The following is a 57,671-nucleotide window of genomic DNA, read 5'->3' as shown; positions in this document are numbered from 1 at the left end:
TTGGAAATGCAAAACCGGTTTCCTTATCTTTACAGCGTCTTCCAATTACGGACTGCAACGTAGTGGTCCGGTACGCCGGTTCGAGATGTATACCGAAAGGGGAGAGGCAGGCTCAACGAACCCTTAGCGACTTTGCGAACGATCGGCGGATCGGCCGGAGTCAGTGCTAACCTGCCTACGGAGTTAGGGCTTATAAATTTACAACCTTTATGGCTGCTTATTCTTCATCGTACCAGTACCCTTCCGATCAGCACCGGCATCGTTCTCCCCGATGTTGTCAATCCTGTTAAAACGGCTTTGATGCCCCGGTTTTGTACCGATGCGCTGCGTTGGTACCTCCCCGAACCGATCTCCAGTTTTTAGCCATTCACCCGAAAAAGCAAACCGTAGAGCGGCAACCGGCCGGTCGCTGAGCTGCTTTGTGAACCTCGTGCCGTTTGTACCAAAACCGGTGCCGGGCAATTGCCTGACCGGTGACCCGGTGCCGGCACTATATCACGACCTCCCGCCATGACTCTATTTGACCGTCAGTTGAGAGCCCATCTTTGTTGCTGCTGTTGTTGCCGCTAAGGCATATAGGGAATTCACCAGCTTCCTGTTTCAGGAACGAACTGCGTAGTGGCCGGGAGGGCCGCTACGCCTGGGTACCTCATACCCGTTCAGGCTTAGTTTTTCTCCATACTATCAGACCCCGTAAATTCAAAGTGGCTTATGAAATCGTTCGCGCCTTTTCAATTCAACGATCGTTTAACCGACGAACAACGGCTTTTTTTCAAAACCAACGGGATTATTCAGTTTAAGAAGTTCGTCGAACCCGAGACGGTGGCGTTGTTCCTACGGGAAATTCAGCAGGTACAAAGAAAATTAATCGACCATGCTATTAAAAAAGTAAACGGCATTCCCCTGAAGTTCGGCTTCGATGAATCCGGGCGGACGCTCATTCAGCGGCTGGCTTTTACGTCGCAACTCAGCCCGGTTTTAAGGGAGTTTCTGAACGATCCGCGTTTCCGGGTTTTGCTGGAATTGCTGGGGCCGTACGAGGGCCGGATTGGCGAAAACGAGAAAGACGGTTTGGTCGTTAATCACTACGTAAACTCGCCGTTCAGTCAGTTTAAAAACCTGGGGTGGCACACCGACAGTCCGCGTGATTTGTTTCTGGGTTCACGCATTCAGCCCATGTTGAACGTTGGGTTGCACCTGGACGATTGCCCCGTCGAAAACGGCGGTTTGCGGGTGCTGGCCGGAACCCACACGCAGGGTTTGCTGAGTTTGTTCTTTAAAAAGAAATACTTCGTCGACAACGAACCGGACCCGGCCGAGGTCGGCTTCGACATCGAAGCGGGCGACCTGACGATCCATGACGGCCGGTTGTGGCACCGGGTGCAACAGTCGCCCGTGGTTGGGGCCAAAAGCCGTCGCCGGGTCATGTACATTCCGTTCATCACGGGCGCTTACCAACCCAAAGACGCCAGCAGCCCGACCCCTTTTTATCACAAACTGGCCAGCCTGCAACCGAAAAGAAGCGTGGCCCCGGCCGAGCGGGCGCAGCGGTTTACGCTGCGCAACCTGAGCTGGAGTCGCCTGCTGGGCTAGATCAATCTAAAAACACCATTATGCCTTCTGCTTTAATTACGGGTGCTGCCAAAGGCATCGGAAGAGCCATCGCCGGGGAGTTGGCCCGGCTGAAATACGACCTGTTTCTGATTGACATCGACGAACCCGAACTTCTGCGGACGGCGCGCCGTCTGGAGGAGCAACACGGCGTTTTCACTTACACGCTGGCGCTGGATTTATCCGGGCCGGGTGTCGCCCAGACGATTCAGACCTGGTATCACCCGTTTCGCCAGGATTTGCAGGTGGTTGTCAACAACGCCGGTTTTGGTTTAAACGGTCCGTTCGAGCAAATTCCGATTGCCGAGCAACTGGAGCTGATCAACGTCAATATCAAGGCTTTGGTTGAAATATCGTACGCCTTTATTCCGGTTCTGAAACAGCAGACGCGGGCGTATCTGCTGAATGTGGGCAGCACAACCGCCTACCAGACGGTTCCGTACGTTTCGATTTATGCGGCTTCCAAGGCGTTTGTGGTTTCGTTCACGCGCGGTTTGCGGCACGAACTCCGGCATTCCAGCCTGTCGGTCAGTTGTTTAAGTCCGGGCAGCACGGATACCGACTTTGTCAACCGGGCCCGCATGGGGGATTCGATCCGGAAAACGGCGGCCAAAGTGAACATGAGTCCGGAAGCGGTTGCCAAAATTGCCGTCAAGGGCCTGTTTAAAGGTGAATCGGAGATCATTCCCGGTTTTATCAACCAGCTTGGCGCTTTTCTTCCCCGGGTGGTGCCCAAGGCTTTTGTCGAGAAAGTGGTTGGGACCATTTATGAGCCCAAAGCCGAGTAAGCCCAAAAACCCGGCGTCGGGCCCGGTTCTGACTACGCTTTCCGGTTGGTGGCACCACCCCGGATGCTCCGTACCGTCCACTCACTTTTTGCCACTAATTCACCGGGCTGGGGGTTAGAGAGATGAGTATTAAATAACCTGGTCTATTGGAATAGCCGGATGGCGGAGGCTGTCCGGTTATTTTATGCCCGCTCTCTTCACTCAAATCGTCCGTGCCTTTCCGAGCCGATTTCATTCCTGAGATGCTGCAAGTCTTCTGCTAAAAGGCACCCGTCAAAGCGGTACTCATCACGGTTTACGGGTTATTGGCTGGTGAGCCGCCCATCTTTATTCGCAAAAACGGACTACGTGCAGACAGTTCGGGGATTCGGGTGAAATTAAAAACCGGCTCTAATCTAAAACCGGGTCGTGCCTGCTTTCTTTTCTATCCTAAATTTTACTTCCAAGTTATAATTTTCTGACATGGTAAATATATATATAATATATTTGTATTATAAAAGTCCAGCAGCGCGCGGTTTTGTGTATTTGTGTTGCAGGACAGGGCTGAATCGTCTGCGCATCCATTGGATGATAGGGCATAACTCCATTACTAACTCCCAGTCATGTATTTCATCGTTGAACAGGATCAAAAAACACAGGGCCGCTACCAGGTGCGGCTGATGGATGAAAAGCACAAAACGCTCATGCTCAGCGAGCTGTTGTCCACCAAAACCGCCTGCGATGCGTGCATCCGAATGGTCAAACGGGCCGCAGCGCATCCGGATAACTTCATACTCTGGGACATTGAACAACACCGGTTTAACCTCTTTCTGGGCGACGGAAGCCTGATGATTGGAGCCGGGCGCTACAAGTCAGCCGCCGAGCGCGATGCGGCCATTAGCCTGCACCGGCTGGCCATATTGGAAGCGGAGGTGATTGATTACACGCAGGGTGCCCAGCAAGCCGCCTGAGAAAATTTTCCGACAACTCACTTTTTTAACAGTCTGGCAATCGGTGTGTTTCTACCGATAGAGGCCGCAGATACCACCGAAGGCAGTCAGCAACCGGTTAAAAGTGATTATTTGGCCAAATCTGTTACGCGTTTAGATTCGTACATAAACGCGAAAATCAGCAAGTTTCATTAGTAATACGTATTTCTGTATTATGAATCCACAGCCAAAAATATTACTGGCGGATGACGATCCCGCCATCCGCAAATTTTTAAGCCAACTGCTTCGGAAATCCGGGTATCAGGTGCTGGTTGCCTCAGACGGCCAGGAAGCTATTAGCCTGCTTGAGTCAGAGCAGAACCTGGATTTGCTGGTGCTCGATCTGATGATGCCGGAGTCGAGTGGCCTGGATGTTATTGAACGAGCCCGGGAGTTGCCCCAGCCAATTCCCGCTATCTTGATGTCGGCCATTGATCTTCCGCCCGCTCAAAGAATGGTGCTGCTCGCTTCGCCAACACCCTATCTGATCAAGCCCTTCAAACCCGCCGACCTCCTGGCCAAAATTGAAAGCCTTCTGGCCGAAGCCAGTATTTAGGAAGTCGCCGGGTCGTGAATTTTCAGAACCGCATTTTTACCGGAGAAAATCATCGGTAAGGATGCGGTTTTTTGTCTGTCCTGCCGGTTTTGATCCGGGCCCACGATTCAACCCGGCGCCGACGAACGGCTGAAAAGATGCATCCTTTCCAAACACATCCTCAAGGCGTCATCATTTTCGGAACCTTCCAGACCAGAGGCCTCTGGGTATTGGCCAGCGTTGTCACCTGACCGTTAGCTCTGGTGAAAGAGAGGTTCCAGCTCATCGTTCTGACAAATAAGGCGGTACCGGCGGTGGCACTCAGCTCCCATTTGGGCAACCCGGGTAATTGGAGATAGAGCTTACCACCAGTCATACAGAAGCAGAGGAATCAAGAGCAGGTCCAGATCGATAAAGTTCAGCTTATTAAAACTGGAAATAGATAAAGGAGCCGCTGCTTTTCTGGGTCAGAATGACCAGAATCAGCAGACTCGACCAGCCTAACCCCAGACCCCACCAGGGCAGGCGTTTAGAAACCGCGAGCAGTGAGCTGTCCCGCATCAGCCAGTGACAGGCAATGAGGCCTATCGTCACACTGCTGACCGTCAGAATGGCCAGATTGGTGAGCATGGGCGCGCCGTTGGGAATGATACCAAACATCGAAAGCAGCAGCAACATTGCCCCGCCAAACGTTGGCGCCCGGAAAAAGACCCACGTAATGTTTATCAGAAACAGCGTCAGCATCGCCAGGCCAAACTGCGTCAATGGGCTGGCAAACCGCATTGCTGGAAGAACGCCCGCGCGATTGAACACGGTTTCGTCGGCGGTTGTCTCTTTCCGCATTCCCCGGCGACGGGCCGCCCGGTCGCGCCAGAACCGTTCGATGCACAGGAACAGGCCGTGCAGCCCGCCCCAGACGACAAAGGTCCACGACGCCCCGTGCCAGAGGCCGCCCAGCAGCATGGTAATCATCAGGTTCACGTACGTTCTGACGGTGCCGTGGCGGTTTCCGCCCAGAGGAATGTAAAGATAATCGCGCAGCCAGGTCGAAAGCGTAATGTGCCAGCGACGCCAGAAATCCGAAAAACCGACGGCTGCATAAGGGTACCGAAAATTGTCGGGTAGTTCAAAACCAAGACACAACGATACGCCGATGGCACAGGTCGAATAGCCCGCAAAATCACAGAAAATCTGGCCCGAAAAGGCCAGCACACCCATCCAGGCATCGAGGGTCTGGACGGGAAACGGCAGACTGAAGATCAGATCCGCCGGTTCGGCCAGCAGCCCATCCGCAATGGTTACTTTCATAAACAGACCGAGGGAGAGCAAAAACAGGCCCCAGCTCAATTGCTCGCTCGTTGCCCGGCGGGGCGTTTTGAACTGCGGAATCAGGTCTTCGGGCCGGACAATCGGGCCCGCAACCAGGTGCGGAAAATACGTAACGAACAGCGCAAAATTCAGAAACGAAGGCTCGGGGGCAAACTTGCGTCGGTACACATCCAGCGTGTAGGAAAGCGTGACGAAGGTATAAAACGAGATACCGACCGGCAGAATGATGTCAGGCCGGGCCGCCTGATAGACAATCCCCACGGCCGCCAGCAGGGCTGTGAAGTTTTCCAGCAGAAAACCGCCGTATTTAAAATAGCTGAGCATCCCCAGATTCAGGATCAGGCTGACCGTCAGCAGCAGTTTGCGGTTTTGGGGGCGCTGTTCAAGGGCAATCAGTTTGGCCATGTAGAAATCGACGACCGTGGAGAGCCACAGCAACAAAATGAAGGGCGGATTCCAGAGTGCGTAGAAGAGGTAACTGGCCAGCAACAGGTTGATTTTTTTGGTCCTCCAGGTGAAGGGAAGGTTGTGCAGCACCAGAATGAGGGCAAAAAAGACGATGAAGGTGTAGGAATTAAAGACCATGATCGGGGTGGGCTAAAGCGTGGAGGAAGACGGTTTCGAAGCCGGCGTATTTTGCCGTACCGGCCAGCCGGTTTTCTGCTCGATGATCGGGAGCAGTTCCTGCGTGAAGCGCACGGCGTCCTGGGGCGTCAGGTGCGACCATTCCGGGCAGGTGAAGCGGGCAAGGGCCGGGTAATCCGAGAAATAAATTCCCGGTGTCTGGGTATAGGCCAGCAGCCGGTCCCAGTACTGCGTCCGGGGAAACAGCTGTTTTTCAATGGCGTACATCGGTCCGTCCGAGGGCGTCCGGATGAAGATTACCCGTCCACCGCGCGCCCGGATCTGGGCGATAGAGGCCCGGGTCTGGGCCAGAATGGCCTCAAGGGGCGGCCCGGCGATGGCGCCTTTGGGACTGTGCGCGCCGATTGCCATCCACACGTGTTTTACCTTATTTTGAATAACCGTATCCGCCACCATAGCATCAGCCATCTTATTTTGCCGATCAAACCCATTGACCGAAAATTCATACGGAAACACGGGGCCGCCCCACGTACCGGGCCGTTCGGGCATTGGTAACCGGAGCAGAAGCGGGTTCATCGCCAGATAAAAGTCGTCGAGAAACCGGAAATTCGCTTCCAGCACGCGGTTGATCTGAAAACTGGCCTGTTGCGAAAGCGACCAGTTTGGATAGGCCGCTACGCGCTTGTCGGCTTCCTTTTCCGGAAAAGCGCCCGTCGGGGTAAAGAACAGGGGTTCGGTCACGTCGATCAGCAGAGTGCCTTTAAAAGCCGGGTCATTTCCCAGATCGGTGAGCAGGGGCCGGGGCGATGTCCCGACGATGGAAAGTTGAATCGGTTTTTCGCCCGTCATGCGTTGCCAGGTCGCCAGATCCAGGTCGTATTTGATCCGGGAAGAACCAATCACGACGGGCCGGGCCGGGCTGCTCTGATAAATCTGTTTGCGGGTATTGGCCCACAGACTTTCGTCGTCGTTGTAGGCCAGAGCGAACTTTTCGTGTCGCCAGTAGGCTTCCCAGCCGGCCACGAACGCCAGCACAAGGACCAGCGTAAGCCCGGCGGCTTTTGAGTAATTTGTTGGTTTCATGAAGGTACGGGTTGGGGTGATAAGGAATGAGTACGGGGTTCGGTAAACACTATTCAATGGGGCGGTGCGCGGTAAGGCTCTACCTCAGACTGCCCAAATCAAAGCGGACAACAAGGTTGTATTTTACATGAACCGGCTGCCCGGACTGCTTGCCGGGTGTCCAGTTCGGCATGGTTTGTACCAGTCGTATAGCCTCTTCATTCGTGCCGTAGCCCAGGCCTTTCAGGAGCTGCACATCCTTGATGGCGCCTTCCTTCGTTACGATAAAGCTGACGAACGCTCGCCCTTCTACTTTTGCATTGCGCGCGGCTTCCGGGTAGCGTAGATTCCGGCGGAGGTACTCGTCTAATCGGGCAAATCCGCCCGGAAATTCCGGGCTTTGTTCCACGACTGTGAAAACCGGGTCGTTTGACGGCGATTGTGCGCTGGCGGGCGGGGCCTGACGGGCCATTTGGGCTCCTGCGCGGTGACTATAAGCCATCATCAATCCGGCGAATAGGGTACAAACGGATAGCGCCAGTCCGTACTGATGAGCTGACCCGTATCTTATTTCTTGATGCTGTGCCATGAACGTTGTGAGCCAATGTGAAAAATAGAACCGTCATACTCGTACTGGTAATTAGCGTTTTAGTAAAGATTGGGCCGGGTTGTCGGTTGGACGGAACCACTTCCGTTACGACCAAATCCCCGGCGTACCCGGCTTCCGATGACCAAACCGGTGGTTGAGGGCATTGCGGGCGGGCAGTTCTTCATACCTTAATTCGCCCGGCGGCTTTCGTCTTCCGAGGCTGAACGTCGTTGTCGTTCGCCTTTCAGTTTTTGGTTCCCGAACGAATACGTCAGATTCAGCAGCGCCACGCGGGTGTCGAACTTCATAAAACCCACCTGCGTCGTTGTTGCGGTTTCGACACTCGGCCGGAAAAAGTTGGTGTGGAAAATATCCTGCAGGCTGAACTTGCACTTGAATACCGGCGAAATGGCTTTCTGAAGGCCCGCATCCAGCGCTCCCAGCCAGGGCGAGCGCCAGATGCCATTGACGGAGGGCGTACTGACCCAGCCGTTGAGTTCAGCGGTCCAGCCCTTGCCCAGCGTAAACGCATTGTTGCCGTTCAGGCGGCCGGCTACGTTCTGCACCTGCAATACGGTTCCTTCGTAATCGTACTGAAAGCGATTGTAGTAGCCCAGTACGTTCGTTTGCAGTTGCCAGCCTTTTACGATGGTCAGTGGCCAGCTCAGGGTCGCTAGATAGCCCTGCATCCCGCCGAGGTTTTCCGTTGTTACGTAACTTTTGTTGCCTTCCAGCGCATGGATGGTAAAGAACATCAGGTCGGTGGTGTAGTTAGCACCCAGGGCGACGAACAATCCGCCTTTCAAACCCAATTTGGCTTCCAGGGCGTGGGTGAACTGTGGCCTCAGGTACGCATTGCCCTGACTATACGCATACGGATCAACGTAGCCCCGCGCCGGGTTCAAATTCTGGTAGTTCGGCCGGTCGATGCGGTGGCTGTAGGAGAACGTGAGGGTCTGATTCGCCGATAAAGGTAGCGACACAAACAGACTGGGAAACCATTTCAGATAATCGCGCGTAACGACCTGGTTCAGCGTCAGGGAGTTTCCTGTCGAGTGCGTATGTTCCGCCCGGAGGCCTAGTTGCAGATTGGTTTTTCCCCATTTTCCGGACAGGCTGGCATACGCGGCACTGACCTTTTCCGTGTACTGAAAATGATTCGATAAAGCCGGATTGGGTTCCAGCGCCCCCGTCGGACCGCTGCTCAGTTTCAGGTCGTTATCCGTTTTTACCGAGGCCCTTTTCAAGCCGGTTTCCAGTTTCCAGTCCTTTGATAGCGGACGGCTATAGTCTACTTTGACTGTTCGGATGTCGATGGTGGTTGGCTGGGTAATGAGCAACCCATCAACTGGTGGAACGGCATCGCCAAGGGCAATCAGGGTCTGCGTCAGCAGGCTGTTCGTGTATTGACGGGTAAAATGTCCCAGGTCAAAGTCGGCGTTTAATTGACCGTCCGTCTGCCCAAACGTGTGTTGCAGGTTCAGGTTTCCAAGCTGGTTCTGGCTGGACGTATTATAGGTTTTCTGGGTCTGGGTTTGTAAATAGACCGGCCCCGTTTCGGTTCGTCGGAAGTTAGCCCCCGCCGGGCCCTTTTCGCGGTGGTCGCTCCAAAAGCCTGTCCAGACCACACCAATGGTTGTGTTCTTCGTTGGCGAAAAATCCAGGCCCGCTTTGGCGTTCTGACCCACATCCCGAAAGGTCAGATACGTGTACTGACTCACGACGTTCCGTCGATTGGCGTCCGCTGGGCTGGGATCGGGCTGGACTCGGTCGAGTTGAAAGTCCCAGTAATTACCGCCCCGGTTGAGGCTGTAAGTACCAAATAGATTCAGCTTGTTGGTCCGATGATTCAGTTGCAGACTGCCCCGCTCCCGGTCGAATCGGCCTGACCCACCGGCTACGGAAACCGTACCGTTGGTGCCGAGGTTGCTGTTCTTTTTAAGCCGGATGTTGATGATGCCGGAGTTGCCAGCCGCGTCGTATTTAGCCGAGGGATTGGTAATCAGCTCAATTGTCTCAATGTTGTCGCTCGACATGCTGCGCAGCAGCGCAATCACATCCTGCGCCGAGAGGTAGCTTTGCTTCCCGTCGATCTGCACAATAACGCCTTCTTTTCCCCGTAGCTGCAGCCGTTCGTTCTGGTAATCGACCGTAACGCCCGGCGATTTTTCGAGCACTTCCAGCGCCGTACTACCGCTCCCGACAATGCTGTTCGCTACGTTGACCACCATGCGGTCGAGTTGTTGCTCGACAAACGGTTTTTTCGCCGTCACCTGTACCTCCGCCAATTTACCCGTGCTTTCCAGTAAGGTCAAAGTCGGTACGTCGGTTGGGCGTGTCGTTACGTCCAGCACTGTCGAATGCACTTTCTGATACCCAACGGCCGTGGCGCGCACGACGTACTGCCCCGGTCGGACGTTCTCAAAGGCATAGGTTCCCTGCTGGTCGCTGGCGGTGCCTTTAGCCACGCTCGAATCGCGGGCGTTGAGCAGGGCCACGCCCACAAAAGGCAGCGGTTTACCGCCCTCATCGCGGACAGAGCCGGTAAGAACCGGCTGAGCCTGTGCCAGCAGGGAAGGCACGGAGAGAGCCAACAGGAGACCAATTAATTTCATCGCATGGACCGTTTATCCCAACAGCGCAGGCTGCTGAAGTTGCGTTGTGTTTGCTTCCGACTCTTACGCCAGGAAATCCCCAGTTCATTAGTCGCTAAAAATCAGGGGGAGGGTAACAGGAAATCAGATGGCTAATCGCACCAGCGTGTTTTTCGCTGCGATTTAGGTACCTCAAACGTAGCAGCCCGAAGAGCAGATTGAAAACCAGGCAGCGTGAGCAGTATGGAATTTTGCGTGAACTGTCGAAATTCTGCGTGGAGCCTGCAAGCGGTCGCCTGCTTAACTCACGCGAAAAAACGACCTCTCCCTCAAAAGAATGGACGCTTCACTCAATGATGTACGGATAATTCATCTGTTTATCAGTATCTTGTCTCTCATTCATTACCCAATGCGGCTGCTCATTCTCCTGGCTCTGGCGCTCAACGAATCGGTCGATTTCGGGCCGGAGAAGGGATTGGTGCTGCGTGGTCAATGGCCCGGTGCCCACCTTGATCCTGGATCGTATGCGACGTTCTATAAAGATCTTTCGGGTGATCCGTTGCCTTTGAAAACCGTCTGTCGGCAACGCTTTAGACCCTTCAGCCAAAAGACGATGAGCAAACGGACTTCATTTGATCAATCCGTTGGACAGCACCCAGGCGCAGGTGGTGAATCTGGTGGGCGGTTTTGGCGATCCCGGCGGCACGCGGGTGATGCCGGGAATTCGTGTTTAGGTGGTTCATTGATAGAGCATCAACTCTATTTCGCAAACTCTACTGATTCGTACCATGAATAAGAAAATTGTTGCCAACATCACCGCTGAATCGCCCAATAAATGGGTGCGTGATGTAGCGATTGATCAGCCATCCAGCCTGACGAGCGCCCAGAAAACGGCTTATAGTACGAACGGCTTCAGGCCCTGTTCCAACCAATGATGCGCCTGGCGTTGATGCTGGTATGGCTGGCTGGTACGGTTGCGGCTCAGCTACCCAACGTGTCGTTCGAACACATCAGCGACCGGGAGGGGATGCCCAGCCGGTCGGTGCATAGTGCCGCCGAAGACAGCAGCGGTTTTATGTGGTTCGGGACGCGGAAAAGCCTTGCCCGCTACGATGGGTATACGTTTCAGTCCGTTTATAACGTAATGACCCACGGCCTGTCGGTTGCCCGGGACGGGACGGTGTACTGTTCCACCGATAATCAGGAGCTGGTGCGGGTCAATTCCCGTTCGCTGACCAGTCAGTCGCTGGCGGGCCAGGCCGATGGGGGAGCCTACAGCACCTTCGTCGATTCGTTCGGCAACGTCTGGTTTTCGGACCGGGTCAGCATCAACCGCTACGATCCGGCCACCGGCAAATTGCGCCGGTATCCCATGACCAAAACCACCTGGGTCTACCACAAGGGCAGCTTCGTCGAAGACAGCCAGCGTACCGTCTGGGTGCTGGGCATGGAAGTCGGTCTGTTCCGGTTTGATCGCAAAGCGGATCAGCTCGTTTGCCAGCTTGGCGAGGACTGCCCCCGGCCCCAGTCTGGACCGGCGCACATGGTATTCCGGAGGGGGTTTATCGACAAAAATGATCAAATCTGGATACCGTCTGACAAACAGGGATTACTGCGGTATGATACCCGCACCGGCCAGACGAAACACTACCCCTGCCCGAATGTCGTACTGCTAACGGTATGCGACGGAACGGACGAAACCGGAGCCCGTATGTTGTGGGTTGGTACGGATAAGGGTCTGGGAGTTTTCAGGCCCGAAACCGGGCAGTTTGCCTTTTACGACGCCCTGATTCCGCAGCCGTACGCTGTTCACGAGATTATGCGGAGTCCCCGCACCGGCATTTTGTGGGTCTGCACCTCGGAGGGACTGTTGAAATACGATCCGCACAACCAGTTTATCAAAACCAACCTCATTCCGGCCAAGGCGCAGGCGGTTAATGCCATCCTGATTGATAAATCGGACCCGACGGGGCAGACGGTCTGGCTGGCCGCGGCCTACCTGGGACTCTACCGCTGGAACCGCGCCACCAACCAGACGACGTTCTACCGGTTTCCGGCCAACAGCGACAATCTGGAGGCTAACTGGTTGGTTCAGGATAAGGACCATACGATCTGGGTGGGCTGCAACCAGTGGAAACACGGGCCGTCGGGCCATCCCGATCCGTCCGATAACCAGTTTGAGGGCATCTTTCGGTTCAACCCGAAAACCGGACGGTATTTGCCCACGCCTTTCACCCTGCACCACACCTTTTTTTCGGCTCCCTTTTATTCCCTCGGGATGCTCGACCGGAAAGGCCGTTTCTGGATCATCAACCATTACGAAAGTGTCCACGTCATCGATCCCAAAACGAACCGGGAATTCAGTTTATGGACGCCCCAGGCCCACGCGGATCTCTTTGCCGAAGGAAACTGGGTCATTGACGTGCTGGAAGACAGCCGGGGGCAGGTCTGGCTGACAACCTCGCGCGGCATTTTTCGATTCGATGAACCGGCCCGTACGTTTCGCTGGACAAAAACCGGCCCGGGTATGCTCGACATGGCCGAAGCGCCCGACGGTAATCTGTGGGCCGTTGGCTGGCCGGGTTTGATCAAGCTGAATAAAGACGGCACTATTCTGCGTACCTGGACGCCCAAAACCGGTCTGTATGATCCCGAATGCCGCCGGGTGCTGGTCGATGCCCAAAACCGGGTCTGGATTGGCACCTACGACGGGCTCCACCTGTTCGATGAGCGCAAAAACACCTTCCGGCGGTTTACCGTCAATGATGGACTGCTGTCGAACAACACCATGATGGGCTTATGCCTGACCAATCGAAATGAACTGCTGGTTGGGAATATGGGCGGCTGGAATACGCTGGACATGACCGCCCTCGCCCGTTCAGCCCTGATCAACCGCCTGCGCCTGACCGAGGTGCGAATCAACAACCAGTCTCAAACCGCCGACTGGACGAAACCGGTTGAACTGGGACCCGACGAAACCGCCGTGAGCTTTGATTTTTCGGCCCTGAATTACCGCAAGCCTACGGATAATCGCTACGCTTATTACCTGGAAGGACTCGAAAAAAACTGGATCGAAGCCGGACACACGCATAAGGCTTTCTACACCAACCTCGATCCCAAGGCCTACGTGTTTCACGCCCGGCTGGAGGGGCCATCCGGTAGTGAGCTGCGAATACCGTTTACCATTGCGCCGATTTACTACGAGACGGGGTGGTTCCGACTGCTCGTGTTACTCCTCAGCGCTGCCCTGCTGACGTTTATCTACCGGAGCCGGGTGTCCTACAAAATGGTAAAAGCCGAACTCCGGCTTGAGGAAGCCCTGCGGCAACAGAAAGAGGCTGAATACAACGAGGAAGTGGCGGCTTATCAGCTTAAACTCAGCGAAACCGAAATGGTGGCCCTGCGGTCGCAGATGAATCCGCACTTCATCTTCAACTGCCTCAACTCGATCAAACTCTACACCCTCGACAACGAAGCCGACAAAGCCTCCGATTACCTGACCAAGTTCTCCCGTCTGATTCGGCTGGTGCTGGAAAACTCGCGTTCCGAACTGGTGTCGCTGCAAAACGAGCTGGAAGCCCTGCAACTCTACATCGAACTGGAAGCCATGCGCTTTAAGCACAAACTTCAGTTCCGCATCCAGGTTTCGTCCGAGATCGACCAGCGGTTTATCTGCATTCCGCCTTTGCTGCTGCAGCCCTACGTGGAGAATGCCATCTGGCACGGGCTGATGCACAAACCCGAAGGCGGTACGGTGCGTATTGACGTCCGTCAGCCTCAGGATACCCTGCTGCACATCGAAATTACCGACGACGGCATTGGCCGCCGGCGGGCGGCCGAACTAAAAAGCAAATCGGCGGGCAAGCATAAATCATTCGGGATGCAGGTGACGGCCGACCGGATCAGGATGATCAATCAGCTCTATAACATTCATACCCAGACGCAGGTAGTGGATCTGGTGGACAGTTTTGGCGATCCCTGCGGCACGCGGGTAATTTTAGATATTCCGGTATGAAGAGCTTTCGTTATTTGATCCTGCTTATCTGCCTGTGGTGGATGCCAAGTCCACCGGCTTGTGCGCAGACCGACTCGGTGTTCAACATCAGCACGCTGCCTGCCCAGGGCGTTTTGCTGAACCAAGACTGGAAGTGGCAGGAAGGGGATAATCCGCACTGGGCAAAACCGGACTTCGACGACCGCCACTGGCCGCCAATCGACCCCACGAACGATATCATGGAACTACCGCAGGTTCGCAAAGCTAATCTTGGCTGGTTTCGCCTGCACTTTTCGCTGAGTGATTCCATTTCGCATCAGCTGGCTTTACGACTCTGGCAGATAGGCGCTTCCGAAATTTATCTGGACGGAAAGCTCATCCACCGGCTGGGCCAACTGACGAGTGACCCCCATACCGTAAAAGCCTTTAATCCCGCTGGAAAACCGCTTTCGTTCCCCATCAGTCCAGCCCCCCATCACGTGCTGGCGGTTCGGTACGCCCTACAGCCCGATCTGACGTATACCACCATTTTCCTCTACGAAAACCGGGCCTTCAAGGCCAGCCTCAATACGGTGGAGCGATCCGTTGACCAGTATCATCAGACCAACGATTTTGAACGGAGTAGTTTTCGGATTGGCGTTGTATTTATTCTGGCGATCCTGTACCTGGCTTTTTACCTGTTTTACCCGGTACGGTTGGTAAATTTGGCTATTTCGGTTTACGGCTTTCTCCAGACGTGCGTCTGGGCACTTGAACTCTACGTCCGTTCCCAACCCCGGGTTGACGTACAATACCCGTTGCATCTGGTTATGTTCAATCTGGCCGTATTCAATACGGTCCTGATTCTATGGGCTATCTACTCGCTCCTGGAACAGCCCAAAGGCTGGGGGTTTAAAACGCTGTTCCTTTTAGGGATTTTCTGCATGGCCACGGGTAGCTTCCTATACGGATGGGGCTGGATGATTTTTGCCATGTTCTATCTGAACGTAATGAATCTGGCGATCATGCGGGTCGCGATCCTATCAATTAAACAACAGCGAAAAGGAGCCTGGATTATTTTGGGTGGAAGTATGGGATTTCTGGTCTGCTGGGCGTTGTTTTATCTGGAATTGCTGGGATTCCTGCCTTCGCTTCCTATCGATGCCTTTAGTATCGCCCACCTGAGCATTCCCATTGCCGTAGCGCTGTACATGGGCTATGAGTCGGCCCTGACGCACCGGTCTTTGCACCACCAACTGACGGAGGTAGAACGGCTCTCTCAGGAGAAACAGCAACTGTTAGCGACGCAGAATGCCATGCTGGAACAGCAACTGGTGCAGCAAACCAACGAGGTCATCCTGGAACGGCAGCTCGAAGAGCAGCGCGTCAGTCAGCTTCGTTCCGATTTCGACCGCCGGGTCGCTGAGGCCGAAATGGCGGGACTACGTTCGCAGATGAACCCGCATTTTATTTTTAACTGCCTCAATTCCATTAAGTTGTATGCCATTGAAAATGAATCCGAAAAAGCATCGGAATTCCTGACCAAGTTCTCCCGTCTGATTCGAATGGTTCTCGAAAACTCCCAGTCCGAACGGGTGACGCTGCAAAACGAGATGGAAACCTTACAGCTCTACATGGAAATGGAGGCCATGCGCTTCAAGCAGAAACTGTCCTTCCGCATCGACGTAGCGCCGGATATTGACACGAAATTTCTGGAAATTCCTCCGCTCCTGATTCAGCCCTACGTGGAGAATGCCATCTGGCACGGGCTGATGCACAAATCCGAAGGCGGTACGGTTCAGATCGAGGCAACGCTACTGGAGGAGTCGCTGCTCCAGCTCACCATTACCGACGATGGAGTCGGGCGGGCGCGGGCGGCCGAACTGAAAAGCAAATCGGCCAGTCACCGGAAATCCTTTGGACTGAAAATGACATCGGAGCGGATCTCACTGATCAATCAGGTGTATCACAGTCATACGCAGGTGATTATTCATGATCTAATGGACAGTCATGGGCAACCCGTAGGAACTGAAGTCGTTTTACAAATACCGGTATGAAAGCACTCATCATCGACGACGAGCCCGATAATGTTCGGTTACTGGCTTTGCAACTGGCCCGGCATTGTCCGCAGGTTGACGTGATCGGCCAGTTTACCGATAGCATTGAAGGGCTGAAAGCCATTCAGACGCTCCGACCGGCGCTGGTTTTCCTGGATATTGAAATGCCCCTCATGAATGGGTTTCAACTGCTGGAAAAGGTCGGTGAGATTACGTTTCACATCGTGTTCGTCACGGCCTACGACCAGTACGCCGTGCGGGCCTTTCGGTTCAGTGCGCTGGATTACCTGCTCAAACCCATCGACACGGTCGACCTGATTGCCACCGTGCGCCGGGCCGAAACCACCGCCCGAATCAATCCCCAGCAACTGGATCTGATGCGGCAATACTATCCGTCCGGTGCAGCGGGGGCCAATACCGTCGTCAAAGGACGGATTGCGTTACCCCACGCCAGCGGGATGGTTTTTGTGGAAACAAAGCAGATCGTCTATTGCGAAGCCGACAGTAACTACACCCGGTTTTATCTGCTCAATGGCGACCAGTACGTGATTGCCAAAACCCTGGGGGATGTGCAGGAAGTGCTGGAAACGGGCGATTTTGTGCGGGTACACCGGCAGTATATTGTCAACCTGGAACACATTCAGAAACTGGTCAAAGGGGAGGGCACCTACCTGCTGATGAGCAATGGCGTCACCATACCGGTGGCCCGCCAGCAGAAAGACCGGCTGATGGAACGCTTTGGCTGGGTGTGAAACTGCCTTACTGGAAGACAGACACCTTTTTTTGAACGGCCGAAGTGCTTCCTGAGCACCTTCCCGACCGTTTTTACGGGCAGTTCTGGTGGTCAGGAAGCCTGGTGGCAGCCGCAGGAATTTGAATAGGAGGCTAGTTTACAACGTACTTGCTGACCACCACTCCGCACTCAAAAGCCGTTGATTTTTCCAGTCGCAACGGCAAATAGCCTTCAAGGTAGCTGAAAATGGGCATTCCCTGTCCAATCGCAACCGGGTTGATAAATAAGTGTAATTCGTCAATGAGCGAGGCTTTCAGGAGAGCAGCGACAAACTGCGCCCCGCCATAGACGATCAGATCTTTCCCCGGCTGGTTTTTGAGCCGGTTCACTTCCTGGGATAGATCGCCGTTAACTACCGCAACCGTATCCCATTTTGACTCCGTAAGCGTCCTGGAAACTACCACCTTCTGCATGGTTGTGATCGCCTTTGCAAACGGGTATTGGGGGTCGTCAGGGTCCTGGCCCATGGCCTGCCAATGAGTCAGAAAGTCGCCTTCGACAAATTTCCGGCTGAGCAGTATACAATCCGAAGAAGTCGTCAGCTCGATATGGTATTGCCGCAGGGCCTGATCCCAATTCCAGACCGGTGCCCAATTCCAAACCGCCCAGTCGGTTTTTCCCGCCGGGTCTGCGATAAAACCGTCGATCGTAATTTGCACCTCTAATTTCAACTTTCTCATACTGTTGATGGTTTGGTGCAAATAAATTAAAAATCAGTCGGTTAAAACAGAAACCGGAAAGAAGAGTACAGACCCGCGCCCGGTACGTACGGCAGGGAGCGGGTTCTGTCGATCCGCTCTTTTTAAAGAGTGTCCCACCAGTTCTTGACGGCCTGCGTATCGCCCCCAATATTGGCGACGGCTGCCGCACTTTTGGTCGCATTGCTGGCCCGGCTGCTGGCGGGGTATTTCAGGCGTGTGGGAACCTCCTTTACGTCCGGGTCCAGGCTGCCGGATGCCGGCGCAATGAACAGAGCTTCGCCGTTCGGTTTCTTGATATCCAGCCGCAACCGTTCCATCCAGCCCTGCAATCCCTGCATGTAGAGGGCCAGCCATTTCTGGGTGCCAATCACGTTTTTAAAATTCCCGGCTTTGTACGGAACGCCTTCCAGATACGTCGCAACGGCTTTCGAGTCCACGATTCCCCACTGGGCCATCGAAGCGGTTACGGCGGCTTTGTACAGGTCTTCGGCGGTTTCAGTACCTACGTTCATGCCCCGGGCTGCGGCTTCGGCTTTGGCAAAAGCAACTTCGGCGTACGTAATCAGGTAGCCTTTGGCCGTTCCGCTGTAGGCAACCACCCCCGGTTTTGATAAGCCGATCATGGTTGGCGAATTGGCTTCGGTGCCGTACACTTTGCCAATGTATTTGCCGTTGGTTTCGTCAGGACGCGCGAAGATGGGCAGGCGGGGATCGTTGACGGACCTCAGGTATTCGACCAGCGTGGACGTAACGGCAAACTCAACCAGGGGTCTTTCCACATCATTATACGGAAACCGGCTGGTTGTTGCCGACAGGTTATAGGGGAAAAAGGCATCCTGGCCAACGCTGGTAAACGTGTTCTTGGCCGCTTCTTCAATCACGGTTTTGGCTTCGGCGGGCTGGGCGTCGGCGGTTCTCAGGGCGATGCGGATGCGCAGGGCGTTGCCGATCCGGACCCACTGTTTCGCGTCCCCGTTGGCGATAATGTCGCCCCGAATAGCGCCGGATGGCGTGTTTTGCAGAATATCGACCTGCTTTTTCAACGAAGCCAGAATGCCGGCGTAGACGTCTTTGCCTTTGTCGAAAGCCGGCTGCGGAATGTTATCTCCCTGAAGCGCCTGTGAATATGGGATATCAACGTACACATCGGTCAGGACATGAAACATCCAGGCTTTCAGGATCTCGGCCACCGCCAGCGTGTGCGGATTGCTTTCCTGCGGATGCCGGTTGTAGTAATTCTGAATTTCCTGCAAATCCATCAGAGGGCCGGCATACAAACCGGTCCACAAACCGTCGTTGGTAAACAAGAACCGCCCGTCGGAGGTCTTATCGGTGCCCATCCAGTACTGCGAAAGTTCCATGCCGATCCGCCCGTTAAAATACGTATCGTACATCAGGTCCGACGCTCTTTTCTGGGCGTTTGCCAGCAGAAATTCCGGCTGGGTTTCGCTGGAGCGGGCCGGATCGGTATTGAGGGTCTCAAAATCCTTGCAGCTGGTGGCAGCCGTGAACAGGAGGACCAGCAGAAATAGGGTATTGAATTTCATAGTGGTAATGTTATGATTTGGTGCGCCCGAACCGGGTACGCCTTAAAAAGTCAGATTTAAATTGACACCGTAGCTCCGCACCGGTGGTAAAGCGCCCCCTTCAAAGCCAATCTGGTTGCTGATGGAATTGGTGATGTTGGCGGGGTCCACATTCGGGGCACTGCTTTTGATCAGCCAGAGGTTGCGGCCCGTCAGGGTCAGCCGCAACGCCTGCATTTTGATTTTCTGCGCCCAGGCATCCGGCAGGTTCCAGCCCAGCCGGACTTCCCGCAGGTAAATGAAGCTGCCGTCGTATAAATTGGCGCTGCTGATGCGGTTTCCACCGTCGGCGTTGAAGTGCGTGCGGGCCGTCACCACCACATCATTCGGAGTTCCGTCGGCTTTCACACCCGGATTGATCAGGCCGTTTTCACGAATTCCGTTTTCGGCGGTTTCTTTCAGCATCCCGGATTTGTAACCGTACAGGTTGGTGTACGAAAAGAAATCACCGCCTTTCTGGAAGTCCACAAGCGCCGACAGATAAAGCGCCCGGAAGTTAAACGTGTTGGAAAAACCGCCGATGAAATCCGGGTTGGCGTCGCCAATGATCACGGGCGCGGGTGTCACGTTGTACGTACCGTTGGCGCCGACCGTCTTGTTGCCGTTGGCATCGTACACAAAGTCGGTGCCCAGCATGGTGCCCAGCGACATGCCTTTTTGCGCCACCATCGACACTTTGTTGGTGCGCCGTTCCGTTCCGATGATAAACCGCTCGATGCCCTGGATATTGTCCGTGTTGAGGTCCAGTACGGTATTCTTGTTCTTCGAGAAGTTCACCGCAGCCCGCCAGGTGAAATTCCGGGTGCTGATGGGGGCCACCGAAAGGGACACTTCGATGCCTTTGTTCTGCACCGTACCGCCGTTGACAATCTTGGTGGAAAAACCGCTTTCGGCGGGTACCTGCACATCCCAGATCTGGTTTTTCGTCCGACGGTCGTAATAGGTGAAATTGACGCCCAGCAACTCATTGAAGAATTTGAAATCAAAACCGCCTTCGACCTCCGACGAAAGCTCCGGTTTCAACTTGCTGTTGAACAGCTTGTCGGACGTGCTTTGCAGCGGAAAGGTGCTGAACGGCGCGACGTAATCATAATACCGGGAAACGTTGTACGGAACCGCATCATTTCCGACCTGCGCATACGACAAACGGGCTTTGCCGAGGGTGAGCCAGTTGCTCTTGGGCAGCACATCCGAGAAGACGAACGAACCGGCGACGGAGGGATAAAAATAGGAGAAGTTGCCGGTCTGTTGCAGCGTCGAAGCCCAATCGTTCCGGCCGGTGGCCGTCAGATACAGAAACTTCTTGTAGCCCAGTGTGGCCGAAGCAAACAGGGAGTTGGTCTGGCGGTTGCCATACGCATTTGAAACCGTGGCGGGTGTTACGGAGTTTTGCAACACGTACACCAGCGGATTCTGAAGGCCCCCGTTTGTGGTTCCGGCGTCCACACTTGATTTGATGCTCAGGACGTTACCGCCAACGACACCCTCAAGACTCAACTTGGAATCCATGAAGGTTTTGTTGATGTTCAGCGTGGCCTGGTAGTTGGCTTCGTGGTTGATGGCTACGCGCTTGGCGTACGAACCGACGAAAAATCCTTTCGCACTCCGGACTTCATCGAGGTGATTCAGGTAATCGGAAAAGAAGCGCACGTCGGCCGAGATCCAGTCGGTAATTTTGTAGGTCAGACCGGCGTTTCCGAAATACCGGCTGTTCTGGTCGGTATTGAAACTTTCGTATTGATTCCAGTACGGATTTTGCGTGAAAGCCGGTTTCTGGATGTTCCAGGCGGTCCGGTTCCAGGACTGCTCGGTTCCGTCCGCGTACTTATACTCCTTCAGATACGCGTCGTCGATCTGCCGCTGCCCGTACATGACGTAAAACAGCATCGGGTTGTTGCCAAAAAAACCGGTACCGGGCCGCCCTTTGGAGCGGTCGTTGATGTAGTTGACGCCCCCGCTGAACGTGAACTTGTCGGTGAATTTGTAGACGGTATTCAGGCTGATAAAAAACCGGTTCAGGTGGCTGCCGGGGTAAATAAAGTTCTGGCTGGTGTTGCCCAGCGAAAACCGGATGGAGCCCTGATCGGTGCTGCTGGCGACCGACAGGTTATTTGAGAAGGTAAACCCGGTTTTGAAAAAATCCTTCGCGTTGTCGGGATGGGCGCTCCAGGGGGCGGTTTTTCCGAAGTTGGGATTGTTCCGGTCCTGATCCCACGACCAGTAATGCCGCACCAGCGTGCCATCCAGTTTGGGTCCCCACGATTCGTCCGTACCGTAGTCCGGAATCAGGTCGTATTTCCCTTTGCCGTCGTTATCGTCGTAGGTGCCCCCGCCCGGCAAAAAACCGCTGGGGTTCTGGTTGACGTATAATTTGGTAAACGCCGAACTGCCACCCCCGCCGTACGAGTTCTGAAGGTTGGGTAGGAGCGAAACCTGATCGGTCTGCATGTTGAGGTCGTAGTTGACCGAAATTTTGCCGGAGCCTTTCCCCGATTTGGTTGTAATGTAAATGACCCCGTTCTGGCCGCGGCTGCCGTACAGGGCGGTGGCTGCGGCCCCTTTCAGCACCGAAATATTTTCGATGTCGTTCGGGTTCATCAACTGGGCCGGATTGCCGTAATCGTAGCCTCCGCCCCCCGTGCCCTGCCCGCCGGTGGTTCCGTAGGAGTTCAGGTTCATGTTGGCCATGGGGACGCCATCGACGATAAACAGAGCGTTGTTGTTGCCGGAAATGGACTTTAAGCCGCGGATGGTGACCCGGGATGAGCCGCCCATCGAACCACTGTTGCCCCCAATCTGCACCCCCGCCAGTTTGCCCTGCAGCGAATTGATAAAATTGACTTCCCGGGCCTCCTGGATGGCTTTTCCATCGAGCTGCTGGACGGCATACCCCACATTGCGGGTGCTTTGCTGAACGCCCAAAGCGGTAACAACCACTTCGCTCAGACTTTTGACATCCGGCACTAATTTAATACTTACTTTGGTCATGGCCGGCGTAACGACCACTTCCTGGGTGATGAAGCCGATGGACGAGATGGCCAGGGTTTGATTGCCGGCCGAAACCGCGATGGAGAAGCGACCGTCACCGGCCGTATTGGTCCCAACGGTGGTGCCCTTCACAATAATGTTGGCACCGGGAACGGGGGCATTGGTTTCGTCGGTTACGGTGCCGGTGACCTGCCGGCCCTGAGCCTGGACCTCCAGGGTCCACATTGCTAGTCCGATAAGTACCAGAAAGCAGTTACGTAGTGTTTTTTGCATGGGTTAGGAATATAGAATGGCAAAATTTAATTGGTAATTATACAGAAAAAAATGAAAATATATCGTCTTTCGACTTATAACTTAATGGGTAGAATCGGGAAACTTTCGGAAGGTATCGAAATTAATCGGGGCCGGCTGAAAGGAACAGCAACATAAACGGCATCTAACCCCGACTGCCTGCCAGTTCAGGAGCCAGCGGGGGCGAATCCGTCAAATATAAAAAACCGGCCACCAAACCGGTCGATGCTCAAATGCCCGCAGAGGTATCCGGGTTGCTAAAAAAACCGGGTTTGGATTTTGTCCGTACCATTCGATAGCTTTCGAAAGATGACTAATACTTTCAAAACAATTCGTTTTGTTGCATCTTTGCGCCTATTCCCTTTGGAAAGATGCCTTTTACTTCGTTGCGTATGCCTGGCTTTTTAAAGACAGCCTGCGGACGGAAAACCGCTGGGTCGCTGGGATGCGTTAAAGTGTACCCTTTCCCGGATCCAAATGCCGGCGGGTTGACTATACTAGAGAAGCTAAACGAAATGACTACCCTCAAAATTCCGGCCTTGAATACACCTGCACTTTTTCAGAAAATTCGCCAAAGCCATCCTGGCCGCCGAATCACCCTTGGAGCGTCAAGCCCCGCCGGCCCGGTTTTACAGAGGGTCATTTTGACGGGGCGGTTCTTTTTTCTGGTTTGCTGCGGGCTGCTCATTCTGTCCCGGACCCAGGCGCAGGGCCCGGTTTCTCCGCCTTTATCCGCTAAAAACGGCGGGGCTGGTTCGGGTTTGCTGCCGCTGCCGCAGCAACTGAACCTGAGCGAGAAACGGTTCCCGATCGGTAAAAACTGGACGGTGGTTTCCGACCCCTCGTCCGTGCCGGGACCGATTGTGCTGGATTTGCAGCAGGAATTAAAAACCGCCGGTCTGTCTCTCAAGGTAGTTTCAATGAAACGGCAGGCCGAAAAACCGGGTACAAATAACCGGGCCGGCTCCGAGGGTATGCCCGGGGGGCCGACCCTTCGGCTGGTGGTTCAGGAGGGGGCCGTCGCCATTGGCGCCAGCGTTGATACCAACCGGGCCGCGCTGGCCCGCCAGGCTTACCGGCTGAGTTTAAAACCGGACCTGATCACGATTACGGCCAATGCGGCCCAGGGGTTGTATTACGGCACCCAGACTTTCTTGCAGTTGCTCCGGGCGCAGGCTCCTCAGCGGCAACTTCCGGAAGGCGAAATTACGGACTGGCCCAACGTGGAAGTTCGGATGATTTACTGGGACGATGCCCATCACCTGGAGAAACTGAGCGCCCTGAAGCGGATCATCCGGCAGGCATCCACGTATAAGATCAATGCTTTCGCCATCAAACTGGAAGGCCACTTCAACTACCGGTCGGCCCCCGCCATTGTCGAACCCTACGCCTTGTCCGCCCAGGAATACCAGGAGCTGACCGATTACGCGAAGGCCCATTACGTCGATCTGGTGCCCTTTCTCGACGCCCCGGCCCACGTATCCTTTATCCTGAAACATCCGGAATACCGTCAGCTGCGGCTGGTCGAAGACATCAACTACCAGTTCTCGGTCACCAATCCAGCTACGTTCAAACTGCTCGACGCGATGTTCACCGAGCTCATCAACGCCAGCAAGGGCAGTAAGTTTATTCTCCTGTCGACGGATGAGGCTTACTATACCGGCAAAGCGCCCTCCGAAAAACAGATGGCGGATAGCCTGGGCGGAAACGGACGATTACTGGCGTGGTTCATCAAAAAAATGGCCGATCGGCTGCATGAGCAGGGCCGTACGGTGCTGTTCTGGGGCGAATTTCCGTTGACGAAGGAGGATATCCCGTCGCTGCCCTCGCATCTGGTCAACGGCGTTTACAACAACATGGCCCCGGATTTCAAGAAGCACGGAATCCGGCAATTTGTGTATACGGCCACGCAGGGTGCGGAGCCTATTTTTCCGAACTATTACCCGCTGCATACCAAAACCGCCGTGATGGCCGACGGTAGTGATCGTTCGTCGGGGCGGGTCGCGGATATGATGAAGGAAATCAATACCGCCTTCGGTGAAAACCGGGCGTCTTTCATGGGGGTCGTGATTGCCGGCTGGGCCGATGCGGGCCTGCACCCCGAGACATTCTGGCTGGGCTATGCCACGGGCACGGCGGCTGGCTGGAACAGCAAAAAGCTGAGCCCTGCCGATGCCTCGGCCCGGTTTATGACTTCGTTTTACGGGCCATCCCAACAGGATATGGACACGGTTTACCGGATTCTCAGCGTACAGGCGGAGTTTCATACCGAAAGCTGGGACTGGATTGATTCCCCCTGGCGATCGCCAATCAAGGGTAACTCGGACAGTCTTTACCGGCAACCAAAACCGGAACGAGACCAGACGTTGCCGCTGTTGCCGGTGCCCGCTCCGGGTACCCTGGCCCTCGCCAGCAAGAAGTACCCGGTCAATGCCGAACGGCTGGCAACCGCCAAATCGTTTCTTCCCCGGTATGAACACGCGCTTCAGCTGCTGCGGGCCAATAAATCACGCACTAAAAAAACGCAGCTTTACAACCTGGAAGTGCTGGAATCGGTGGCGGCCCTCTGCGGACAGAATCTGCGAATGCTGGTGGCGTTGAATAGGGTTGCGGACCGGCTGCAGGCAGCTTCGTCGGCGGCAGCGGCCAATCCGGCGGGGGCAATCCGGCAACTGGATGCGGCCCTGGACATGGTCAGGCAGTTGAAAACCCAGCGCGACAGTACGCTTGAACGGGTAACGAAGGTCTGGTCAAACGAATGGCATCCGCTGGTTGAAAAAGCCAATGGCCGGACGTTTCTGCATCAGGTCGACGATATCAAGGACCACCAGCCGGTGCGTACTACCGACCTTAGCTACCTGATTTACCGGGAGTTGCATTACCCCCTGGAACAGTGGTGGAACGATGTGCAGAAGGTACGGAACGAGTATGCGCAGCGCCACCAGTTACCCTTGCTACAGAAACAACTGAACTGGCAGCAGTACAAGCAGTGAGCCGGTTTTTAGTGGTTACACGATGATCACCTTGATGCCGGCGGTTTCCAGCCTTCTTTTGTCCGAATCCGGGATTCCCGAATCGGTAATGACGATGTGGACCGCCGTAATGGGCGCGATGAAGGCGAAACTGCGTTTGTGAAACTTACTGGAATCGGTCACCACGATGACCTGCCGCGCATTGGCAATCATGATGCGGTTCAGGTGGGCTTCCTCCACATTGGGCGTGGAAAGTCCGTGCGTGCTGCTGAAGCCGTCGACCGCCAGAAACAGTTTGTCGCAGAAATAATTCCGGAAGCTTTCTTCGGCCGTGGCTCCCACGAGCGACAAGGAATTTTTACGCAGAAAACCGCCCGGCACAATCACATTGACGTGTTCGTGTTCGGCCAGCCGGTTGGCGATGTTCAGGGCGTTGGTAATAACGGTCAGTGATACGGTGTCCGAAAGGTGGTTGTTAATCTCCAGGGTTGTTGTTCCCGAATCCAGAATAATGGTATCGCCGTTCTCGATCAGGGCGGCTGCGGCTTTGCCGATCCGCAGTTTCTCCTGGTAATGTAGTTTGTTTTTTTCCGTCAGTGAAATCTCTTCGCCCACCCGCTCCGCCTTGATCGCGCCCCCCCGGGCCCGGATCAGCATATTTTTTTTCTCAAGCCAGTTGAGGTCGTTGCGGATGGTGACTTCGCTAACCTCCAATTGCGTGCTCAGCGACGTCACATTAAGCTGACCTTCCGCATTCAGGATGTCAAGGATCTGGGTGCGTCGTTCAACGGTTGACGTACTTTTTTTGAGTTTCATGCGGATACCCGTGATGTTGATCGTAATAGAGATAAGAAAGCATTTCCTGAAGCAGCGATCTCAAAAATAGTCAAATTTACTTTATCGCCACGTTTTGAAACGTTTAGCTTCTGCAACCGCTTTCTTGTTTCGTTCTGCAAATCACCGGTATTGTTCTGGATACTAAACCGTAGGACTTACCAAAAAAAGAATTAATTATCCGTTCACGCTGGCTTTCTACTCATTAAAAACTTCAAAAAGCTGCTATTACCTTTCTTTTCTCATTGAAATATTGTTTTTTCTTACGAAAAAGATTTTAATAAGGATAAAAACCTTATATTTGTTTCGATACCTTTCGATAAGATCATCACTAGCCCTTTTACCTTCTTTAACTTATGAGAAAAAAAATGTTTACCGAAGGTTATACGTGTTTCCGAAATGGGTGCCCGGTGCCCGTCGGGATGCTCTTCGTCGCGCTATTTCTGCTTTCCCTTGGTCTCAACGGGCAGGCTCAGACGGCTGGTCGGGCGAATCTGATAAGTGTTAGTGGTCAGGTTACCGAAAAAGCGACCAGTCAGCCGCTGGTCGGCGTATCCATTCGGGTTAAGGGCGGCACGACCGGTGCGGTTTCCGATGCGACTGGTTCCTACACCATTCAGGTGCCCGGCAACGGTAGCCTTCTGTTTACGTATATAGGCTATAGTGATGTGGAGGAACCGGTCAGAAACCGGACGGCTATTTCACCCCAGCTCGAAAGTGGCGATAGAACGCTGAACGAAGTCGTTATTGTAGGCTACGGAACCCAGTCAAAACGGGATGTGACCGGTTCGGTGACGTCGGTAAATGCCCGGCAATTGCAGGATCGGGCGGTGGTGTCGTTCAGTGAAGCGCTGACCGGCCAGATGGCGGGTGTGCAGGTCCAGCAGACCTCAACCGCGCCGGGTGGGGGCATTTCGCTAAAGATCCGGGGCACCGGTTCCATTACGGCGGGCAACCAGCCCCTGTATGTGGTCGATGGCGTTCCGCTCGACAACTCCATCAGTAATGCGGCCGCCCAGGGGGGCGATATCGGGGATCAGTCGCCGGTGAACCCGCTGGCCAGCATCAATCCCGGTGACATTCAGTCGATTGATGTACTCAAAGATGCCGCGGCTACCTCAATTTATGGCTCCCGCGGTTCCAACGGCGTGGTGCTGATCACCACCAAGCAGGGAGCCGCCGGCAAGTCGCAGATCAGCCTCAACGTCAGTTACGGTTTTCAGGAAATTGCCAAAAAGGTAGGCATCATGACTAACCAGGAATACGCGCAGCGGCAGATCGACCTGCGAAATACGGACTGGGTGCGCGCGGGCGGGAAAGCCAGTGATCCCAACTCGGTGCGCAGCAGCCCGGCCTACAAGATTCCGGAAGAATTCAAGAACGCAGCGTCCCTGCCGTTTACGGACTGGCAGGATCTGCTGTATCGGCAGGCTCCGATCCAAAACTACCAGTTGTCGGCTTCCGGCGGAACGGAGAACGCCCGGTATTACCTGTCGGGTAACTACCAGAATCAGGAAGGGATTGTGATCAATTCCGGTTTTAAAAAATACGCGTTCCGGTTGAACGTGGATGCGAACGTATCGGACCGGATCAAAGTCGGTTTCCGGATTTCACCCTCCTACACGAATAACCGCATCGCAACGACCGGAGGCATATCCGACTACGGCGCGGTAGCCACCACCGTCATGTCGACCCCGGGTTTGTATCCCGCCCGGAATGCCGACGGCACTTACGCAACATCCTATACGCTGAATTACGACGACGGCACCACCCAGAACATCATTTACAACAACGCACTGGCTTTTGGGGAGGGCATTCAGAACACCATGAACCAGTTCAGCACCGTCGGCAGCCTGTTCACCACCGTGGATGTACTGAAAAATCTTCAGTTCAAAACCAGTATCAATGCAGACGTCAACACGTTCAATAATAATAAATTCTCACCTTCCTTCATCAGTGTCAATCCGTCGTACGGTCGGTCGTACTCGGCCACCAATGTGAGCTGGATCAACGAGAACACCCTGACCTACGACAACACGTTTGCCGAACGGCATACCCTCAATGTACTGGCCGGGCTGACCGAACAGAAATCAACCTTCAACTCAACCGCCGTCAACGCCAATGCCTTCCCGAACGATCTGGTGCCGACGCTCAATGCCGGTATCGTGACGGGGGGAAGCTCGCTCCGTTCCCAGTGGACGCTGCTTTCCCTGTTAAGCCGGGTGACGTACAATTTTGACCAGAAGTATTTTTTGACGGCCACGTTCCGGCGCGACGGTTCGTCCCGTTTTGGGTCGGATAACAAATGGGGGAACTTCCCCTCGGCTTCGCTCGGCTGGCGGATCAGCCAGGAAAAATTTATGGCTGATGTAGCCGCCGTGAGCGAGTTGAAGGTGCGGGCCAGTTATGGCCTGGTCGGCAACAACCAGATTCCCGACTATGCTTCGGTCGGATTGATTTACGGCAGCAATTATATTTTCGGCTCCGGCGACGGGGCGATTACCAGTGGACTGGCCCAGGGGTCGCTGGGGAATCCCATTCTGGGCTGGGAGAAGGCCAAAGCCGTGGATCTGGGGCTGGACCTCGGACTTTTTCAAAACCGGATTTTTCTGAATGTCGATTACTACAACAAGTTGACCTCCGACCTGCTGCTCAATGTGCCGGTGCCGCTTTCCACCGGCTACGAAACGGCATTGCGCAACCTGGGAAGTCTCCGCAACAAGGGACTCGAAATTGCCCTGGAAACCCGGAATTTCAAGACAACGAACTTCACCTGGACCACCAACGCCAACATCTCTTTTAACCGAAACCGGGTTGAAACGCTGGGGGCCGGTGGCACGCCAATTATCGTGGCCAACCGGGCGCAGGAGAACTCGCTGACCCACATCACCCAGATCGGCAGTCCCCTGGGAAGCTATTACGGCTACATCTTCGATGGGGTCTATAAAACGCAGGCCGAATTGGACGGTTCGGCCCATTTGCCGAACACCTACGTGGGCGATGCGCGGTTCCGGGATCTCAACAACGATGGCGTAATCAATGACCTCGACAAGACCATCATCGGGAATAACCTGCCCAAATTCACCTACGGTCTGACGAATAGCTTCACCTACGGAAATTTCGACCTGGGGGTTTTGCTGCAGGGTGTTCAGGATGTAGAGGTGATTAACCTCGTAAAACGCAGTAACTACCGAAACAACGGGTCGGATTTCAACAATTACTGGCGGTCGCCCGAACAGCCGGGGGATGGCAAAACATTCGGCCCGGGCAGCTCGGCGAACAACCGGACGATCTCGTCCTGGCTGGTTGAGGATGCCTCCTTCCTGCGCGTCAAAAACATTACCCTGGGCTACCGGTTTGGCAAGGTGCTCAACGGGACCTTTTTCCGAAGTGCCAGGGCGTACGTAAACATCCAGAACCTGTATACCTTCACCAACTACACCGGCTACAATCCGGAGGTGAACACCACCGAAGGGGACCCCTGGATCTCGTCGGCACTCGCTCCCGGCATCGACTATGGTACGTACCCGATGGCAAGAACCTTTGTAGTTGGCCTCAACCTCGGTTTCTGATCCACCAAAATTCCGATCAACCCCTAACATTGATTCGTATGACCTCAAAGAAGATAACGACCGCGGTTGCCCTGGTCATCCTGGCCCTTTCCGGAACGTCCTGTGAAGATTTTCTGGCATCGAAACCCATTTCTCAGATCGGCGAAACGGACTTTTTCAAAACCGAGTCGGATTTTAACCAGGCGCTGGTGGGGGCCTATTCCGCTTTTGCCCAGGTGTATTCGGGCAATGGATACTATTCCCTGCTGGTCGACCTTCGGTCCGATAACACCACCGAGCTGACCGCGGGCGGGGATGGGAACGACGCCAAACGGAACATCGACGAGTTTCGGGAAACGACCGACAATGAGCACCTCACCGCCTTCTGGCAGAACAGTTACACCCTGATCGCCCGGACCAACAGCATCCTGTCAAAAATCGATGGCGCGGCCGTAGCGGACAACCTGAAAAAACAGTACAGGGGCGAAGCCCTGACGCTGCGGGCACTGGGTTATTTCAACCTGATCCGCTTATTCGGCGGTGTTCCGCTGGTGACCGAACCGGTCGCGGATATTGATGCCAGTTACCAGGTTGGCCGCTCGCCGGTCAACGAAGTATACGCCCAGATCCAGGCCGACCTCGTCGAGGCCGCGGGCCTGGTGCCGGTTTCGTATGGCGAATCCGGTGTGGGAAGGGCAACACGGGGGGCCGCCCAAAGCCTGTTGGGCCAGGTTTACCTGACGCAGAAAAAATACGCCGAAGCCGTTGCGGAGTTTAAAAAAGTTGTGACGGCGGGCACCTACAGCCTGCTGCCGGTGTATGCCGACCTGTACAAAGCCGGGCAGCAGGGCAATGCCGAAGCAATCTGGCAGGCGCAGTACAAAAGTGCCGCCAACTTTCTGGGTTCGAACCTCCCCAATCACTTTGCACCCACCGGTTCGGAAGGGATAACCATACCCTCCGGCGGGGCTTACGGGTTTAACCAGCCGACCGACGATATCGCTGCCGCTTATTCAGCCGGCGATGCGCGCCGGAACAACATTGCTGACGGCTATCAGAACGGGTCCACTTTCGTTGCCGCCAAATACATTCGCGGGTATGTGGAGCGCGAAACCGGGGGCGGTTATGCCGATTCGGGCGCCGATTGGTACGTGATCCGGTATGCCGATATCCTGCTGATGTATGCCGAAGCGCTGAATGAAGTCAATAAGGGCCCCAACGCCGATGCCTACACGGCAATCAACCTGGTCCGCAAGCGCGCAAACCTCAGCAACCTGAACGGTCTGACATACGAAACATTCAAAACGGCGGTTTACAATGAGGAACGACTGGAGTCCCCCTTTGAAGGCCATCGCTGGTTCGATCTGCTGCGCACGGATCGGGCCCTCACGGTGATGAATTCAAAAGTAACCGCCGGGGGCAGCAAAACCGTCGGCATTTCGACGCCGATCAAGCCGTACCAGCTCCTGTACCCGATTCCGGCGCTGGTTGTCTCCACCAGCACTCCGGCAATTGTGCAAAATGAGGGATACTGACCGTGGATAAAAGGGCCGATTGCTTTTTCTTTAAAAAACCGCGTCTAAACTCGTTGGTACGATCCGTTGTGCTGGCCGGTTTATGCCAGGTCTTGAGTGCACCGGCGACGGCGCAGCCCAAAATCAACAAGGATCATATCGCCTTTATCAAGTACGACGGTTTTCCCGACGCCCATTCAACCTGGGATGATATCGGGTATAGCAAACGGTTTGGCAAGGTGGTGGTCGGCGTGACCAACCACGTTGACAAAGTGATGCTGTACGACTACGATGTGACCACCGGAAAGATGACCAACCACGGATCGCTGGCGGATCGCGGCCATTTGCGACCTTTTCAGTGGCAGGCCAAAATTCATTCCAAGATCATTGAAGGGAAGGACGGATACATGTACTTCTCGACGGATGGCGGGGAGTCGCGGGAGGAGTACTTCATGGAACACCCCGCGGGTTATGCAGGCGGTTTTTTTATGAAATGGCATCCCGCAACGGACGATCTGGTCAACCTGGGAATGGGCCTGCAGTACGAAAGTGTGAAGGACATGGACATCGACCCGGTTTCCGGCAAACTGTTCGGCGTTTCGTACCCGCAGGTGCATTTCCTGGTGCATGATCCGGCCAAAAACCACATGAAGGATCTGGGGCGGCTGGGCAGTTCCCACGTGCCCCGGGTCCTGTTCACCGACGGGTGGGGCAACTGTTACTACGTCGACTGGCGCCAGCGGCTGGTGAAATACCAGACCGCCCAGGATACGCTGCTTTTTGCCCGGGAAAGCCTGCCCGCCTTTGCCGGCACACCGGGTGAGAAGATCGTCACCGGCATCACGGCTTACGCCAAAGATCAAAAAAACAACGTGATTTACCTCATCACGTACGGAGCCAAGATTCTGGCGTTTTATCCGCAGAAAGACGGTATTGGCCGAATCGAGGACCTGGGCGGGGTGGCCGACAGCCGCCCGGATGTAAAGCCCTACGGACCGTATGTCCCCAACCTCAACATCGGCGATAACGGCAAGCTCTATTACTTCGTCGGTGGTCACGGCAATTTCCTGGTCAAAAACCGGACGGTGATGATGGAATTTGATCCGCGAACCCGAAAACACACGGTCATCTACGAATACCCCGTTGACCAGCTCAGTGAAGCCACGGGTTCCGATACGAAAGACAAATTCGGTAATCTGTATTTCGCCGGGCGCCGGGAACTCGACGCCAACGACCATTCCGAACCCTTCCTGATCAAGTTTAACCCCGGCAAAAAAGTAAGCAGATGAAACTCCGATCTCTGAAAAACGTACTGGCGCTGGGGTTCGTGGGGTTGGCAATGCCGGTTTTTGCCCAGTACAGCTATTTCAAACCGTTGGAAGGCTTCGGCATTGAGGTTTCGCTTGCCAATACGTCGCTGGTACGGATGCCGATGTACCGCAATGCGATCACATCGTTGACGGTCCAGAACGACTACATCATTGGCGGCACCACGGCGCAGAAAAACCGGGCTCCGTTTTTGTTCGTGGCGTCCCTTTCCAAACGGGAAATGCTGACCCTGAAAGACCTCAACGACGACCTGCCGGGACAAACCAGCATCCGAACCGGTTTTTTCCGGGCGGACGACAAGGCCCTGTATGCGGGCACGATGGCGGGTGGCACCGGAAGCGGTCACCTGCTGCGGGTCGTGGTGGGTGTTGATGCGGGCATCCGGGTCACGGACCTGGGCACCCCGGTTCCCGGCGAAGGCGTGTTCGCGTTGACCGGAGACGCCAGCCGTAACATGATGTACGGAATCAGCTACCCCTCGGGATTCTTTTTTAGCTACAACATCGTCTCGAAAAGTGTTAAGGTGTATAAAAACAGTGGGGTCACCCCGGCGGACCTCCGTATCCTGGTGGACGAATATCACCAAAAACCGGAAGAATACCTGAGTGGCGCGATGGCGACCGACGGGCGGGGACTGGTTTACACGAGCCAGCCCATTAACCGGCTCGTGGTGTTCAACCCCGCCGACGAAAGCTTTACGACCCTCTCCGAACTGCCCGCCGTCTGGGGCCGCAGAACTTTGGGGCGCACCGAGTCCTGGGCCCGAACCGCCGACGGGCTGCTGTACGGGGGCAATGCCGGTGACGGTCAGTTGTTTCAGCTGGATCCGGCTACCCGGAAAATCAAAAACCTGGGAAAACCGGCGATGATGAACCGGCTGCGCGGGCTGTGCGTCGGTGCCGATGGCAGGCTCTACGGTTTGTCGGGCGCTTTGCCGGGCTACGTGCACCTGTTCAGTTACAGTCCGTCGGGCGAAGGCTTTACCGATCTGGGAAATCCCCAGTTTATTCTGAAGGCGCCCGGCATCGAGCAGGGAATTGAGTGGCGCGGTTTCCAGTTGTCAGCCATCGCGGCCTCCGAAGACGGGAAATACATCGTGATGGGCGAAGACGAAGCGTTGAGCCAGTTGCTGGTTTTTCCGGTCGATAAGGACTCCGGAAAATAGCCAGAAAACATTCCTGCATTGCCTGTACGCGTATGAAAAAGATAATTTTAGTTCTATTCCTAACCCTGACCCTTTGTTCGCCGGGATTGGCCAGCGAGAGTCACTCAGACTGGTCGATCTCGGTCATTCCGTCATCGGTGCGTCTGGATCCGGTAACGCACCGGGTCTATGATGCGCCGTACGGCGAAAGCAGAAAGGCGGACCGACTTCTTGCCTCAAACTGGATTTACGACGGCCGCACGGTTTCGCTAAAAGCCGCCCGGGGCGAGTACATTTCCTTCCAGCTCGTCCTGACCAACCATTCTGAAGCCGCCCTTAAGGGGATTCAGGTGTCCATGCCGCCGTTCCGTTCGGAAAATACCGGCTTTGCGAACGCACCGGAGCTTTTCCTGACGTGGTCGGTGCAGGTCAAAACGCCCACGACCGGTTATCCGCAGGCCACCTTGGGAAAGGGCTGGTATCCGGACGCACTGATTCCGTTCTCTGCCATTCAGCAGGGCACGGTTCCCCCCAAAGGCGGGTGGATTTATCCCCTGCAATTGCCGGATTTCAATAACCGGATCGAAGACCAGCGGTCCCAGTTTGTCTGGGTGGACCAGTACATTCCGTTTGAAAGAAACCGGGCTCTTCCCGGCCGCTATACCAGTACGATTTCGGTGGTCATTGATGGAGTTACCAAATCAATCCCGGTGCGGCTCGATGTCTGGGACTTTGCCATTCCGAATGAAAACAGTCTCAAGGGCAGCCTCCAGCACGAGGGGTTTGTCAGTGAGATGACGGAAAAAGACGAACTGGCGATTTACCAGTTGATGAAGCGAAACCGGGTTTGCGTCATGGACCCTACCTACAAACCCGTACTGACCAAAAAACCGGGCGGCAACACCATTGACTGGACGGCCTTTGACCGTCGCCTGAAAAAATACCTGACCGGGGCCGCTTTTACCAAATCGCATGGCTACGCGTATGGCCCGGGCTACGGCACGCCGGTCGAAACCTTCCTGCTGCCCTTTGATGTTTACGGCAAACATGAGACGGCTGGCTGGCCCGATGTGGGTAAGCCGAACGTGGAACGGAATCCGGCGAATCAGGCGGAATATACAAAAATGATCCGCCAGGTTCGTACGCACCTGAAGCCCCTGGTCAACCCGAAAACCACCGATTTGACAGTTTACCTCAACGGTCTGGACGAATCGTATTTCCCCGAAGCGTGGGACCGCATGGTGCATTACGGCAACCTGTTCAAAAAGGAATATCCGGAAGCGAAATTCCGGGTGGATGGCAGCTACAACGATACCGCGATGAAGGTGATCGATCGGTCTATTAGCGCCTGGGCGGTGCATACCATTGACTTTAATGAAGACCGGATGGCGGCCTATACGAAAAAGGGGATCGACCAATGGCTGTACGGCCCCATGATTTATGAAAGCAAGGTCAACAGTTGGGTGGGCAGTTCCACATTTACCGATTTGCCCCTGGTGAACGACCGTGCCATCAGCTGGAGTGTCTGGAAATACAGGGCCCATTCGTGGATCAGCTGGGGCATTGGTGCCGGCTGGAAAGCGGCCTGGTACGATACCGAAACCTGGAAAAGCGCCAACGACGGCGGGCATGACAACGGAAATGCCGACGGATACGACCACAAAAAAATGAACGGAAACGCCCTGCTGATCTACAGCCCCGGCATTATTCCAAATGTCCATGTGGCCGCTCCGTCAGTCCGGCTCAAAACCCTGCGCAATGGCGTCCAGGAATACGAATACATGCGGCTGCTGGCGGGCCAGGATAAAAACAATGCGCGGGCCGATGCGCTGGTGAATGACGTAATCGGCCGGCCTTTCGGGGACCAGTCCGTTGGTAAGCTGGCGGTGTGGAGCTATGATCCGGAACTGTGGGACCGCAAACGACTCGAACTGGGCGAGCTGATCAATCAAACTTCAACAAAGAAGTAAAACAAGCCTGGTTCGGCGCGCGGTTATTGAAAAAAGAAAGTTGGTAGCAGATGAAACAGGCCCGGTGCCGATTACGTGAAACAAATTCAGAAGGCAGAACAGCGGAATTAGGCTGGTAAGTAGACAATGAAACGACCGCTTGAAATAAAGGATTTGCAATCTATCGTGGTGCCGTCAGCAGCCTCCCTGTCGGCCGATCACCGGTATGTGAGCTATTCAACTACGAAGGTGCTGCTGGATGACAATGCCTATCGGAATACCGTGTCGGTGGTAGACGCTGCCACGAACACGGAGCTGAATACCTGGGAGGGATCGTCCCCGAAATGGTCGCCGGTAGCCAACGAAATAGCTTACCTTGTTGAACAGAACGGGACCGAATGGATCTGGATTTACGCCCTCTCTACGCAGGAACACCGCCCGGTGGCCCCGGTTTTTGAGTCGCATTATTTCCTCGGACACCTGGCCCTCAAAAATTTCGACTGGTCACCCGACGGTTCCAGCATCGCTTTTGTCAGTGCTTCCTCTGCCGTTGTCGAAACAGGCGGCAGCCCTGTAAAAATTGCAGACCGTATTTTATACAAGACGAAAGGCGGCCGGGGAAGGCCGGATGTAACGGACAATGAATTCTCCCACCTCTGGATCGTCGATGTCCAGGGCGGGAAGCCAGCCCCGCTGACGACTGGTCCCTACAACGACCATTCCCTGAGCTGGAGTCCGGACAGCCGACAAATCGCCTTTGTCAGCAACCGCTCGGCCGATGCCGACAACAACCAACGGCATGACCTGTGGAGTGTGGAACTGAGTAAGCGGGAAATTACCCGGCATACCGACCAGTTCGGCACGGTGTACCAGCCGGCCTGGTCGCCCGGTGGGAAACAGATTGCGTTCCTGGGTACCACCTCAGTTCGTTCCACCAACGACAGTCCCGCCGAGGACACCCACCTGTATGTGCTGTCGCCGGCTACCAACGCGCCGGTTTGTCTCACCCGGCACTTCGACCGGCGGATCGAGCAGGTCAGTTGGGACCCGGTCCAGCCCCGGCTTTATTTCACCGCGGGCAGCGAAGGGACCACCGCACTTTACCGGGTGCCCGCGGACGGGGGAACCGTTGAAAAAATCGTTGGTGAGGAGTGCCAGGTGCTCGAATACCGGGTGGACGCCAGTGGGCAATGGATCGTGTACATCCGCACGGATGCGGTTCACCCGCCCGAGATTTTTGTTCACGACGGGCAGACCGGGCAATCCCGCCCGCTGACCCGGCTCAACGAAGATGCTCTGGCGGAGATCCGTTTGCAACCCGCCACGAGTTTTTGGTTCACCAGTTTCGATGACACCAGGGTTCAGGGCTGGCTCATCAAGCCATACGGTTTTGCGGAAGGGGTCCGCTACCCGCTGGTGCTCGTCATTCACGGTGGACCGCACAACATGGCTGGGTACGGTTTTGAGGAACGGCTTCAGGTGCTTTCGGGTCAGGGGTTCGCCGTCCTGTCCATCAATCCCCGGGGCAGCAGCGGATACGGCCAGACGTTTTCGTCCGGCTGTGTGCTGGACTGGGGTGGGGGCGACTACCGGGACCTGATGGCAGGTGTCGACGCAGCGATTCAGGAAAACGATTGGATCGATGCGGACCGACTGGCCGTCACGGGCCAGAGCTACGGGGGGTATATGACCAACTGGATCATTACGCAAACGAATCGGTTCCGGGCGGCCATCACCGATGGCGGCATCAGCAATCTGGTCAGTTTCGCCGGCACGTCCCTGTACCATAGTTTGATGGAGTCTGAGTTTCAGGGGAGTATCTACGACAATTTTGACGTACTGTGGAAGTGCTCTCCGCTGAAGTATGTAAAAAATATCAAAACCCCGACGCTCTTTCTGCACGGCGAAAAAGACCATGAAGTGCCGGTTTCGCAGGCGGAGGAACTGTTCGTCGCGCTCCGGAAACGGGGGGTCGACAGTACGCTCGTGCAGTACGTTGGGGAAGGCCACGGCTGGCGTCCTGACCTGCTCCCCCGGAACCGCTACGACGTGCTGACCCGCACGGTGGACTGGTTGAAGAAACACTGTCCGAACCAAACGAATCCGAAGACCGCAGCATGAAAAATTCAAAAACCTGGATCAGTTTCGTCATCATACACGTCATTTTCATGGGCGTGTGGGGAGCGCTGATTGAGCTGCCCGAGAAGAACGGTTTTCCGCCCACCCTGGGATACGTGGTCTGGGCCGTGATGATGATCCCCGCAGCCGTCGTGGCCCTGGCTGTCAACAAGTGGAAACTGGAAACGGACAGACGGTCCGTCCTGCTCGGTTGTCTGGCCGGATTTCTCGGGGCGGCCGGTCAGCTCGTTTTGTTTTTAACCCTCCGGATCGCGCCCGCTTACATCGTGTTTCCGATCCTGTCGCTGACGCCGGTGGTGACCATCCTGATGGCCGTTCTGATCCTGAAAGAATCGACGGGGGCAGTGGGCTGGACCGGCATCGGCATCGCCGTGGTCGCCATCGTTTCACTTTCCTACATTCCTCCCGGTAATTCGGCCCTGAGCGGGTATGGCTGGGTTGTGTTGACCCTGGTGCCTTTGCTGGCCTGGGGAGCGCAGGGATTCGTCATGCGCTTTGCCAACGAGCACATGAAGGCCGAAAGCATCTTTTTTTACATGACCCTCAGTTCCCTCGCGCTCATTCCGTTTGCCCTTTGGATGACGGATTTTTCGCAACCGATCAACTATGGTCTGAAAGGACCGTACCTGTCGGCGGCCGTGCAGGTGCTGAATGCATTCGGGGCGCTTTGTCTGGTGTACGCCTTCCGGTATGGCCGGGCGATTTTCGTGGCGCCGATGACGACCGCCCTTTCCCCCGTCCTGACGGTGATTCTTTCGCTGTGGATTTATTCCGCTTTTCCCCATCCGATCACCCTCGTCGGGATCGTACTGGCTATTGCATCGGCCGTTATGATGGGAAATGCCGAGATGAACATGGAGAAAAAAGACGGTGATAAAATGCCGGTCCCGACCAAACTAGTCAATAAAATAAAATAGAATTTATGTATGCCATACCTACAGTTTGACGACCGGGAACTGGAGCGAAAAGGAGCTCGGTTCACGGCGATTGAAATAGAGGGCCAGCCGGTTCTCTGGCAGAAAATTTATGCGATGATCAGCCAGAAGCGGGCGGACATCGGAGCGTTTCTCACTCCTTTATTGAAGTTACCGGACCTGCGGATCATCCTGGCCGGTGCCGGTTCATCGGCCTTTATCGGTGAAGCCGCCCAGGGAATCGTGCAGGAAAGCACGGGGAAACTCACGCACGCCATTGCGACCACCGACCTCCTCACCCATCCGAAACTCCACTTCCAGCGGGAAATCCCGACGCTGATGGTGTCCTTTTCGCGGTCGGGAAACAGCCCCGAAAGCCTCGCGTCTGTCGAAATAGCCGATGAGCACTGCGACCAGGTCCACCACCTGATCATCACCTGCAACAAAGACAGCGCGCTGACCCACCGGAAACTGCCCAATGCGTTTTACCTGGTTCTGCCCGAACAGGCCAACGACCAGTCACTGGCGATGACGGGCAGTTTTACGGGCATGCTGCTGGCGGTTTTACTGGTCATGAAACTCCAGTCGATGGATGCCTTGCGAGCCTCACTGGAAACACTGGTGGACCAAACCCGGTCCCTGCTGAGCGAGCTTCTGCCCCGGATCGTTGCCCTGGCCAGCCAGCCATACCGGCGCATCATCTTTCTGGGCTCCGGCCCGCTGCTCGGGATCGCCCGGGAATGTCACCTGAAGGTGCAGGAACTCTCGGACGGCCAGGTGATCTGCAAGCACGATTCGTTTCTCGGTTTCCGGCACGGTCCCCGGGCGGTGGTAAACCGTGAATCACTCATCGTTTACCTGTTTTCCGCCGATCCCGTTGTGGGCTTATACGAACGCGACCTCTGTGTGGCCATCGACCAGGATGGGCAGCACGTCCCTACGGCCACCTGGAACATGCCCAGGCAGAAGCTGGACCATTCGGTGCTGGATATTACCCTGGCCAATTACCACGACGGCCCCAATGAATTATCCTTTATCGGAGCGGCCGTGGTGGGTCAGCTGATCGGTTTTTACCAGTCGCTGTACCTGGGTCTAAGGCCGGATAATCCCTCGGTATCCGGCGCGATCAACCGCGTAGTGCAGGGAGTGACCATTTATCCGGCGGTCCTCGAAGAATAGACCCGGTGGGAAAGCAAACCCACAACCGTAGCCTTTTAAATTTTTAAAATGTCTTCGCTGATATGGAACAAACAGACCTGCTGGTAGTCGGCGAGCTGAACGTTGACATCCTGCTTGATCAGGTGAACGGTTTTCCGGTGGTCGGCCAGGAGATACTGGCCCAGCAAATGCTGCTGACCCTGGGCAGTTCGTCGGCCATTTTCGCTTCCAATAGTTCGGCGCTGGGCAGCCGGGTCGCCTTCTGCGGAGCCCTGGGCAATGACCTGTTCGGAAAATTCATCCTCCGGGAGCTGCAGGCCAAACGGGTGGATACCCGGTTTGTGATCGAATCGCCCGGGCACCAGACCGGCCTGACGATGATCCTTAACTACGAGCAGGATCGGGCAAATGTCACCTATGGCGGGGCCATGAACCATTTTTCCATCAACGATATCCCCCTTCAGGCGCTGCCTCAATTCCGGCACCTTCACGTGTCGTCCTATTTTTTGCAGCGCGCGCTGCGGGCCGACATCACCACCCTGTTCGCAGCCGCCAAGGCCGCGGGTCTGTCCACGTCCCTGGATTTGCAGTGGGATCCGGCCAATGAATGGGACTTCCCGGCCCAGGAATGCCTGCCCTACGTCGATTTTTTTCTGCCGAACGAAAAAGAGCTGTTATGCCTGACCGGCCAGCGCGAAGTGGGGGGCGCCATCGACCGGCTTTCCGGTTTTGCCAACACCATTGTGGTCAAAAAAGGGATCAGGGGCGCCACCGCCTATGCAGACGGCGGGGTGCTCCATGCCGACGCTTACATCACGGAAAACTTCGTGGACGCCATTGGGGCCGGGGATAGTTTCAACGCCGGTTTTATCCACGGTTTTCTCAACGGGCACGAGCTGTCGGAATGCCTGAAATTGGGCAACCTGGCCGGAGCGATCAATACCACGGCGGCCGGGGGCACGGCGGCTTTTGTCCACGTCACGTCTGTGAAGCGAACTGCAAAAGAAATTTTTAACCTTGATTGGTAAACCCTGTGACCTTAAAAGAAAAAATGCGGCTCCTGACCTCGGAGAAAAAGGGCTTGCTCGCGACGAATTTTTACAACCTGGAAACCCTGCACGGGGTGCTGACCGCTGCGAAGGAAACCCGGCAGCCCGTCATTCTCCAACTGACCAGCAGCTCGATTGATTACATGGGCCTCCATACGGCGGTGGAGCTGGCCCGCACGGGGCTGAAAGAGTTTGGGGTGGAGGGGTGGCTGCACCTGGATCACGGATCGTCCGTCGAACTGGCGCAGGCCTGCCTGGATGCCGGGTTCGACTCGGTGATGATCGATGGCAGCGAGCTTGCCTTTGAGGAGAACGTCCGGATCACCCGGGAAGTCGTTAAACGGGCGCAGGCCTACAATGCCAATGTGGAAGCGGAGCTGGGTTATGTGGCAAAACTGGGGCAATCACACGATGCGCAGGCTTTCACGCAGGCAGGAGAGGCCAAAACGTTTGTGGAAGAAACCGGGGTCGATGCGCTGGCGGTTGCGATTGGAACCGCTCACGGTTTTTACAAGCAGGAGCCCCAGCTCCAGTTCAATTTGCTGAGAGACATCCACGATACGGTCAACACCATCCTGGTGCTGCACGGGGGCTCCGGGGTTCCCGAGGCCCAACTCCGGAAAGCAATCTCCCTCGGAATTTGCAAGGTTAATCTGGCTACGGAAATAAAGAATATTTTTATGAAAACCCTGCAATCCACGCTGAACGAAGAAGAAATCGACCTCCGTAAAGTGTTCCCGGTTGCAACCCGGAGCGTTACCCGGCTGGTGAAAGAAAAGTTAGTAATCGTGCAAAATAGTTGATAAAACCGTTACGATTGGGATGAGCGATTCCACCATTACCCTGTTTGCGGAAAATCAGATCGGTATGCTGAACCGGGTTAGTGTCATCATCTCCCGGCGCAGGATCAATATTGAAGCCATTCAGGTGACGGCATCCGGCCTTCCCGGAATTCACCGCTTTACGATCGTGGTGAACGACGACGGAGAAGCGGTTCGTAAACTGTCATCCCAATTGGAAAAACAGATCGACATTTTCAAAAGCTTTCTAAACCCAACATCGGCGAATCGTTGGCTGGCGCATAACCTTGAACTCCTGAACAGACAGGCCGACCAGGTGTCCTGGCAGGGTCCTTATGAGGTGGAAGAAAGCCGGGAAAGTGAAGGGGAATGATCGCATGGATGGGTGCATTGATCGGCAGTACAAAATCATCTGCCAACGCTGACAATAATACGGGAAATTACGACGAACTTTGACAAGCCACACTAGCACTACTTTTTAGGAAAAACACTGCCGCATTCGAATGAAAAACTACCGCCCGGCTTCCCTGCCTTTGTTCGTTGTTCTGGCGTTCGGTTGCCTGTTTTTTCAAGGGTCGGCCCTTCGAACGGATTTTAGCACAACCAGTCGGCGCGACTCGACCCACTGGACCTTTCCCTGCGACAAAAATTCCATCGAACAGTATACCGCCTACCGAACCGCCCAACCGCTCGTGATCGACGGGAAACTGGACGAGAAAATCTGGACGAAAATTCCGCGTTCACCCCGGTTCGTCGATCTGGTGTCGGGCAAGCCGGTGATTCACGACACGCGGGCCGCCGTGTGTTGGGATGCCGATCACCTGTACATCGCCTTCTGGGTGGAAGAACCATTCATCAACGCCAAATTAACCAACCAGAACGACCTGATTTACACGGAAAACGACGTCGAGGTGTTTATCGCCGGGCCGGATACGTATTACGAATTCGAGATCAATGCCTTAGGAACGCGTTACGAGGTGTTTTTTATCTGGAAAGACGCGTACGAGAAAGGCGGTTTTGGGGCCGACCCCCTCTTTGCGCTTTCCAATCCGAAGGTCAAATCGTTCAATGGCGTGGGATTCAAAAAACACCCCCGCGGGTTGCGATACGGTTCCTGGGATTTCCGCTTTCCGGGTTTGCAGACGGCGGTTCAGGTCGATGGCACCCTCAACGACAACAAGGATCGGGACCGGAAATGGACGGTGGAACTGGCGTTTCCGTGGAAAAGCATGGCGCTGCTGGCAAAGGGCGACCAGCGGTCGCTGCCGCCGAAAAACAATGATCTTTGGCGAATTGATTTTTCGCGCTTCAACACCTACAAGGAAGCCGCCCCGTCTACCGACCACGGCGGCTGGGCCTGGAATTCGCACCGGGTCTGGGATTCGCACGTGCCGGAATGCTTCCCGATGATCACCTTTTCGACGAAAACATTTTAGCCCGACTGCACCGGCGGCCACGCCCGTTAGGCAAAGCTTGCTGGGTTTCTTCGCTAAAATGGCAACAAAGCGCGCCGGCGCATTTGATTTTGGCAGGACAATGCCCTAATTTTCAACAGAAATTTAATTTTGGCATGAAATTCCGAACCCTAGTCACGTCAACGCATTCTTTTCTTCCCAAACGAATCCGCCTTTTTGCTTTGGTCCTGATCGGCCTGTCAACGTACGGCTACGGACAAAAACCGGCTAAAAAACCGGCTGCTACGCCTGAAACCGCATCCGCCAGCGTGCCGTATTCGACGGACAAGGCGGTTTTAACCAAAGGGCAGCAGTTGTTTCAGCAGAATTGCACGGCCTGCCACAATTTTCTGCAAAAAGGCATCGGCCCGAATCTGGCCAGCGTGACGCTGGAAGTGCCACCCGCCTGGCTCAAGACGTTTATTCGCAATGCGCCAGAGGTGATCAAAAGCGGGGACGCCCGGGCCTACGCGCTGGTTGAAGAATACAAACAAACGATGCCCGCGTTCACGCACCTGAGCGCCGGTGACATCGACGCCCTGACGGCTTACATTCACTCGAAACGCAAAATGACCACCACCGACGCCGGGAGCGAAAACCTGGGCGCAGTGCTGACGGACCCCATTCCGGTCAAAATACCGCCGTCCGGTTTGCGACTCGAACTCGAAGAAATCACGACGGCCCCGGCCACGGCCGAAAAGGTGCCGCGGGCCCGGATCAACAAAATGCAGGTGCTGCCCGGCGCCAAAAACCGGCTCTTTCTGGAAGATCTGCGCGGAACGCTGTACGAAATGGACGGCAAATCGCTGCGGCCGTATCTGTCGATGGCCAAAGAGCGACCCGGTTTTATTCACACACCCGGTTTGGCGACCGGTTTTGGCAGCTACGCCTTTCACCCGGATTTTTACACCAACGGCCTGCTGTACACCACGCATACCGAAAAAGCCAATGCCGCCCCCGCCGATTTTCCGTACGCCGATTCCATCAAAGTAACGCTGCAATGGGTGTTGACGGAATGGAAAGTGGCCGACCCGAACGCGACGGAGTTTGCGGGAACCGGGCGTGAGCTGCTGCGGGTCAACATGGTCAGTCCGATTCACGGCGTGCAGGAAATTACGTTCAATCCGCTGGCCAAGTTGGGCAGTGCGGATTACGGCATGCTGTACATCGGCATCGGCGACGGGGGCGCCACCGAGAACGGTTTTTACTGGATTTGCAAGGACCGGAACCGGCCCTGGGGCAAGGTGCTGCGCATCGATCCAGCCGGGCGGAACAGCAAAAACGGAAAATACGGTATTCCGGCCCACAACCCGTTTGCCAAGGACCCGTCGGCGCTGGGCGAAATTTTCTGCCAGGGCTTCCGGAACCCCAACCGGATGAGCTGGACGCCGGACGGCAAAATGCTGATTTCGGACATCGGACAAGCCTGGTCGGAAGAGCTGAACCTGGGCGTGGCCGGAGCGGACTACGGCTGGCCGGAGCGCGAAGGAACGTTTGTGATCAACTACCGGGGCCGCATGGATCGGGTGTACGCCCTGCCCGCCAACGACGCCAGTTTCAAATATACCTATCCGGCGGTCCAGTACGACCACGACGAGGGCAACGCCTTTTCGGCCGGTTTTGTCTACACCGGAACGGCGATCCCGGCCTTAACCGGCAAGTACATCTTTGGCGATATTGTCAATGGGCGGGTGTATTTCGTGGAAAGCAGTCAGTTGCAACCCGGCAAACAGGCACCCATCCAGGAGCTGAAACTAGCAGTGGCCGGAAAACCCGCCAACTTCCAGGCGCTGAGCAACAGCAAAAAAACCGACCTGCGGTTTGGGCTGGGGCTGAATCAGGATTTCTACATTTACACCAAGGCCGACGGCCGGATTTACAAAATCAGGGACTGCGTGCCGGAGCGGTAGGCGGTTTTAACCGTTACGGCTTTCGGGAAGCCCCTCCGATTTTGGAGGGGCTTTTCTATTTTTTTTGAACTGATCAAAGATGCATTTTAGTGCTTCACCAAACGGCTATCCACAGGAAACGGCACATTCTCCACGATCTTGACCGCATCGCGAAAGTCGGGAAAAAGCGTGTGCAGCAAATAGTTACGTGACCGGCTAACAAGGGCTGAGGGAACCGATACGGTCAGATGGTTGGGGTTTGTCAACCAGTCTGATAAATAAGTTTGCAAGGGTTCATACTGCGAATCGTCCTGCCAATCCGTTGGTAAATCGTTCAGAGTAATGGTCTGGCAGGAATCAGGAATGTCCAGAACCAGCAGGTGAAAACTGGGAATGAAAGCCGGGTTCAGGTGAGCTATGATTTCCAGTAATGCCAATTCGGGGGTCGCGGAAGTATACAGAATGGGGTAGCCTTTCGGATTCCAGCGCCCACCCGCCCGACGCGCTCCTTCAGCAGACAACGGATCCGCAATATAAGTGCTTTTGTACAGGCGGTAAACCAGCATAAAATTCCCTTACGTGTACACGCCGTATTCGATCCGCGTTAGCACATCGTCTACCAGCCCAAAACCGCTGATGGTAGTTAGCAATTGAACGGGGGATTGCCCTTTCAATTCGCGCAGAGGATAGCGGAGCCAGTTGGCCAGGGCATTCGGCTGTCCGTCGAAAACCAGCAAACCGTGTGCGGCCAGGTTTTCCAGCAGAAGCAAGCGTTCGGACGAAGGAACATCCAGTTGTCCCTCGCTCCGGAAGCGGTGCAGGGTCCGTTCGGCAATCTGGAGAATAGAGGCCAGTTCTTTCAGCGAAAGATTCAGGAGTTGAGCCAGTTGATCGACCTGCTGAGTTGAAACGCCTTTTTGCGCCCGCTCAATGATCGTAAAACCCGATGCCCGTTGCGGCTGGTAAGGCGTTCCGGTTTTTACCGTTGAAGCCGGACGGCGACGTGCGGAAGACGAGGACAAGGGGCGGTTTACAGTAGCCATTCATTCCTGATTTGTAGTAAATATAACTGCCAAAAAGCAGTTATGCAATTGTTAATTGGCAGATTTGTTACCCTTATCTTAACGTCTCGGCCACCTTATCGAATAACGTTCCAGTTCGCTTTCTTCCACAATTTTCACGCGTGGCTGCTGTTCGATCAGTTGAATGGCCTGATCGTAAGACTTGTACAAAAGGCGGTTTTTGGGCCGGGCCACTAGTGAACTGCATTATTACGGCCTGAAAATAGTACGGTTATGATATTCTAAATAAACAGAAGACGGTTTGTTCATTTCTAATTCAGGCAGTATTTAGTCCCTCAGCAGCCATTAATTTATCCTCACCGATACCCCACCGCTACCGTCCGTTCCCCGCCCGGCACGTCCTTCACCACCACATACCGGCTGTCTTTCACCGTCTCCAGGGTGAAAACCGCCGGTTTGCCGTCGAGGGTGACGCGCCGGGCCTGTTTGCCGGGCGGCAGCAGGTGCCGGATTGTGTAGCGTTTCGGGTCGCCCTGCACCCGGAGGGAAACCGTCTTCCGCTGGGGGTCGTGGCGGTACGAATAGCGTACCGATTTGCCCGAAGGCCCGTACGCAATCGTGGTGCTGACCTCGTTTTTGCCAGCCGCCAGCCAGCGGGGCGACACCTCCACCGTCTCGAACGAGTGGCTCAGATCCACCACGCCCGCCAGCCCTTCCACCATCGCGCTCATGACCGCAGCCTGCCCCCAGTTGTCGGGAATGCCCTCGTCCACCGTGCCATCCGGTTTGTAAGAAACCGGCAACTGCCCGTTGTGCTGCTCGTTCAGGGCCATCATCCGCTTCAGAATATCGACGCCGTAGGTTTCAAAACCGTGTTGAAAAGCGGCTTTGGCCAGCTCCCCGCCGACAATCGTGTTGACGCCCCCGTTCATGTAGGAACCCGGCAAATAGTCGGCAAAGCTCGGTTCGACCGGCGGATACACGCCAAACCATTCGGCAAAGGAATTGATCGCGTTTTTGGCTTTCAGATTCTGGTACGTCTGAAGGATCGACTGCGCCATTTCCTCGGTCGGCAAACCGCGGTTGATGTCGTACGGGTTCGACAGACTCAGTGTGTTTTTCTGGTCCATTTTCAGGTAATCCGGCATCGGGTCGTCGGGCACGAAATGGGCATAAAACCGCCCGTTCCAGCACAGTTGGTTGGTGCGCGTCCGGATGCCCTCACCCTGCCCGCGCCAGTAGGCGATTTTTTCGGTATTGCCCAACGCTGCGTACAACTGCGCCAGTTGCCGACAGGCCGCGTAGGTGCCGCTGTTGTCGCCGTGCATAATGCCCATCGGCGTGTTTTCGTCGATGTTGAAAATGCCGGTTTGCACGTCCTTGCCCTGTTTCACGTATTCGGCGCGCGTCGTCGGCAACTGCATGAAATCCCAGGTGTCGAGCGTGTAGCCGCGTTTCACCAGCTGGTATTTTTTCGACCACCGCAGCGGGTCCGTCATCGAGTAAGTAAGGCCTTTTTCCAGCTTCCCGATCCACTGACGAAGGTAGGCCGTGTCGCCCGTGGCCTGCCAGATGTAATGCCCGCCTTCCACCATCAGGTATTCCAGATCGGCTTCGACCGGCAGCCGGTGTAACTGAATCGTGTCGCGCGCGATGATCTTCCAGTACCGCTTTTCAAACAGGTTCATCCGGTGGCTTTCGCGCGCGACCATCGGGTAGTAATAGTCGTAATACAGCCCTTCGGGCGTCTGTTGTTCCATAAAAAACTGCCAGAAACTGCTGATGTCGGGCTCCAGGTATTTCATCGCTTTCATGACGTGCACGTTGTCGCGAATCCACTGCACAAACTGTTTCCGTTCCCTGCCGCCAAACCGCACGGTTTTTCGGTATTGGGTGTTGATCAACTGGGTTTTGAGGCTGTTGAAAAACGCTTCGTATTCGCCGGAACCCGGGCCAAACTGCGTCTGCGCCTGCCCGAAAACGGGGAGATAACTGCCAACCAGAAAGCTAATCAGAACGAGTATTTTACGGAATAACACCATGAACGTAAGGGCTGAATGGAAAAGGAAACGCTAAAAAGGGGCGTTTAAAACGGGTATTTATCCTGCTTTATCTGCGCCTGAACGATAGAACAGGATAGAAGTCGTTCTATTTCCGGTTTTTTGCGTAGAAACGAATCCTTAACCTCGGCATACGCCATGCAATTCCCTGAGATTGACCGGTTCAAGCGCCCGGTTTTTGTTTTCATTCTGGCCGCCTTCGTCGGCGGTTTATGCACCGGTTACCGCAATCCGGCGCGATTAAAAGACAATGGCCCGTACGCTGCATTTCTGCACCCGGCCAATGGGCCCCGGAGCCGCCCCGAGCCGACCGGCGATACCGTCAAATCGTTCGCCCGCGAGAACGAGGAAATCCGGCGCCTGGTGACGCACTTGCGGGAGCTGGCCGCCCGCGAGAAAAACCCCCTGCTCAAACGCCACTTCGAGTCCGTCGCCACGATGAGTCTGGACACCACCCACGGCCTGACGCCCACGGACGCTAACTTGAAAGCCGCCACCGGAACGCTGGAATTTTTCCAAAATGAGGGCGCCCTGTGGGAAACGTACCTGACCGGAACCCGGCCGCTGATCATGGCTTTCACTTCAAAAACCGACCGCAAAAACAGCTACTACTGGCTGTTTCTGCCGAACGGATTTGCGCCCGGCAAAACCGGGTTTCCGTTTTACCTGGAACTGCACGGCAGCGGAGGAGGAACCAACAATCCGCCCTGGATGATGCTGTATGATTACCTGCAACCCCAACCCGCCGGCGCCACGGCCCAGATGAGTCGGCGCGAAGGGTTTATGATTTTTCCCTGGGGCCGGGGCGACAAAGGCTACCGGGACATTGCCGAAACCGATATTTTTGAATGCCTGCAGGATTTCGACGCCCAGTTCAAAACCGACCCCCGGCGGCAGTATCTCTACGGTTTTTCGATGGGGGGCGGAGGCACCTTTCGCATCGCCCGGAAGTCGCTGAACCGCTGGACGGCGGTGGGGATGTACTCGGCGGCCGTGGGCAAAAATGTGTCTTTCGAGGAAGCGGCCGCGTTTAAATCGCTGCCGGTCTGGATGGTCTGGGGCGAAAAGGAGTGGCTGAACGTCGAAAACCGGAAACTGAAAGACGATTTTCTGAAGGCCGGCGTCCAGCTCTGGTGGAAAGAAATCGAGGGCGTCGAACACAATTACCTGGGCGAATACCAGACGCAGTTGATGGATTGGTTTCGGTCGAAGAGGAAAAAATAAACGGATTTACTTTGTCGTAATCCACCCTCATATTGTCGCGTTTACCCTCTGCTGGTTACCAGGCACTCCGCTATATTTGCCTTATAATTAATTCATTAAGGTAAACAACATGCAAAAAATCACCACGTTTCTGACGTTCAACGACCAGGCCGAAGAAGCCGCGAAGCTGTACACGTCGATCTTCAAAAACTCGAAAATCACCAACGTCAGCCGCTACGGCGAAGGCGCCCCGGTTCCGGCCGGCACGGTGATGACGGTTTCGTTTGTGCTCGACGGACAACCCTTCTCGGCCCTGAACGGCGGTCCGCATTTCAGGTTTTCCGAAGGTATTTCGCTGTTTGTGCACTGCGAAACGCAGGAAGAAGTTGACGGTTTTTGGGAAAAGCTCACCGCCGACGGTGGTGAACCGGGACCGTGCGGCTGGCTCAAAGACAAATTCGGCGTGTCGTGGCAGATCATTCCGGCCGCGATGAAGGCGTTGTTGCAGGACGAAGATCCGGCAAAAGCAAAGCGGGCGATGCAGGCTATGCTGAAGATGACGAAGATCGACCTTGCCCGGCTGGAACAGGCGGCTGCTGGCGAAGTGGTTTCCTAAAACGGTGTTAAAAATGGCAAAAATTGTGATTGACCTGAGCATGTCGCTGGACGGTTTCATTGCCGGACCCCACGACGACGCCCAGAATGGACTCGGCCTGCGGGGTGGAGAACACATTTTCGACTGGTACACCACCGGCTCGGAACCGAGTCCTTACGGCGACTTATTCCGGCCCGAAGGCGCCAACGTGAAGGTGGTGGAAGAAATGTTTAAAACCGTCGGAGCCATCCTGACCGGGCGTCGAACCTACGACATTACGCACGGCTGGGCTGGTACGCACCCGATCAACGGGATTCCGATCATTGTCGTGACGCACGAAAAACCGCAGGAGGTGCCGACCGGAAAATCGACCCTTATTTTCGAATCCGACTTTAAAACCGCCGTTGAAAAAGCCAAGGAAGCGGCCGGTGACAAAAGCGTGGGCATCAGCGGGGCGAGTCTGGCGCAGCAGGCCCTGAAAGCCGGGTTGGTCGACGAAATTTTTGTGCACATCGCGCCCATTCTGCTGGGCGACGGCGTTCGGCTGTTTGACCATTTCGGCGACCGTTTCATCAGACTGGCGATCATTGAGTCATTCGAAGGGCCGCTGGTGAACCACATCCGGTACCGGGTTGTCAAGTGAACGTGAACTCAAAAACCGATTTAATCATGCGAAAAGTAATCTTATCCCTGAACATGTCGCTCGACGGCGTTGTGGCCGATCCGGATAAATGGATGAAAATGAGTGACGAGATCATGGAGTCCTCATCGGCCTATTACGATACGCTGGACGCCATTCTGGTGGGTGGAAACTCCTACGCTGGCCTGGGCGAATACTGGCAACAGGCCGAAACCAGCGCCGAATCCGCGATTGAACGGCGGTTTGCCAAAAAGATCAACGACATCAAAAAAATCGTGTTTTCCCGCTCCGAAGTGGAGCTCACCTGGCGGAATTCCGAGCAACTGCTTTTTGAAGATACCGACTCGCTGATCCGCGAAATTGAAAAGCTCCGGCAGGGCGACGGCAAAAATCTGTCGGTGGAAAGCGGTCTGACCAGCTGGCAACTGTTCCTGGAGCACAATTTATTTGACGAACTGATTCTGGGGGTTCACCCGGTGGTGGCCGTTGAAGGCGACAAACTGTTCGATGGGAGCAGCGCACGGATCGACCTGCAACTGTCGGACACCAGGGTCTTCAGCAACGGCGTTGTTCAACTGCATTATCAGAAAACAAATTAACGTACTGTTTTTGAGATACGTGCCGCCCACGCTTAAAACCGTGGGCGGTTTTTTTTGATCTTTGTGGGCTTGGCTGGCCGAAACGCGCGGCCAAATCCTGCCATGAAGAAAACAAGTCTCCTGCTCCTTGCCTTGCTGGTTTTGGCGACCCTCCTGTGGAACGTGGCCCGGTCCCGCACCTTCCAGTTTTTCGGCGAGCTGTACCCCCGGGTTGAAACCACGCAAAAAGTGGTCGCCCTGACCTTCGACGATGGCCCGACCGGAAAAACCGACAGCCTCCTGGCGCTCCTGCGCGACCTGGACATCCGGGCGACGTTTTTTGTCACCGGCAACGACCTGGTGAAGCGTCCGCTGGCGGGGAAAAAGCTCGTTCTGGCGGGCCACCAGTTGGGCAATCACACGTATTCGCACACCCGCATGGTTTTCAAAACCCCGGCTTTTACGCGCCGTGAAATCGAAAAAACCGACTCTTTGATTCGCCGAGCCGGTTTTCGGGGCGAGATTGTGTTCCGGCCCCCGTACGGCAAGAAACTGTTCGTGCTGCCGTATTTCCTGAGCAAAACCGGGCGGAAAACCATTCTGTGGGATGTGGAACCGGAGTCGTATGCGGAGCTGGTGAACAATGCGGAAAAGATCACCCAGCATGTTCTGGAAACGACCAAACCGGGTTCGATTATCCTGCTGCACATCATGAATCCAGACCGCCAGGAATCGGTGAAAGCCCTCCGGAGCCTGGTAACCGGCTTGCGGCAACGCGGGTATTCGTTCAAGACGGTCAATGAATTGTTGGGGGAGCGGTGAAGTAAAAATTAGGGACAGCATCAAAGCAAGCCCTTTGGCAAACCTGTAATTAATTCCGTATATTTAATGAATGGCAACTCATAAACCTATCCAACTTGATTTCGTTGTAGACAAGCTGACAAACTCGATTCAAAACACGATTTCAGGGGATAGCTTCGCTACAGAAGTACTTCGGCTTACGAAAGCAGATTTGAAACAGGTAACCCGAAAAAATGGTTGGCATTTCAATTGGAAAGCTGAGTGGGCAGACAATATGAAGAGTGTGTTTAAACTAGCAATTACGAATAATTCTACTATCATTCAGGGAGTATTGAGTGTGACATTTGAGCCGGATCATGTTTACATGCACCTGCTTGAGAACGTTCCTTTTAATGTTGGGCAGAACAAGTTTTACGATGGTGTGGCAGGAAATTTAGTCGCCCATGCCTGCAAGCTATCTTTTCAGCAGGGTTTCGACGGATTTGTAGCTTTTACCGCCAAAACCCAGTTAATCGCTCATTATAAAACTACATTAGGAGCGTATCAATTAAGCGGGCAGCGAATGATTATTCCTACCAATGCGGCTTCAGTGTTGGTAGAGCAATATTTTAAATCTTAAAGTTATGGCATATCGTAAAGAGCCGAAGGGCGTTGATTTTATAATTGAAAGCGAACCGCTGACGGATCAGGCCAGACAGGAGATCAGTGACTTCATTCGAAATTATAAAATGGAACGCCAGACCCGGGCAACTGCTTCTAAGTCCGGTTTACGCCGACAAAAGAAACCTAGTCATGGCTGATAGTAATTCGGTTTATTGACACAGACTAGGACAGAAACTCCGCTGACATCCGCTAACTAGCCGCTTTGCTCAAAACCGGCCGGGCCGGATTGTCATACCGGATGAAACTCCTCTATTGCTTCGCCTGCTGGCTGATCTCGCAGAGCCTGTGCGCCCAGTTGCCCCGGTCGGCGGAGGTGAAACCGCACAACGGGCGGCCGACGCTGTTTGTCGATGGCAACCCCCAGACACCGGCTTTTTACGCACTCACCCACGCCTACGGAGGGCGCTGGTCGTGGGAGGAGGTGCCCGCCCGCAACCTGAACAACTTCTGCCAGATCGGTTTTCGCCTGTTTCAGGTGGATTTGTGGCTCGAAGACCTCTGGGCCGAAAACCGCGATTCGCTCGACATGCGCCGGGCCCGGCGGCAGGTGCGGGGCGTCCTCGACCAGTGCCCGGACGCCGGCGTGGTGGTTCGGATTCACGTCAACGCGCCGTTCTGGTGGAACAAAAAACACCCCGAAGAATGCACGCAATACGCGGATACGCCGGTCGATACGACGTTGCAGGCCGGGCCGCCCTACCACAACGAAGAACACGACATTCACGCGGGATTGCGGGCCAGCCTGGCGTCGGCGCGGTGGAAAACGGAAGCCGGGGAAAAGCTGGTGGAGTTCTGCCAAAAACTGGCGAAAACACCCGAAGGTAATGCCGTGATCGGAATGCACGTCGCGGGCGGTATTTACGGCGAATGGCATTACTGGGGCTTCATCGAGCACGATCCGGACACCGGCCCGGCCATGACGGCCTACTTCCGCGACTGGCTCCGAACAAAATACAAAACCGCCCGGAACCTGCAAAAAGCCTGGAAAACCCCGGCCTTTACGTTTGACAACGCCACGGTGCCCAACGTTGCCGAGCGACTCCAAACCCAGGACGGTTTTTTCAAAGACCCCGCGCAGGAGCAACGCACCATCGATTACTTCACGGCCCAGCAGCAGGTGGTGGCCGACGACGCCATTCATTTCTGCCGGCTGGTCAAAACAAACTGGCCCCGGCCCCTCGTCACCGGGATTTTTTACGGCTACCTGCACATGACCTTCAACCGCCAGACTGTGGGCGGCCACCTGTTCATTCGGCAGATTCTGGACAGCCCCTACATCGATTACCTGTCGGCTCCGCAAACCTACTGGCCCGACAGCCGGAAAGCGGGCGGTTCGGGCAATTCGCGGGGCCTCATCGAATCCACCCTGCTGCACAACAAACTCTGGTTCGACGAGATCGACAACGGCTATCTGCACGCCAAAACCGACTACGACAACATCCGTTACACCGAACGCTACGACACCACCTACGCCAGCATTATCCGGCGGTGTGCGCTGCTGCCGCTCATGCGGGGCATCGGGTTCTGGTTCTACGATTTCGGAACGCAGAAAAGCTTCGGCTGGTGGGACAATCCGCGCTATCTAGCCCGCATGAAAGCCGAAAAGGCGGTTTTCGACCAGCGCCTGACGGTGCCGTACCGCTCCGAAGCCGACGTGCTCTACGTCTGGAGTCAGGATGTGTTTTACTACCTGAAATCGGCGCCCCTGCCGATCACCGTCAACGTGCTGGACCACGCCATCGAGCAGGCCATGCGGTCGGGCGTGGTAGCCGATCAGGTGTACGATTTTGATTTGGAGCGGGTTAATCTGGAGCAGTACAAGGCCGTGGTGTTCATGAATGTTTACAAACTGACCGATGCCCAGCGCCGGTTTATCCGGGAGAAAGTCGCCAAAAATGGCCGCACCCTGGTCTGGAATTACCTGACCGGTTACACCAACGGCGACCGGCTTGACCTGAATTTTGTCAAGGCGCTGACGGGCCTGAACCTGGAACGCGCCCCGGTTGACAACGCCCCGACGGTGCGGTTTTTAAAACCGGAGTATACGTACAAATTCAGCGGCCCCGTGGACCCGCTCGTGGTGGTAAACGACAAAACCGCCCAGCCGCTGGCCTTGCTGGACGCGACGAATCAGCCGGTTATCGCCCGAAAGGAAAACAAGGATTTTACGTCGGTTTTCGGCGGGTTGCCGCTCAACGGCACCAACGGTTTTCGGGAAATTTTCCGGCAGGCGGGTTGCCACGTTTACAACGAACAGAACGATTTTACCTACGCCAACTCCGGCCTGATCCTGCTGCACACCAAAGACGGCGGCCCCCGCACCATCCGGCTGAAAACTGGCCGGTCGGTGACCATTCCGCTGGAACGCGGAACGACGCTGCTGCTGGACGCGCAAACGGGTGAGGTGGTGTTGAAGTAACTGGTGATGGAAAGGATGAAAACGCACGGACTCTTTTTGCTGTTGCTTACCGCTCTCATTTCGGGATGGGCCGCCGGGTTCATTGATCCGCACGACCCCAAAGCGGCTCTGGCAACGATGCGGGTGCCGGAAGGGGTCGTCGTTCAGCAGTTTGCCGCCGAACCGCTGGTGCGAAATCCCACCAACCTCGATGTGGACGAGCGCGGTCGGGTGTGGGTGACCGAATCGCCCAACTACGATGTGGCCCCCGCCGAGCGGGATCAGAAAGGCGATAAGGTGGTCATTCTGGAAGACGTGAACGGCGACGGCCGGGCTGATAAGCGCACGGTTTTTTTTGAACATCCGGGCGTGAAAGCGCCGATGGGCCTGCTGCTGGCCGAAGACCGGGTTTTTCTGGCGCAGGCTCCGTATCTGCTCGTGTTGTTCGACACCAACCACGACGACCGCGCCGACCGCATCGATACCCTGTTTTCGGGTTTTGGCGCCCGCGACCACGGCATTCACGCGCCGTTCTGGGGGCCGGACGGCAAGCTCTACTTCTCGATGGGCAATAACGGGGGCGAAGTCCGCGACCGGTGGGGAAAACCGGTGTTGGATCAGGCGGGAAATCCCGTCAACGGCCGGGGGAATCCGTACCGCAACGGCCTGATTCTGCGCTGCAATCCGGACGGGAGCCAGCTCGAAACGATTGCACACAATTTCCGGAACCACTACGAACCGGCCCTCGATTCGTTCGGCAACCTCTGGGTGACCGACAACGACGACGACGGCAACGAGTCCGTGCGGCTGAATTACGTGCTGGAATACGGCAATTACGGCTTTGGCGATGAGAAAACCGGGGCGGCCTGGACGACCTCCCGCGCGAACCTCGAAAAAACCGTACCTGAACGGCACTGGCACCAGAACGACCCCGGCGTGGTGCCAAACGTGCTGATTACGGGTTCGGGGTCACCGGCGGGTTTGTGTTTTTACGAAGGGATGCAGTTTCCGGTTTTGTATCGCAACCAGCTTTTGCACGCCGAAGCGCTGCACAACGTCGTTCGTTCCTACGCCACGCAGCAGCACGGTGCGGGCTACCGGGCCGCTACCCGCAACGTTCTGAAAAGCAGCCAGCAATGGTTTCGGCCCGTTGATGTGAGCGTCGCGCCCGACGGCTCGGTGCTGGTGGCCGACTGGTACGATCCCGGCATTGGCGGAGGCACGGCCGCCGACGCCCGCAAAGGCCGGATTTACCGCATCAGTTACGGCAAAAACCGGGTCTATCGTTCGCCCAAACTCCGTTTCGACACGCCCGAAACCGCCACTGAAGCCCTGAAAAATCCGAACTGGGCGGTTCGGCGGAGGGCCTGGGCCATTCTGTTGAAATTCGGACCCCAAGCCGAAGCCAGTCTGCAAAAGCTGTACCAGTCGGGCCAGTCCACCTGGCGGGCGCGGGCGTTGTGGCTGCTCGCCAAATTGCCCGAAACCGGCCCGGAATACCTAAAACCGGCCCTGGCTGATGCAAATCCGGCTATTCGAATGACGGCGCTGCGGGCGGCCCGGCAGCAGGTGCCTTTTCCGTTTGCCCGCTGCGCTCCGCTGGCGACGGACCCGGAGCCGGCCGTCCGGCGCGAATGGGCGATTGCCCTGCGGTTTTTGAAAACGCCCGAAGCCGCCGAATCGTGGGCGACGCTGGCAATGCAGCACGAGGGCACCGATCGCTGGTACCTCGAAGCGCTCGGAATCGGGTCTGACCAGAACGCCGATGCCTGCTTCGACGCCTGGTTGCGGAAAGTGAACGGCAACTGGAATACCCCGGCGGGTCGCGATCTGGTCTGGCGAATCCGGTCGGCGCGAACCCTGCCCTTGCTGGCGCAGCTGATCCGGCAAACGCCAGCGGTTTCCGAAACGCTGCGGTATTTTCGGGCGTTCGATTTTCACCCATCGGCGGCCAAAAACGATGTTCTCCTTTCGGTATTGAACGACCCACGACCCGCAATTCAACGACTGGCGCTGGAGCAGATGGATGGCGGAACGGTGGTGCGAACCGAGGCCCTGAACCGCGCCCTCGAAACCGCCCTGGCAACGGCGGGGCCGACGGAAAGCTACGTTCGGCTGGTTGAAAAATTTAACGTGACGGCTAAACGGGCCGACCTGCTCAGGCTGGTGCGTTGCTGCGCCGACCGGCAAACCGGCGTTGAAGCGCTGCAATTGCTGTGGAAGTGGGGCGAGATGGAATTCGTGCGGCAGCAAATGCGGAGTGATTCGACGGCGCTGGCGGTGATGACGGCCCTGAAAGGCAACGGCCGCCCGGATGCGCTGGTGCTGTTGAGCGAAATTGTGCGGGACGAAAACCGCCCGGTTGAGCTTCGAAAAACCGCTGTCCGCACGCTGGGCAGCAGTTGGCCGGGTGAGCGGGCGTTGCTGGAGGAAGTCAAACAGAAACGCTTTCCGGACCTACTGAAACCGGCCGCCAGCAGTGTGTTGTTTGGCGCTTTTCGCAACGAAATCAAACGCGAAGCCGCCGACTATCTGCCCAAACCGGCGGGTAAAAACGGCCAGTTG

Annotated in this window: 42 protein-coding genes (1 of these 42 cut by a window edge); 31 read left to right on the top strand and 11 right to left on the bottom strand. The window is 55.5% G+C overall.

Going from position 1 to position 57,671, the window contains the following annotated elements; translation table 11 throughout:
* Positions 1–711: 711 nt before the first annotated feature.
* From ACYVHX_RS04125 to ACYVHX_RS04110, 4 genes are all read left to right on the top strand, one after another.
* Complete coding sequence (locus ACYVHX_RS04125; RefSeq protein WP_460670328.1) at positions 712–1,593, top strand: phytanoyl-CoA dioxygenase family protein; 882 nt, start codon at positions 712–714, stop codon at positions 1,591–1,593.
* A 20-nt stretch (positions 1,594–1,613) separates the two neighbouring features.
* The gene (locus ACYVHX_RS04120) at positions 1,614–2,399 is read left to right on the top strand and encodes an SDR family NAD(P)-dependent oxidoreductase (RefSeq protein ID WP_460670327.1); all 786 of its coding nucleotides are present in this window, start codon (positions 1,614–1,616) and stop codon (positions 2,397–2,399) included.
* A 602-nt stretch (positions 2,400–3,001) separates the two neighbouring features.
* Entirely contained in the window at positions 3,002–3,349 is a 348-nt protein-coding gene (locus ACYVHX_RS04115) for a YegP family protein (RefSeq protein WP_460670326.1), read from the top strand.
* Positions 3,350–3,542: 193 nt separating this feature from the next.
* Positions 3,543–3,923 (top strand): response regulator, encoded by a 381-nt coding sequence (locus ACYVHX_RS04110; RefSeq protein WP_460670325.1) that lies wholly within the window; start codon positions 3,543–3,545, stop codon positions 3,921–3,923.
* A 405-nt stretch (positions 3,924–4,328) separates the two neighbouring features.
* Here ACYVHX_RS04110 and ACYVHX_RS04105 read toward each other — a convergent pair whose 3' ends face one another.
* The 4 genes from ACYVHX_RS04105 to ACYVHX_RS04090 form a co-directional block, all read right to left on the bottom strand.
* Entirely contained in the window at positions 4,329–5,816 is a 1,488-nt protein-coding gene (locus tag ACYVHX_RS04105; RefSeq protein ID WP_460670324.1) for an MBOAT family O-acyltransferase, read from the bottom strand.
* A 12-nt stretch (positions 5,817–5,828) separates the two neighbouring features.
* Positions 5,829–6,899 (bottom strand): hypothetical protein, encoded by a 1,071-nt coding sequence (locus ACYVHX_RS04100; protein ID WP_460670323.1) that lies wholly within the window; start codon positions 6,897–6,899, stop codon positions 5,829–5,831.
* A 79-nt stretch (positions 6,900–6,978) separates the two neighbouring features.
* A complete protein-coding gene (locus ACYVHX_RS04095) occupies positions 6,979–7,380 on the bottom strand; it encodes an energy transducer TonB (RefSeq protein WP_460670322.1) in 402 nt (133 codons plus the stop codon).
* A gap of 275 nt (positions 7,381–7,655) precedes the next feature.
* On the bottom strand, positions 7,656–10,082 hold the full coding sequence (locus tag ACYVHX_RS04090; RefSeq protein WP_460670321.1) for a TonB-dependent receptor domain-containing protein: 2,427 nt from the start codon (positions 10,080–10,082) through the stop codon (positions 7,656–7,658).
* Between the two features lie 767 nt (positions 10,083–10,849).
* Here ACYVHX_RS04090 and ACYVHX_RS04085 point away from each other — a divergent pair.
* The 4 genes from ACYVHX_RS04085 to ACYVHX_RS04070 are packed head-to-tail and all read left to right on the top strand — an operon-like array spanning position 10,850 to position 16,843.
* Entirely contained in the window at positions 10,850–10,996 is a 147-nt protein-coding gene (locus tag ACYVHX_RS04085; RefSeq protein WP_460670320.1) for a hypothetical protein, read from the top strand.
* Positions 10,993–14,076 (top strand): histidine kinase, encoded by a 3,084-nt coding sequence (locus ACYVHX_RS04080; RefSeq protein ID WP_460670319.1) that lies wholly within the window; start codon positions 10,993–10,995, stop codon positions 14,074–14,076. The genes ACYVHX_RS04085 and ACYVHX_RS04080 overlap by 4 nt, the downstream gene beginning before the upstream one ends.
* Positions 14,073–16,091: a histidine kinase gene (locus ACYVHX_RS04075; RefSeq protein ID WP_460670318.1), complete on the top strand. Its 2,019-nt coding sequence runs from the start codon at positions 14,073–14,075 to the stop codon at positions 16,089–16,091. Before ACYVHX_RS04080 ends, ACYVHX_RS04075 begins: the two co-directional genes overlap by 4 nt.
* Entirely contained in the window at positions 16,088–16,843 is a 756-nt protein-coding gene (locus tag ACYVHX_RS04070; RefSeq protein WP_460670317.1) for a LytR/AlgR family response regulator transcription factor, read from the top strand. Before ACYVHX_RS04075 ends, ACYVHX_RS04070 begins: the two co-directional genes overlap by 4 nt.
* A 133-nt stretch (positions 16,844–16,976) precedes the next feature.
* On the opposite strand, the gene ACYVHX_RS04065 is transcribed toward ACYVHX_RS04070, so the two are convergent.
* The 3 genes from ACYVHX_RS04065 to ACYVHX_RS04055 form a co-directional block, all read right to left on the bottom strand.
* A complete protein-coding gene (locus ACYVHX_RS04065; RefSeq protein WP_460670316.1) occupies positions 16,977–17,564 on the bottom strand; it encodes a dihydrofolate reductase family protein in 588 nt (195 codons plus the stop codon).
* Between the two features lie 122 nt (positions 17,565–17,686).
* Positions 17,687–19,132 carry a SusD/RagB family nutrient-binding outer membrane lipoprotein gene (locus ACYVHX_RS04060; protein ID WP_460670315.1) on the bottom strand — a complete coding sequence of 482 codons (1,446 nt, stop codon included), beginning with the start codon at positions 19,130–19,132 and terminating at the stop codon, positions 17,687–17,689.
* A gap of 42 nt (positions 19,133–19,174) precedes the next feature.
* Entirely contained in the window at positions 19,175–22,432 is a 3,258-nt protein-coding gene (locus ACYVHX_RS04055) for a SusC/RagA family TonB-linked outer membrane protein (protein ID WP_460670314.1), read from the bottom strand.
* Between the two features lie 533 nt (positions 22,433–22,965).
* Here ACYVHX_RS04055 and ACYVHX_RS04050 point away from each other — a divergent pair.
* Entirely contained in the window at positions 22,966–25,443 is a 2,478-nt protein-coding gene (locus ACYVHX_RS04050; RefSeq protein WP_460670313.1) for a glycoside hydrolase family 20 zincin-like fold domain-containing protein, read from the top strand.
* Positions 25,444–25,458: 15 nt separating this feature from the next.
* Here ACYVHX_RS04050 and agaR read toward each other — a convergent pair whose 3' ends face one another.
* On the bottom strand, positions 25,459–26,238 hold the full coding sequence (agaR, locus tag ACYVHX_RS04045) for a transcriptional repressor AgaR (RefSeq protein WP_460670312.1): 780 nt from the start codon (positions 26,236–26,238) through the stop codon (positions 25,459–25,461).
* Positions 26,239–26,612: 374 nt separating this feature from the next.
* Here agaR and ACYVHX_RS04040 point away from each other — a divergent pair, with 374 nt between their 5' ends.
* From ACYVHX_RS04040 to ACYVHX_RS03980, 13 genes are all read left to right on the top strand, one after another.
* Complete coding sequence (locus ACYVHX_RS04040; protein WP_460670311.1) at positions 26,613–29,828, top strand: SusC/RagA family TonB-linked outer membrane protein; 3,216 nt, start codon at positions 26,613–26,615, stop codon at positions 29,826–29,828.
* 38 nt (positions 29,829–29,866) lie between these two features.
* Positions 29,867–31,342, top strand: a complete 1,476-nt coding sequence (locus tag ACYVHX_RS04035) for a RagB/SusD family nutrient uptake outer membrane protein (protein ID WP_460670310.1) — start codon at positions 29,867–29,869, stop codon at positions 31,340–31,342.
* A 53-nt stretch (positions 31,343–31,395) separates the two neighbouring features.
* Positions 31,396–32,610, top strand: a complete 1,215-nt coding sequence (locus tag ACYVHX_RS04030) for a hypothetical protein (RefSeq protein WP_460670309.1) — start codon at positions 31,396–31,398, stop codon at positions 32,608–32,610.
* Complete coding sequence (locus ACYVHX_RS04025) at positions 32,607–33,815, top strand: NHL repeat-containing protein (RefSeq protein ID WP_460670308.1); 1,209 nt, start codon at positions 32,607–32,609, stop codon at positions 33,813–33,815. Before ACYVHX_RS04030 ends, ACYVHX_RS04025 begins: the two co-directional genes overlap by 4 nt.
* A 32-nt stretch (positions 33,816–33,847) precedes the next feature.
* Positions 33,848–35,764 (top strand): glycoside hydrolase domain-containing protein, encoded by a 1,917-nt coding sequence (locus ACYVHX_RS04020; protein ID WP_460670307.1) that lies wholly within the window; start codon positions 33,848–33,850, stop codon positions 35,762–35,764.
* A gap of 126 nt (positions 35,765–35,890) precedes the next feature.
* Positions 35,891–37,864 (top strand): prolyl oligopeptidase family serine peptidase, encoded by a 1,974-nt coding sequence (locus tag ACYVHX_RS04015; RefSeq protein ID WP_460670306.1) that lies wholly within the window; start codon positions 35,891–35,893, stop codon positions 37,862–37,864.
* Positions 37,861–38,799 carry a DMT family transporter gene (locus ACYVHX_RS04010; RefSeq protein WP_460670305.1) on the top strand — a complete coding sequence of 313 codons (939 nt, stop codon included), beginning with the start codon at positions 37,861–37,863 and terminating at the stop codon, positions 38,797–38,799. Before ACYVHX_RS04015 ends, ACYVHX_RS04010 begins: the two co-directional genes overlap by 4 nt.
* Positions 38,800–38,808: 9 nt before the next feature.
* Positions 38,809–39,975, top strand: coding sequence for an SIS domain-containing protein (locus tag ACYVHX_RS04005; RefSeq protein ID WP_460670304.1), 1,167 nt, complete (start codon positions 38,809–38,811; stop codon positions 39,973–39,975).
* Between the two features lie 62 nt (positions 39,976–40,037).
* Complete coding sequence (locus tag ACYVHX_RS04000) at positions 40,038–40,982, top strand: carbohydrate kinase family protein (RefSeq protein ID WP_460670303.1); 945 nt, start codon at positions 40,038–40,040, stop codon at positions 40,980–40,982.
* A gap of 5 nt (positions 40,983–40,987) precedes the next feature.
* The gene (locus ACYVHX_RS03995; RefSeq protein ID WP_460670302.1) at positions 40,988–41,806 is read left to right on the top strand and encodes a class II fructose-bisphosphate aldolase; all 819 of its coding nucleotides are present in this window, start codon (positions 40,988–40,990) and stop codon (positions 41,804–41,806) included.
* Between the two features lie 19 nt (positions 41,807–41,825).
* Positions 41,826–42,176 (top strand): ACT domain-containing protein, encoded by a 351-nt coding sequence (locus ACYVHX_RS03990; RefSeq protein ID WP_460670301.1) that lies wholly within the window; start codon positions 41,826–41,828, stop codon positions 42,174–42,176.
* 130 nt (positions 42,177–42,306) lie between these two features.
* The gene (locus ACYVHX_RS03985) at positions 42,307–43,239 is read left to right on the top strand and encodes a carbohydrate-binding family 9-like protein (protein ID WP_460670300.1); all 933 of its coding nucleotides are present in this window, start codon (positions 42,307–42,309) and stop codon (positions 43,237–43,239) included.
* Between the two features lie 134 nt (positions 43,240–43,373).
* Positions 43,374–45,167, top strand: a complete 1,794-nt coding sequence (locus ACYVHX_RS03980) for a PQQ-dependent sugar dehydrogenase (RefSeq protein ID WP_460670299.1) — start codon at positions 43,374–43,376, stop codon at positions 45,165–45,167.
* A gap of 86 nt (positions 45,168–45,253) precedes the next feature.
* On the opposite strand, the gene ACYVHX_RS03975 is transcribed toward ACYVHX_RS03980, so the two are convergent.
* The 3 genes from ACYVHX_RS03975 to ACYVHX_RS03965 all read right to left on the bottom strand — a co-directional run bounded on the left by ACYVHX_RS03975 (position 45,254) and on the right by ACYVHX_RS03965 (position 48,210).
* On the bottom strand, positions 45,254–45,712 hold the full coding sequence (locus ACYVHX_RS03975; RefSeq protein WP_460670298.1) for an RES family NAD+ phosphorylase: 459 nt from the start codon (positions 45,710–45,712) through the stop codon (positions 45,254–45,256).
* 9 nt (positions 45,713–45,721) lie between these two features.
* Positions 45,722–46,189, bottom strand: coding sequence for a type II RES/Xre toxin-antitoxin system antitoxin (gene parS, locus ACYVHX_RS03970; protein WP_460670297.1), 468 nt, complete (start codon positions 46,187–46,189; stop codon positions 45,722–45,724).
* A 335-nt stretch (positions 46,190–46,524) separates the two neighbouring features.
* Positions 46,525–48,210 (bottom strand): glucosidase family protein, encoded by a 1,686-nt coding sequence (locus ACYVHX_RS03965; RefSeq protein WP_460670296.1) that lies wholly within the window; start codon positions 48,208–48,210, stop codon positions 46,525–46,527.
* Between the two features lie 156 nt (positions 48,211–48,366).
* Between ACYVHX_RS03965 and ACYVHX_RS03960 the strand changes: the two genes are divergently transcribed.
* The 9 genes from ACYVHX_RS03960 to ACYVHX_RS03920 all read left to right on the top strand — a co-directional run.
* Entirely contained in the window at positions 48,367–49,452 is a 1,086-nt protein-coding gene (locus ACYVHX_RS03960) for a hypothetical protein (protein WP_460670295.1), read from the top strand.
* 109 nt (positions 49,453–49,561) lie between these two features.
* Positions 49,562–50,047, top strand: a complete 486-nt coding sequence (locus ACYVHX_RS03955) for a VOC family protein (protein WP_460670294.1) — start codon at positions 49,562–49,564, stop codon at positions 50,045–50,047.
* A 13-nt stretch (positions 50,048–50,060) separates the two neighbouring features.
* Positions 50,061–50,669 carry a dihydrofolate reductase family protein gene (locus ACYVHX_RS03950; RefSeq protein WP_460670293.1) on the top strand — a complete coding sequence of 203 codons (609 nt, stop codon included), beginning with the start codon at positions 50,061–50,063 and terminating at the stop codon, positions 50,667–50,669.
* Positions 50,670–50,695: 26 nt separating this feature from the next.
* Entirely contained in the window at positions 50,696–51,265 is a 570-nt protein-coding gene (locus ACYVHX_RS03945) for a dihydrofolate reductase family protein (RefSeq protein ID WP_460670292.1), read from the top strand.
* A gap of 102 nt (positions 51,266–51,367) precedes the next feature.
* Positions 51,368–52,066 carry a polysaccharide deacetylase family protein gene (locus ACYVHX_RS03940; RefSeq protein ID WP_460670291.1) on the top strand — a complete coding sequence of 233 codons (699 nt, stop codon included), beginning with the start codon at positions 51,368–51,370 and terminating at the stop codon, positions 52,064–52,066.
* 70 nt (positions 52,067–52,136) lie between these two features.
* Positions 52,137–52,664: a hypothetical protein gene (locus ACYVHX_RS03935; protein ID WP_460670290.1), complete on the top strand. Its 528-nt coding sequence runs from the start codon at positions 52,137–52,139 to the stop codon at positions 52,662–52,664.
* Positions 52,665–52,668: 4 nt separating this feature from the next.
* Positions 52,669–52,845, top strand: coding sequence for a hypothetical protein (locus tag ACYVHX_RS03930; RefSeq protein ID WP_460670289.1), 177 nt, complete (start codon positions 52,669–52,671; stop codon positions 52,843–52,845).
* Between the two features lie 101 nt (positions 52,846–52,946).
* Positions 52,947–55,127 (top strand): alpha-amylase family protein, encoded by a 2,181-nt coding sequence (locus ACYVHX_RS03925; RefSeq protein WP_460670288.1) that lies wholly within the window; start codon positions 52,947–52,949, stop codon positions 55,125–55,127.
* A 15-nt stretch (positions 55,128–55,142) separates the two neighbouring features.
* On the top strand, positions 55,143–57,671 hold the 5' portion of the coding sequence (locus tag ACYVHX_RS03920; protein ID WP_460670287.1) for a PVC-type heme-binding CxxCH protein. Its footprint extends 438 nt past the window's final position; 2,529 of the gene's 2,967 nt are visible here — the first part of the coding sequence; the start codon lies at positions 55,143–55,145; its stop codon lies beyond the right edge, outside the window.

Source organism: Larkinella ripae, from assembly GCF_054780775.1.
Note: the sequence above shows the minus strand (reverse complement) of the source record. Positions and strands in the feature narration are given on the sequence as shown.

Excerpts from the sequence above, each read along its gene's own strand:
- ACYVHX_RS04125 (WP_460670328.1), top strand. The coding sequence starts at position 712 with ATGAAATCGTTCGCGCCTTTTCAATTCAACGATCGTTTAACCGACGAA.
- ACYVHX_RS04120 (WP_460670327.1), top strand. The coding sequence starts at position 1,614 with ATGCCTTCTGCTTTAATTACGGGTGCTGCCAAAGGCATCGGAAGAGCC.
- ACYVHX_RS04115 (WP_460670326.1), top strand. The coding sequence starts at position 3,002 with ATGTATTTCATCGTTGAACAGGATCAAAAAACACAGGGCCGCTACCAG.
- ACYVHX_RS04110 (WP_460670325.1), top strand. The coding sequence starts at position 3,543 with ATGAATCCACAGCCAAAAATATTACTGGCGGATGACGATCCCGCCATC.
- ACYVHX_RS04105 (WP_460670324.1), bottom strand. The coding sequence starts at position 5,816 with ATGGTCTTTAATTCCTACACCTTCATCGTCTTTTTTGCCCTCATTCTG.
- ACYVHX_RS04100 (WP_460670323.1), bottom strand. The coding sequence starts at position 6,899 with ATGAAACCAACAAATTACTCAAAAGCCGCCGGGCTTACGCTGGTCCTT.
- ACYVHX_RS04095 (WP_460670322.1), bottom strand. The coding sequence starts at position 7,380 with ATGGCTTATAGTCACCGCGCAGGAGCCCAAATGGCCCGTCAGGCCCCG.
- ACYVHX_RS04090 (WP_460670321.1), bottom strand. The coding sequence starts at position 10,082 with ATGAAATTAATTGGTCTCCTGTTGGCTCTCTCCGTGCCTTCCCTGCTG.
- ACYVHX_RS04085 (WP_460670320.1), top strand. The coding sequence starts at position 10,850 with ATGAATAAGAAAATTGTTGCCAACATCACCGCTGAATCGCCCAATAAA.
- ACYVHX_RS04080 (WP_460670319.1), top strand. The coding sequence starts at position 10,993 with ATGATGCGCCTGGCGTTGATGCTGGTATGGCTGGCTGGTACGGTTGCG.
- ACYVHX_RS04075 (WP_460670318.1), top strand. The coding sequence starts at position 14,073 with ATGAAGAGCTTTCGTTATTTGATCCTGCTTATCTGCCTGTGGTGGATG.
- ACYVHX_RS04070 (WP_460670317.1), top strand. The coding sequence starts at position 16,088 with ATGAAAGCACTCATCATCGACGACGAGCCCGATAATGTTCGGTTACTG.
- ACYVHX_RS04065 (WP_460670316.1), bottom strand. The coding sequence starts at position 17,564 with ATGAGAAAGTTGAAATTAGAGGTGCAAATTACGATCGACGGTTTTATC.
- ACYVHX_RS04060 (WP_460670315.1), bottom strand. The coding sequence starts at position 19,132 with ATGAAATTCAATACCCTATTTCTGCTGGTCCTCCTGTTCACGGCTGCC.
- ACYVHX_RS04055 (WP_460670314.1), bottom strand. The coding sequence starts at position 22,432 with ATGCAAAAAACACTACGTAACTGCTTTCTGGTACTTATCGGACTAGCA.
- ACYVHX_RS04050 (WP_460670313.1), top strand. The coding sequence starts at position 22,966 with ATGACTACCCTCAAAATTCCGGCCTTGAATACACCTGCACTTTTTCAG.
- agaR (WP_460670312.1), bottom strand. The coding sequence starts at position 26,238 with ATGAAACTCAAAAAAAGTACGTCAACCGTTGAACGACGCACCCAGATC.
- ACYVHX_RS04040 (WP_460670311.1), top strand. The coding sequence starts at position 26,613 with ATGAGAAAAAAAATGTTTACCGAAGGTTATACGTGTTTCCGAAATGGG.
- ACYVHX_RS04035 (WP_460670310.1), top strand. The coding sequence starts at position 29,867 with ATGACCTCAAAGAAGATAACGACCGCGGTTGCCCTGGTCATCCTGGCC.
- ACYVHX_RS04025 (WP_460670308.1), top strand. The coding sequence starts at position 32,607 with ATGAAACTCCGATCTCTGAAAAACGTACTGGCGCTGGGGTTCGTGGGG.
- ACYVHX_RS04020 (WP_460670307.1), top strand. The coding sequence starts at position 33,848 with ATGAAAAAGATAATTTTAGTTCTATTCCTAACCCTGACCCTTTGTTCG.
- ACYVHX_RS04015 (WP_460670306.1), top strand. The coding sequence starts at position 35,891 with ATGAAACGACCGCTTGAAATAAAGGATTTGCAATCTATCGTGGTGCCG.
- ACYVHX_RS04010 (WP_460670305.1), top strand. The coding sequence starts at position 37,861 with ATGAAAAATTCAAAAACCTGGATCAGTTTCGTCATCATACACGTCATT.
- ACYVHX_RS04005 (WP_460670304.1), top strand. The coding sequence starts at position 38,809 with ATGCCATACCTACAGTTTGACGACCGGGAACTGGAGCGAAAAGGAGCT.
- ACYVHX_RS04000 (WP_460670303.1), top strand. The coding sequence starts at position 40,038 with ATGGAACAAACAGACCTGCTGGTAGTCGGCGAGCTGAACGTTGACATC.
- ACYVHX_RS03990 (WP_460670301.1), top strand. The coding sequence starts at position 41,826 with ATGAGCGATTCCACCATTACCCTGTTTGCGGAAAATCAGATCGGTATG.
- ACYVHX_RS03985 (WP_460670300.1), top strand. The coding sequence starts at position 42,307 with ATGAAAAACTACCGCCCGGCTTCCCTGCCTTTGTTCGTTGTTCTGGCG.
- ACYVHX_RS03980 (WP_460670299.1), top strand. The coding sequence starts at position 43,374 with ATGAAATTCCGAACCCTAGTCACGTCAACGCATTCTTTTCTTCCCAAA.
- ACYVHX_RS03975 (WP_460670298.1), bottom strand. The coding sequence starts at position 45,712 with ATGCTGGTTTACCGCCTGTACAAAAGCACTTATATTGCGGATCCGTTG.
- parS (WP_460670297.1), bottom strand. The coding sequence starts at position 46,189 with ATGGCTACTGTAAACCGCCCCTTGTCCTCGTCTTCCGCACGTCGCCGT.
- ACYVHX_RS03965 (WP_460670296.1), bottom strand. The coding sequence starts at position 48,210 with ATGGTGTTATTCCGTAAAATACTCGTTCTGATTAGCTTTCTGGTTGGC.
- ACYVHX_RS03960 (WP_460670295.1), top strand. The coding sequence starts at position 48,367 with ATGCAATTCCCTGAGATTGACCGGTTCAAGCGCCCGGTTTTTGTTTTC.
- ACYVHX_RS03955 (WP_460670294.1), top strand. The coding sequence starts at position 49,562 with ATGCAAAAAATCACCACGTTTCTGACGTTCAACGACCAGGCCGAAGAA.
- ACYVHX_RS03950 (WP_460670293.1), top strand. The coding sequence starts at position 50,061 with ATGGCAAAAATTGTGATTGACCTGAGCATGTCGCTGGACGGTTTCATT.
- ACYVHX_RS03945 (WP_460670292.1), top strand. The coding sequence starts at position 50,696 with ATGCGAAAAGTAATCTTATCCCTGAACATGTCGCTCGACGGCGTTGTG.
- ACYVHX_RS03940 (WP_460670291.1), top strand. The coding sequence starts at position 51,368 with ATGAAGAAAACAAGTCTCCTGCTCCTTGCCTTGCTGGTTTTGGCGACC.
- ACYVHX_RS03935 (WP_460670290.1), top strand. The coding sequence starts at position 52,137 with ATGGCAACTCATAAACCTATCCAACTTGATTTCGTTGTAGACAAGCTG.
- ACYVHX_RS03930 (WP_460670289.1), top strand. The coding sequence starts at position 52,669 with ATGGCATATCGTAAAGAGCCGAAGGGCGTTGATTTTATAATTGAAAGC.
- ACYVHX_RS03925 (WP_460670288.1), top strand. The coding sequence starts at position 52,947 with ATGAAACTCCTCTATTGCTTCGCCTGCTGGCTGATCTCGCAGAGCCTG.